The following is a 57,671-nucleotide window of genomic DNA, read 5'->3' on the forward strand; positions in this document are numbered from 1 at the left end:
GTTTCATGGCAATGTAGTCGCCGGGCAGCATTATTTTATCCACCTGGTCGTATATCTCCGGTTCGTTCTGCTTTACCCAGGCCAGTTTTGATGCTGTGAAGTTGCCGGGTGAGTTGAGCATATGCGATAAGCAGGTCTCGTGCCCGATGTCTTCGAAGGCTTTATCCCCAATTTCTACCGCGCGGCTGTCGCACCAAATGATGCTGTTACGCAGTACATGATGGTTTTTGTCGACCAAAACGAGTCCATGCATCTGGTAAGCGATACCTATGGCAGCAATATCTTTTGGGTTGTAGCCGCCTTTTTTATGGCAAAGAGAAATAGCCTGGCCAGTTTGTTGCCACCACATATCCGGCGACTGCTCGGCCCAGCCGGTTTTCAATGCAATGATAGGCGATTCCTGTTCGGGATACTGCGCTGACGCGATAATTGCCTGTGTTACAGAATTAACAACGCTCACTTTTACAGACGAGGTGCCAATATCAATGCCTAATAAGAGCATGTTATTTTACTTTATAATTAGCGGACAGTTATAATTGGTATAACAACAACGAATTTAAATTAATTTTTGAATTTGAATGTATTTTGCTGTGAATTAGGCGATAAAACTTATTATCAGATAAATTTTTAAAAAGCACTTGTGTAAAACAAAAAGAGGCGTATATTTGCAGTCCCAAACGGAGTGGTAGTTCAGCTGGTTAGAATGCCTGCCTGTCACGCAGGAGGTCGCGGGTTCGAGTCCCGTCCATTCCGCTAAAAGGGTAACAAAACCCTCTAAAAGCGCCTAAATCATTGATTTAGGCGCTTTTTTTATGTCAAAAGCGCTCGTTTCATACCGCCTTTATGACTCATTCGGTGATCTATTCGGTGACCAGTTTTAAGTCGCTAATTTAGTCACCGAATTAGCTTTTAATAAGTTGATTTTAAAGTGCTTGTATTGTTTTGTTGAGCTTAAAGCAGCTCATCTGAACTCAAAATTAATGCGATTAGGTAACTTAAAAATTAATGTGTTATGAAAACAACCCAAAGATTATCAGTTCTTATTTGGGCCGACAAACGAAAAACAGATGCCGCTGGACTGGTGCCTCTCTATGCAAGGGCCAGGAAACGCACGCGGCGCATACCTTCTGCGGCAACAGCGGTATGGTAGCCCTTTGCGATTTTAAGATCCATGGTAACTGCCTTTTTTCAGGGCCACGCGTTGCCGCACAATCGGTATTTGCGCATTGGTAGTCAAATAAATAAAAAGCAGCAGAGTGGTTGTTGCAAGGCGGGATAGCATCGTTTTTCTTTGCAGCAATTTATCAAAATAAAAGCGAAAACGAGGGAGTCCGCGACAAGCATTTTTAAATATAAAAATGGGGTTAATTCACCTTTAACCAACCCGTAATGCTCATGCGCGATTTGGTGGTAACCATTACCTCATGCGCCATCTCGTTGCTTTTAAAAAACACGCTTTTACCATTGGTTGGTGAGATACGTTGCTCATGATTGGAGTGGTGAATGCATAGCTCGCCGCCGTCTGCCAGCACCCAGTCGGCATTCAGGTACATGATCATGGAGTAGGCGCGGCTGCCATTATTTTGAAACTGGTCGATATGCTTTTTATAGAAGGCACCCTTTTCGTACAAAGTATAATGGAACTCATAGCCGGTAATGCCGGTGTAGCAGGTACGATTAAGGTATTCGATAAAACTGTCCATCAGGTCGAAGAACGCGTTTTCGTGCGGGTCGTTATGCTCGCGGCCCAGCCAGTAAATGCTGTCGCCCCGTACCAGTTTATTATGCACTATTAGTTTATCGTTCCCGGTGCCTGCGGCAAGCATCAGCTTATCTTTAAATAAACCAATGAGGTTGTCCTTTAGGTGGCCGGATAAGGCGAGGCTCAAAAAATCTTCGGAGATACCCACCTGGGTATCCAGATAGGTGTCGATAAGATCGCTGAAGGTTTGTTCCAAGGGGGTGCATCGCAAAGCGCGATCCTGCATTTTGGTGAAGGTAGTTTTAATAAACGGTATTGCTGGTATGCCCGCCGGTTCAAACCATTTGCGTTTCAGGGAGTTGTTTACAGGTATGCAGTATTCATCCAAACAACAAGCCACGCCCATGATGATTGGTGCGGAGGTTTTTATAGAGCCGGGGCAAACGGCTGAAGAGATAGATACCTGGTTTTTGCGGCTAAAGGAAGCGGGGATGGTAGTTACGCGGATCCGCCTCTTTGAAACCTATATGCACCAGTCCAATGGGGTTTGGCACTACAGTCTGTTTGATGTGGCCTACAAAGCAGCCGAAAAGTATGGCATCAAAATATATGGTAACCTGTTCCCTGCTACCGGTTTTACCGACCTCGGCGGGTTGAAGTTCCCAAACGATGAGGCGCATTTGCATTCGATAGCTAACTACATTAAAAACGTGGTGAGCCATTTTAAACAGTTTAAATCATGTTACGGATGGGTGCCGGTTAATGAGCCGGGCCTGGGGCATTTTCCGCAGGAACAGTTCGCCACAGATAGATACGGGGAATGGAAGGCCGAGCAGGCAAACCCCGAATATAACAGTAATGGGTACGATCATTTTGATTTTGCCGGCGAGCGTTTCCACCTGTATTACAATACCTGGTTTTTGCAATGGCTTACTAAGGAGATCCATCAGTATGACGCGGGCAGCATTATCCATGTGAATAACCACGCCATATTTAAGCATGTAGCCGAGTACGATTTTACGGCCTGGCGGGATTTTTTAACCAGCCTGGGCGGTTCGGCGCATGCCAGCTGGCATTTTGGTTATTTTAACCGGCAACAATATGCATTAGCTGTGGCGGCTAACTGCGCAATTATACGCTCCGGCGCGGGAGGGATCCCCTGGTTTATGACGGAGTTACAAGGCGGCAACAACACCTACAGCGGCTTTTTATCGCTCTGCCCAACCGCTTCAGAAATAAGCCAGTGGCTGTGGATAGCAATCGGCACAGAAAGCAAGGGAGCTATATTCTGGTGCCTTAACCCGCGCTCCTCGGGCATCGAGGCAGGTGAGTGGGCTATGCTGAATTACCTGAACGAGCCCAGCGACCGGATGCTGGCGGCAACCGAAATTATAGACGTAATTAACGCCAATAGTGAATTATTTGAACACGCTAAGGAGGTCGAATCAGGCATTAATATCCTCTACACCCGCGAATCGCTTTGGGTGGAGAAGAAACTGCAGATAGGTGGCAAAAGTTATGAAAGCCGGGATGAGGGTGGTGTGATGAAATCTGCCCTGGGCTATTTTGAAGCGTTAAGCGAATGTGGGCTGCAGGTAAATTTTAAAGAGATAAGTGAGTTTGATTTCGCTAAAGACGATTATAGCGGCATCAGTATTATCCTTGCGCATCAAATAGCTATCCCATCTAAATACTGGCCCCTATTGGCTGCCTTTGTACAAAAGGGAGGCAAATTAATTGCCGATGGGTTGACGGGCTATTACGACGAAAACGCGGTCGGCACCATGCGCCTGGGGTTCCCCATGAGGGACATATTTGGTGCCGATATATTGGAATATAAAGCCATAGAGGATGTGCAGGATATCACTATTGAAGGCATTACATTACCCGCATTTGGCTGGGTAGGGCTACTGCGCCCAACAACCGGCAAAGCGATAGCAAACGAGAATAATGCTACATTGGCCATAAAAAATAACTATGGCAAAGGGACTACCTGGTGGCTCCCCACATTGCTGGGGCTTGGCAGCCGGGTACTGGAAGATTATAGCCATTTGAACCGGTTCCTGAAAAAGGCGCTGGATCATTCCACCAAACACAGTCCTTTTACCTTCGATACCCAGCAAAAAAATATGCTGATGAAAACGATGCGGAGTGGCGATAGTATTGTTACCATCATCGTTAATAAATCGGCCGAGCGAAGGGAGGTTAAATTGTTGACGCAGGTTGCATCCCCGGAGCCAACGGTGCTGTTTGCCAATAAGGGAGGTAAAACTGGGGGCAATCATATCAGTATTGATACAGAAGAAACTATGGTGATCAAATGGGAATAATTTTAATTTAGCATTTTGATTTTCTCCCGATATGAAAAAACTACTGCTGATCATTGCCTGTTTTATAAGTGCGGCCGCCGGTGCCGATACGCCAAAGATCATCATCCCGCTTGGCGGCAATGCCTGGGTAAATGGTAGCGCGCTTATAACCGACGATGGGCTTATGCAGTGGACGAGCCCAAAATCAACCGCTGATATTTATTTCGGGGTGCCATCCGCGCAGGAGCTTAACTTGTCCTTACGGCTGCGTGTGCCGGCTGGTAAAAGCACCATCAGCATTACTATTGGCAAAACGGTGTTCACAAAAGAGTTAAGTAATACCGCTTTCGATACGATAGCTATTGGCAAAGTAAATATCGCGCAAGCAGGTTATGTAAAAGTTAGCCTGAAAGGATTAAACAGAACGGGTGCCCGATATGCGGATGTAACCGATCTTATCCTTACAGGCGCGACTGACGCAAATAAGTTTACCTATGTAAGAGTGGGTTCCTCGTACCATTTTGGCAGACGCGGGCCATCGGTGCATTTGCGATACGATATCCCGGGAGAGATAAAAAAAGAAGTAAAATGGTTCTATAACGAGATAAGTGTGCCCGAAAAAAAGGATGTGGTTGGCTCGTACTTTATGGCTGATGGTTTTAGCGGCGGCTACTTTGGTATGCAGGTAAATTCCCCAACAGAGCGCCGCGTTTTGTTTTCGGTATGGAGTCCTTTTACTACCGATGACCCTAAAAGTATCCCCGATAGCCTGAAAGTAAGCCTGCTGAAAAAGGGTGCTACCGTACACGGCGGCGAGTTTGGCGATGAAGGCTCGGGCGGGCAAAGCTATATGCTCTACCCGTGGCAAGCCGGGAAAACGTACGCGTTCCTGCTCCGTGCCGAACCGGATAAAGCCACTAAACATACCACCTATACCGCATGGTTTAAAGATGTTACCGCGGGTAAATGGTTGCTGGTAGCCAGTTTCAGCAGGCCGCAAACTACCAGCTATTTAACCAGCCTGTATTCCTTTGTAGAGAACTTCGAACCCGATAGCGGCAACCAGATACGCCTGGCAAACTTTAAAAACCAATGGCTTGGCGATGCAAGCGATAACTGGCACGAAAGCACCGGCGCAACCTATACCGGCGATGCTACCGCGAAGGCAAACTACCGGAAAGATTACGCCGGCGGCAGCAATGGCGCGATGTTCTTTTTAAAGAATGGCGGCTTTTTTGACGAATTGGTGCCGTTGAACACGCCGCTTAAAAGAACTGCAAGCGGACAGGCGCCGGTTATCGATATAAAGAATTTGCCCAGCGAATAATACATCCCTTTGGCAAATATTATACCCGGTTTTCACGCGTTACGCTAAGTGTTCCACTTGGCAATGTGGAACACTTATTTTTAAAACAATATTGACTGTCAGTATTTTACAGTTTTTTGTGAAACACTTTGGAACACCCCTGTTGTTTAAGTAATTACCACAATTGCCTTATTATTAAATAATTAAGCGAAAGTGCAAATTCGACTGAAAACAAGGTGGAACACTTTTTTGGCACACCTGTTTTGGCGTTTTATATTCCCTTTTACACTATTGTTAATTAATGGTCGGATATGATCATTCCCGGCACCGGTTTCTTCGCCTTTAGTACAAATAGCAGCAGCGGTAATGCCAGCACGAATAGCAAGCCTATCAGCATATAGCTATCCAGGTAGCTCATCAGGGTTGATTGTTTCACGATGGCGAGGTCGAGCAGTTTAAGGGCCTTTAACTTTGCATCCTGCAAACCAATACCGTGGCTTTGAAAGTTGGCCGCGTAGGCGTTTAGCCTGTCGGTAACCTTTGTATTGTCGGCGGTGATGTGTGTAATGAGGTCGACCCTGTGCGATGCAATGCGTTGAAAAGCGTAAGTATTGACGATGGAGATGCCGAACGAGCCGCCCAATTGCCTCATCATGTTATTTAAGGCTGCGCCCTGCGGCACATCTTTAGCCGCCAGCGATGATACCGCCAGAGCCGTTAGCGGAACGGTAAGAAAGGCCAGCCCCAATGCACGGAAAACAAGCGTGTAAGTAATTTCTGCCGCCGAGGATTCCAGCGTGATCTGTGCCATGCGCCAGTTAAAGTAAATGAAACAGAAAAACCCTACAGCAATGATGGCCACGGCAGGCACACCCTTTTGCAAAAGCGTGCCCGATATCATGAGCCCAACAATAGCGAGAATAGCACCCGGCAGCAACAACAAGCCCGTTTGCGATGGTGTAAAGCCAAGCAGCCTTTGCGCTACCACCGGGGTTAAAAATACCGAGGTGAATAAACCGATACCTGTAACAAACGTGAGTATGGCCGCAATGCTTAATGTTTTACTTTTAAGCACCCGCAGGTTTACTACCGGGTGTTCTGTCTTCAGCTCCCATATTATAAATGCCGTTAAAGCAATTACAGCTATCACCGTAAACCAAATGATATAACCGGTTTCGAACCAGTCTTCGGTTTCGCCGCGTTCCAAAACGGTTTGCAGGGTGCTTACGCCAATCGCCAGCAGGGCAATGCCCGTCCAGTCGATACTTTTAACCACTACTTTGATGGGGGCCTCGGTCAATAAGAAGTAACAGGAGATGCCAGCCGCGATGCCTATAGGGATATTGATGTAAAAGATCCACGGCCAGGAGATGTGTTCGGTAATAAATCCACCCAGTGTTGGCCCGATGGTTGGTCCCAGGAAAACGCCTACGCCAAACAATGCGCTTGCCACACCTTGTTTCTCTTTAGGGAACAATTCAAAAACTACCGCCTGCGATACCGACAGTAAGGCGCCGCCACCCAATCCCTGTAAGAAGCGGAACAGCACCAGCGTCCATAAGCTGCTTGCCTGCCCGCACATGAGCGAACAAATGGTGAAAAGTATGATAGAACCTATGTAATAATTCCGCCTGCCAAGTTTGGCGGTGAGGAAGCTGGTCATGGGGATGATGATAACGTTAGCTATGGCGTAACAAGTGATCACCCAGGAGGTGTCTTCCAGCGTGGAACCTAAATTTCCGCTCATATACGATAGCGCAACGTTCACTATCGAGGTATCTATCAGTTCCATTACCGCGGCCAGGATAACGGTGAAGATGAGTAATTGTCTTTTTAAAGGCGACATGGCATTATACCAACCGGTATTTTTTAATTCGTGAGTGCTTGTGTTTTTTATGCCGCCACTTGTTTTGCTTTGGCGATGCAATAGTAGGGAATAAAATATACCAATCGGTATATTTTATGTCAAATTTTTTAAGCCTTTATCATTTTAATAAGCAGCTCGGCCGTCTTCATTATTTGGTTTAAATTATCCTGGCTATCAGTAACTTTGGTTATCATAATGCCACCTTCGATAAGTGCGATGAGGGATAATGCGATGCGTGCGTCGTCAACGTCATATTTAAATTCTTTGGCAGCGATGCCTCCCTGGATCAATCCCTGAATATTTTTTTTCCAGTCCAGTATCGCTTTGGCGGCGCGCTCTTTTAAAAGTCCGTTGGTATCGTCTGCTTCTATGGCTGTGTTTAAAATTGGGCAGCCACCCCGCGGAAAGTAATTTAAACGGGTAAAATGGTCATAAACCTCCACATAAACCATTAATTTCTCATGATAGGTGGCAGCTTGCTGGATGCGCTGCTGGATCACCTTGCGCACCTTAGCGTGGTTATGATCGAAAACTGCGAGCGCTACATCCTCCTTATTTTCAAAATTCCCGTAGATGCTGCCCTTGGTCAGGCGGGTAGCGTCGGTAATATCCGACATGGAAGTACCTGCATAACCCTTTGTGTTAAAGATGTCTGCAGTGGTTTCTATAATGAACTGGCGGGTTTTTTCCGCCTTGGATAATTTGCTTTCCATTTTGCAAATATACCAATTGGTATGCAATTTATTTGTGGTTTTTATTCCAGCCTATTTTAAGCTTGCCCTCTTCCTCGTGCGCACGGATGTGGAGAACGATCCCTTTAAAACGTTTCTTTTTCAAATCCTCTTTATCGATTATCTGCGCGTCGTTTTTTGGGTTGCGTAATGGTACATCCAAAGCTATATCCGTGCCATTGGTAAGCCCGTAAACCCCTGCTACATCCATATTTAACACGCTGGAACTGATCTCCATAGGGTTAATGGTGATCCTGTCACCCATGATATCAAAGTCGCCGTTTAGTGCCGAGAGGGTGATGTTATCAAGGTCGCGGAAAGGAAAGGCAAACTTACCAACGCTCTTAATTGGCTTAAAATTTAAAAGCGCACCGTCTTTTAAGTTGATCAATACTTTACCTCTTATAGAGTGTTTTACAATGTCGCCGGTATTGGTGATAGAGCCGGTAGTGCTTGTTTTAGCCGAAAGCAAGCCTTTTAGATTTTGACTGGTCAGATCTGTTAACCCAAAGTTATCAAAAGCATAAAAGAACTGGCTTACGTTTACATTGCTGATGGTGGTTGCCACTATAAAATCGTTTACTTTGTTTTTTTGCACCAAATTGCCATTTAGTTTTAACGAGCCGCCAGCTGTTTTAAGGCTAACCTGGTTAATGCGGATGCCGTCCTCAGACAGCAGCAGATCTGCATTTACATTGGTGGCCAAAAATTTGCGGTAATGCAGTTCGTTGATCCGCATGTGCATATCTGCCTTGGCGTTGTTAAGTACCGTAGCTAATTGTTCAATCACGTTATCACTGTTTGCGCGTTTAGCCGGTTTGCCCGATGGTTTGGCAGTGTTTAAAAAGCCCAGGAACTCCGCCAGGTATATTTGCGGACTGGTTACCTGCCAACTGATGAGTATTTTTTCGGGAGCGCTGTAGTACAGGTTCATAAAGTTTTTTACCTGGCCCTCCATTCGCACAATACTTTGCCCGCTTTGCAGGCGAATATTCTTCAGCAGTAGATCGTTACCTGTAAAATTCAGCGAGATGGACGAATTGGTTAACTTAAGATTGCGCGGAATATAGTTGATACCCACGTTCGTCAGGTCGATGGTTCCGCTTACTATCGGCTTATTTAGCTTAAGGTTTACGATATCGGCTTTGTATTTTAGGTTCATTTCGGCATTGCCCCGGGTAAATTTGGCCACATTGCTGCCCAGTAAGTAATTAAAGTTGGTAACCGGAAACTTCGATCTGAAATTGCCCGTAGCTATCGGTACCTCCAGGTTGGTGATGCTGCCCGTATCTATCGTAAAAGGTAAATGGCTGTAGCTGCCTTTAAATTTGTTCAGGCGGATAATGGAGTTCGCATCAGAAAATCCCTTGCCTTTGATATTCTCGTTGGTAAATACGGCGTTAAAGTTACAGTCATCAATAATCGCCCCCGGTATAGTGAGCCGGTTATCATTCACCACACTGGTTACATAAAAGTAAGGGTCGCCGCCACCAAAACTGCCGGAGATAATTGCTTTAACGCCGATGGGCTTATCTAAATTGAACTTATTTAACGTAAGCTGTATATTGGGCGCTAACAAGGCCGATGCCCTGCGCCAAAGCAGCTTGTCGTTTGTTAAATGGAAGGCAAAATTATCATCGCCTTTACCGGTAATAAACAGGGCATTCAAGCCAAACACATCGCCGCCAATATCAAAGTCGTTTGATCTTACGCTTATTCTCCCGGTTTGTTCATTAAAGCCGGCATCCAGATTGGTGTTTATTTGTTTGTTCTTGATAAAACTGCCACGTTTGGTGTTAAACGCGAGGTTTTTGGCTAATACGTTTAAATGCACATTGGCGTGCCAGCCGGTATCCGGATAGGTCATTTTGCCGTTCAGGTCATTCACGGCAAAATTGAAGAGCTTATGGTTTTGTTGATTGTTGATGGTGAAATTCACATTGCTCAGGCTCAACCTTTTTAGCTGGGTTGATGAATTACTCTCGTTGGCATCTGCTTTAACGCTATCTTTTTTCCCTTTTTTGAAAACGGCAGTGTTACTATAGCCCGTACTATCGGTGTATAAGTCTATGGATGCGTTGTTGATGCCGATATAGTTGATGCTGATAACGCCGCGGAACAAAGCGCCGGCATTTACAGACACATTAAAATCTTTAGAATCGAGCAATGTATGATGATGTTTGGAGAATTGCCGGTCGCGGATAACAACGTTCTTAAGCGCCAGCGAAATATCCGGGAAGTTAGAGAAGAACGATGGCTTGATATCGCCTACGGTTAAGGTGCCATCTAAATTCTCATTTAGTTTTTTGATCACCTGCGCAAGCACCTTTTCTTTATTGTTGGCTACATAAACAGATACGCCTACGGCCAGCAGGATGAATAGCAGGATCAACGCTCCCAGTACTTTCAATGAAATTTTTAACCACTTAGGCATCACGAATATTTATCTTACAAAGGTTATAGGGCCATTTTGTTTTAGTTTATGCCGTGGTAACTAACATATTACGTTATTTATGCGCCACTATTAAGAATAGTGGCTCAAAAGGGCATAAAAAACGAGGCCGCCAGATCCTGACAGCCTCGTTTTTATCACATACTCCGTTACTATTTTACCGATGTTATCCACCAGGTATTGCCAAAGGGATCGCTTACGCCGCACGTACGGCCGTAATCCTGGTCGCTTAGTTCCATTACCGTGGTAGCGCCGTTTTCAGTGGCAAGTTTGTAGGTTACATCCGCGTCGTCTACATAAATAAAAAGGTTAGCATTGGCTACGGCCCACTGGTCGCTGGCTTCGCAGAACATAATGGTGCAACCGCTGATCATGAGTTCGGCGTGCATAATGTTGTCGGTGTCATCGCGCAAGCGTTTCATGCCGGCATCGGCGTTAAATACCGTTTGAGTAAAATCAATAAACCCGGCTGCGTTCTTCAGCATCAGGTAAGGCATAATAGCCTGGTGTACTTTTGGGATCTCCATTGTTTTTTGGTTGATTAATTAAATAATACATCAAAAGTAGCCTGCCCCCAATAGCCAGAATTGGAAAAACGCGACATCATTCCGCCTCTTTCCATTCGGTGCCCTCGTTATTGCCCGAGAAATATGTTTTGGGATGATAGCCCGAAAATTCCTTAAAGTCGTGAATGAAATGCGATTGGTCGTAATAGCCGCAATCGTAAGCGATCTCGGTAAGCGAGCGGTTTTTGTCCCGATACTTTTCTATAGCCGCCTGGAAGCGGATAATGCGCGAATACAGCTTGGGACTGAAGCCCGCAAACTCCTTAAAATTACGTTCGAACTGCCGGGTGGAGAGAAAATGTTTTTGCGCGAGTGCATCTACCGTAACCGTGCCCTTACTTTTGATGATATAGCCGATAGCCTTAAAAACCGGGGGCGGTTGTTTATGACAACGTGTTAGCTGCGATTCGAAGAAAGCGGTTAAGATGGCCGCACGTTCATAATTATCAGCTGCCAGCATCATTTTTTCTTCGATATCCTTGCCGGCCTGGCCTAATAAAGCTGGTAAGTGCACCTGTTGATTGGTAATTGCCGATGCCGGGATGCCACACAGCGCGGCAATAGCATAGGGATACATATACACACCAAAAATGCCAAATGCTTCTTGTGTATGAAAGCGGCTGAAACTTTGGGATGGACCGCCAACACCCGAAGTGAAGGATGGGCTGGACGAACCATCAGCTGCAATATCGGTAAAGCGCCCTTTGTAATGGAAAACCAACTCGCAGCAACCATCGGCCATGGAGCGGTGGGTATAGGGTTGGGCCGGGGTAACACAGTCATGCTCCAGCACCCAAAAAAAGCGCAGGTATTGCGACAAGTTTGGTTTGCAGGGAATGGTGTAATAGTTCATTGAAATGCAGATGCTTATACGTTATTTGTATCAAATATAAGCATCTGCTGAAAAGCAACCATGTTTATTTCGCCAGTTCTTCAAATAGCTCATCCAGGCGCCAGTGCGAATCTTTAACGCCGCGTTCCATGCCCGATTGGATCATGCCATCTCTATCGGCAACGGATTGAAAAATAGATTGCACGACCACCCTGGTACGGCCGCCGGGCAGTTCTTCCAGCCTTGCGGTTTCTAATGATACGTGGCCCGGTTCGGGCATCCCTTCAAATTCAAAAGTTTGAATGATGCGCTCCGGCGCGGTTACCTCGTGCATTACGCCATGAAAGCCGTAGGCATTACCCTGCGCATCAGAATGTACGTAACGGTAATGGCCGCCGCTGCGGGCATCCCATTTATCAATTTTCATGGTTAGTTCGCGCGGGCCAAGCCAGCGGGGAACCAGTTCGGGATCGGTAAATACTTTGAATACCAGTTCGCGCGGAGCATCAAACTCGCGGGCGATAAACAGGTCCTGTTTGCCGGGTTCGGCTTTAATGGTTGTTTCGTTTTTGCTTGCCATAGCGGTATTATTTAGTTTTTGTTGGTTCTTTTAAATTTTCGTTCAGGCGGAATTCAGCGATCCGGGCAATAAGGTCCAAAGGCATTGCTTTATTTAAAGGGAATTGTACCGATCCTTTTGCGCTTTTGTAGCCGGCAATATCGGCGGCAAAAACCTCCACAGCTAACGAGCCCGGGTAAAACCCGACGTGATTTTCATAGGCGGCAAAATGCGCCAGCAACCCCTTATATTTATAGGTGGGGATGGAGTAGCTGATGCTTTCCTCGGCCTGCGGCACCACTTTCAGTATGACGTCTTTCACCTGGCTCATCGCGTCCTGTGTTGTCTGCGGGAACCAGGTAAAATACTCTTCAACATCTTTTGGGGTTCTCATGATGGCTATTTATCATAATAAGCGGCCTCCAGCGCGGCCACGTCTATTTTTACCATCTTCATCATGGCCTGCATAGCACGTTGTGCCCCTGCAGGGTCGGCACCACCAAGGCACTTGCCCAAAGCATCAGGGATGATCTGCCACGATACGCCGTATTTATCAGTGATCCAGCCGCATTGCATTGGCGTGCCTTCTTCTTCGAGTTTGTCCCAAAGCTCGTCCACTTCGGCCTGGTCCTTGCATTTTACAAAAAAGGATATGGCCGGGCTCTCTATCTTATAATATGGGCCGCCATCCAGTATCATAAACTCAACGCCCTCCAGCTCAAAGGTGGCAGTAAATACCTTGCCTTTCTGCCCCGGGCGTTCATCAGGATGGTTGCGCACATCTTTGATCTTTGAATTTTTAAAAACAGAGGTGTAAAAGTTGATGGCTTCTTCTACCTGGCCATCGAACCATAAAAACGGTGTGATCTTTTGCATAATATTTGGTTTTATATTGTTATCAAAATTACTGTCGTTCGTTTACTCCCGCGGGTGGTAATGCGACCATTTAACGGGCTGAAAGCGCCGCGCCTATTATTTAGCCTTTAGTTCATCTAAAATATCGTCCATCCGGTCGAACTTATCGGCCCAAAGTTTGCGGTATCGCTCTATCCACTCCGATACCTCGTTTAATTGTTCCAGCTTTGCTTCGCAGTACCGCTCGCGGCCCTGTTTTTTCATTTCTATCAGCCCGCATTCCATCAATATTTTAATATGTTGCGATATGGCTGGGCGGCTCACCTCAAAATTGTCGGCTATGGTGTTTAAATTTAGGGGTTTATAGGCTATTAAATTTATAATGTCTCTTCGGGTTGGGTCGGCAATGGCCTGGAAAACATCTCTTCTCATCTTATCCTCATTATGTAAGTGTTCGCTTACAAATATAATGCGTAAGCATTTGCTTATGCAAATTTATTTTCAAATATTTTTGACTTAGCGCCTCATGCAACCAAGCGTTTTTTATTACTAATTTTATGAACTATGAAAAACATACCAACCTTGTACGAATGGGTGGGCGGTAATGAGACCTTAGAAAACCTCACCAAAGTTTTTTACGATAAAGTACTGCATGATGATCTGCTGGAGCCGGTGTTTAAAAACATGTCGGAAGCGCATACCAAACACGTGGCACATTTTATAGCCGAAGTTTTTGGCGGCCCCCCGTTATATACGCAGGTCGATGACGGCAGCCACGCCAAAATGGTGGCGCACCATGTAGGTAAATTACTGAACGAGGAGCAACGCCAACGCTGGATAGCCCTGTTGCTGCAAAGCGCGGATGAGCTGCAACTGGCCGATGACCCGGAATTTCGCTCGGCATTGGTGGCTTACCTGGAGTGGGGTAGCCGTATTGCCGTCATCAATTCAAAATTAACCGATAACCCTTTACAGCAGGATGCACCTATGCCCCGGTGGGGTTGGGGGGTACCCGGCGGCCCTTATATACCAGAGGAATGAACGACGTAACCTTAGAAGAATTAAAGGCCATCCCCGTATTAAGCGAGGTGCCCGAAGAGCAATTGCAATGGTTTATTGATGCCGGGGAAACTATTACCCTGGAAGAAGGCCAGCGAATGTTTGAAGTGGGCGAACCGGTAAATATGACCACCATAATATTAGAAGGCCGCATCCGCATGTGCGTTATGCAAAACGGCAAGCTGCGCGAAATGGCGGTGATAAAGGAGCAGGGCATTACCGGCTACCTGCCATTTTCGCGCGCCAAAAAAACGCCGGGCTTTGGCGAATGCGTAAAAAAAGCGCGGATATTTAGGGTGCCGGCCGAGAAAATAAAGGAGGGTACCCAACTGCATTACGAATTAACCGAAGCGCTGGTACACACCATGACGAGCCGGATCCGCGATTTCACCTCCCTGCAGCAGCAAAACGAAAAGATGTTTGCGCTGGGTAAACTATCCGCAGGGCTGGCGCACGAGTTGAATAACCCTGCCGCAGCTATCAGCAGGGGGGCATCATCTTTAAACGCGCAGATACAAAACCTGCCGGCAATGTTTAAAGCTATAGTAAGCCTGAACATGACCCCCGAAAAGGTGGATACCATAAACGAGTTATTGGTTACACGCGCAAACCAAACGGACAGGCCGGTATTAAGCATGATGGATAAAGCCGACCGCGAAGACGATTTGGCGGATTGGCTGATGGACCACGAAATAAAAAAGCTGGAATTTGCAGAAAACCTGGTCGATTTTGATTTTAAGCCGGAGGACCTGGACCACATGAATGCCTGTACCCCCGTTTCGCAGCAATTAGAGATTGTTTTGGCATGGGTAAACAACTACCTGTTGGCGACTAAAATGATAGCGGATATTAAGGAGTCGTCGCAGCGGGTATCGCAACTGGTTACCTCGGTAAAGAATTTTACGCACATGGACAGGGATAGCGATAAGCAACTGCTGGATATCCACACCGGCATCCGCAACACCCTTACCATGCTGGATTATAAATTAAAGAAAGGCAATATTAAATTAGTCGAAAATTTCGACCTGAACCTGCCGCAGGTAAAAGCCATGGCCGGCGAACTGAACCAGGTTTGGACAAACGTAATTGATAACGCTATTGATGCCATGGAAATAAACAACGGCGGCACACTGGAAATAAAAACCCGGCAAGACAGGCAGTTTGTGGAGATAACAATCAAGGACGATGGCCCCGGCATACCCGAGGAAATGCAGTCGCAGATCTTCGACCCGTTTTTTACTACAAAGGACATGGGCAAGGGCACCGGCCTGGGGCTGGATGTGGTTACCCGTATTATCCGCCAGCACAACGGCACCGTAAAAGTACATTCGGTGCCCGGGAATACAGAATTTGTAATATGTTTCCCTATTAACGACGATTAAAAAGAATTTTAAATCAACATGGATCAACCTATCATATTTGCTATAGATGACGACCCGCAGGTACTGCGGGCCATAACGCGCGACCTGAAGAACCATTACCGCCAGGATTACCGCATCCTGAGCACTACATCTGTAAAAGAGGCGTTGGACAGCCTGCTGGAGTTAAAAAATAAAGGCGAAGTGGTGGCAATGTTTGTATCAGACCAACGGATGCCCGAGATGGAGGGGATAGACTTTTTGTGCAAAGCCCTAACCTTTTTCCCGCATGCTAAACGGGTATTGCTTACCGCGTATGCCGATACGGATGCAGCCATTAAGGCCATTAACGACGTAAAGCTGGATTATTATCTCACTAAACCCTGGGACCCGCCCGAGGAAAAATTGTACCCGGTAATTACCGATATGCTGGAAGATTGGCAAGGCCATTATCGCCCCGACTTTAAAGGTATTAAGGTTATTGGGTACCAGTTTTCGCCAAAATCACACGATATTAAAGAGTTCCTTTCGGGTTATCTGGTCCCATACTTGTGGCTGGATGCGAATTCGGAAGAAGCAAAAAAGCTATCCGGCTTAAACAAGCTTGACGCTAAGGACCTACCGGCGATAATCTTTGCGGACGGCACCTTGCTGAAAACGCCAACGGTAAAAGATATTGCTACGAAGATAGGCCTCAGCCAATCTGCCAAGAATGAGTTGTATGATGTGGTAATCATAGGCGCCGGGCCGGCAGGGTTGGCGGCCTCTGTTTACGGCTCATCAGAAGGATTGAAAACTTTGCTGATTGAGCGCAAAGTACCCGGCGGGCAGGCGGGCACCAGTTCGCGAATTGAGAATTACCTTGGTTTCCCGGCAGGCTTAAGCGGTGCGGATCTGACACGCAGGGCCATTACACAATCCACCCGTTTTGGCACCGATTTTTTGTCGCCCCAATCCGTAAAAGAAATTAAACTGAAGGATAACTACAAAACCGTTGTGATGGATGATAATACCGAGGTGCTAACCAAATCGGTCGTGATCACCACGGGGGTAGATTACCGCCAGCTCACCACGCCCGGGATAGAAAAATTTACGGGCGCGGGTATCTACTACGGTGCCGCCATGACGGAGGCCGCCAGTTGCAAAGATGCCAACGTATACATTGTAGGCGGTGGTAACTCCGCCGGGCAGGCGGCCATGTACCTATCCAAATTTGCCAAACAGGTTTTTATAATGATAAGGAAAGAAAGTTTGGCCGCTACCATGTCGTCTTACCTTATCGACCAGATAGGCGGGGTAAGCAACATCACCTTAATGCCCTGCACCGAAATTACCGAAGCCAAAGGCGAAAGCCGTTTGCATCAATTGGTTATCAAAAACCTGGATAATGGCGAGAGTAGCACCGTCGATGCCGATGCGCTATACATTTTTATAGGTGCCAAGCCCTTTACCGATTGGCTTGGTAAAGCGGTTATCAAAAACGACAAAGGCTTTGTAGAAACCGGGCGCGACCTAAACAGCTGCCAGGATTTTGAAAAGATCTGGAAATCAAACCGCGACCCGTACCTGCTGGAGACCAGCATCCCCGGTATATTTGCCGCCGGTGATGTACGTGCCGGTGCCATGAACAGGGTGGCTTCGGCAGTAGGCGAGGGCTCCATGGCTATTAGTTTTGTGCATAAATATTTGGCGGAGATATAGGCCAGTTTTTGCGGCTTTTTATGATGCCTAAGGTAACCCCAACAACAAATGCTCCGTTAGCGGGGCATTTTTATTTAACCGGAACTGTAATAAACTTTCCGGGCTAAACGGAGTTATTATGATGCTAACTTAAGGCCTGCTACAATCGCCTGGCAATTATAAATTTTTTAGACGATCCTCAAATTTGTTTTTAACTGATAATTAAGCAGACAATGCTTTGCCTTAAATTTATCGTCGTTTTAACATTTTATATTTTTTATAATATTAAACTTGCATTAATTACCCTATTATTTTCATAATTTACCAAAAAAAATGCGAGTTTGATATGGTTATTCATTATAATTACGATCGTATAGCCTGTTTCTGTGATATTTTTATGCAATAAGGAGAAGTTTTATGTACAAATCGCAACATTTTGAAAAATATAATCTAATAAATGGCGTATGGGACGAAATGTACAATCAAAACAGCATTGTTCGAGACCATTATCAGAAAGTAATAGAATACCTCGCCCTGGAATCGCCGGATGACCTCAATAAAAAAGAGGAACTCGCAAAAAGGCTCTTCATGACCCAAGGTATCACCTTTACCGTTTATAATAGCGGAGAGGGTATCGAGAAGATCTTTCCATTCGATATTATTCCCCGCATCATCACAGCAGCGGAATGGGAGTTTGTAGAGCGGGGTATAAAACAGCGCCTTACTGCGCTCAACTTATTCCTGAAGGATATTTACCACAACCAGTTTATTATTAAGGACGGCATTGTGCCGATAGATATTATATACTCCTGCCCGCATTTCCTGCGCGAAATGTACCAGCTGGATGTGCCTTATGATGTTTACGTTCACATTGCCGGTATCGACCTGATCCGGGATCACGATGGTACTTTTTATGTGCTGGAAGATAACCTGCGCACCCCATCGGGCGTAAGCTATATGCTGGAGAACCGCGAAATAACCAAACGTTTGTTCCCTGACCTGTTGCCTAATTGTAATGTGCGTAGTGTTACCGAGTACCCATCCATCCTGTATAAAAACCTGTTATCGCTTTCGCCAAGGCAGATCAGCAACCCTACTATTGTATTACTGAGCCCGGGTATTTATAACTCCGCTTACTTTGAACATACCACCCTTGCCCGTTTAATGGGCGTGGAACTGGTAGAAGGCCGCGACCTGGTGGTGAACAACCATAAGGTTTATATGAAAACCACCACCGGCTTGCAGCAGATAGATGTGATCTATCGCAGGGTTGATGATGAGTTTTTAGACCCATTGGTATTTAACCCCAACAGCGTTTTAGGCGTAGCCGGTTTAATGGGAGCCTACCGTAAAGGCAATGTGGCCATTGTAAACGCGATAGGCAACGGCGTAGCAGATGATAAGGCGACGTACATTTACGTACCCGATATGATCAAATATTACCTTAACGAAGAGCCTATACTAAAGAATGTACCTACCCATCGCCTGAGCGACCCGGACGAGCGCGAACACGTTTTCAAAAACATCAACACAATGGTGGTGAAGAAAACCAACGGTAGCGGCGGTTATGGCATGCTGATGGGCCACGCATCTACGGAGGAAGAAATTGAAGACTATAAGCTGGAGATATTAAAGGACCCGCGCAATTTTATCGCGCAGCCAACCATTAGCTTATCGGCGGCGCCGTGTTATATCGGCGGCATATTACAGCCAAGGAGGATAGACCTGCGCCCCTACGCCCTTTGCGGCCCGGACGGCATCGAAATAGTGCCGGGTGGTTTAACCCGCGTGGCACTTACCGAAGGTTCGCTGGTGGTAAACAGTTCGCAGGGCGGTGGAAGTAAGGATACGTGGGTGCTTTCCTAAAAGAAGCGAGAAATAAGAAGCAAGAATAAAGACAAAAAAAATCCGAAATTGAAAACTCGATATTTGAAATCAAAAGATCAATATAAATCCGAAATCGAAAATTCGACATCCGAAATAAAGAAGATATGTTAAGCAGGGTAGCAGCAAGTTTTTATTGGTTAAGCCGGTACATCGAGAGGAGTGATGGGATCTTAAGGATGCTGAAGATCAACTATAATTCCTCCCAGGATTCTACCGAGGGGTTTACATGGGCGCCCGTTATCCGTATATCTTCGGGTTTGGATGAGGAGTTGGAAGAAAAATTGGGAAATGATAGTCGCACGGTTTTGCGCTATATGATTACCGATAAGAGTAACCAGAACTCCATTCTCAATATAATCACCTTTGCGCGTGAAAACGCGCGCAGTGTGCAGGAGCATATCCCGAAGGATCTTTGGCAATGCCTTAACGAGTATTACCATACCGTTAAAGACCCTAAACTGGACATCCGCCTGCAAAAGGAGGACCCTATTACGGTGCTGGATGTAATCATTAAGCAGGTAATGCTTTACTATGGTACTGCCGAAATTACGATGGAGCGTGGCCAGGGCCGCAGTTTTATGAACATTGGTAAGTACCTGGAGCGCGCTATCCAAAGCATCGATATCCTGGATATCAAATACAAGCCTACCAATGCCAACCCCACGTTATTAACGGATATTACATATTGGAAACATCTTTTACTATCTATAGGCGGATACGAACTGTACCTAAAAACATACCGCGACGGTTTAGAAGCACAGAACGTAATTGAGCAGATTATCTTAAATAACGACTTTCCGCGGTCCGTTATTTATTCGGTAAATAACATCCAACGGTATTTCGACAGGTTGAAGAATAACAGCAACGTGAATGATTACCGCGAGATCTCCTTCCAGATAGGGAAGCTGCAAAGCAATATCAAATACAGTTCGGTAAAAAGTATTACCAACCAGGGGCTGCATCAGTTTTTAACGTTGATAAAAGATGACCTTTATAAAATTGGTAATTCGCTAAACGAATACTACTTTGCAAACTCCTAATTAACCAATTTGAAAATGAGTTGATTTGAAGATTTGAAAATGCCTTTTGCGGGGTTCATTTCAAATCTTCAAATTGCCAAATTTTCAAATTAAAACATTGATAAGCTATGCCCGAATTTAAGATTCAGCACATTACAAAATACTCGTACGATAACCTTGTAAGAGATAGCGCCAATAAGATCATCCTTTTCCCAATAGTGGATATTTACCAGGATGTGCTGAAGCACGACCTGATCATTACCGGGCACCCGCAGATTGATACCTATGTGGATTATTATGGTAACGAGGTAGGCAGCTTCACCTATACCGAGCCGCATAATATGCTGGTGATCAATTCGCAGGTATCGGTAAATACGCATCCCCGGCCTTTGCCAACAGATGCGGTGGATTCGGTAACGCAATGGGATGAGCTATACAGCATTAAATACATTGTGCCTTACATCGATTTTTTGAAGCAGGAATACTTTGAAGGCTTGAGCGAGCTGTTCCCCATAGTGGAGAGCGAACGCCAAACCAACGATACCCCTTACCGGGCCGCATTAAAATTTACCGAATATGTTTACCGAAATTTTGAGTATATAAAAGGTGTAACCACGGTAGAGACCACTCTTGATGAGATCTGGGCGCTAAAAGCGGGCGTTTGTCAGGATTTTGCCCACTTATTAATGGTAATGCTGCGCCTGGTTGGCATCCCGGCTCGCTACGTGAGCGGTTACATTTGCCCCAACCGTGATGGTATGCGTGGCGAAGGTGCAACCCATGCCTGGGCCGAAGCTTACCTGCCGGGTTACGGCTGGCTGGGTTTGGACCCTACTAACAATTGCGTGGCGAACGAAATGCACGTACGCCTGGCAGTAGGCCGCAACTTCAGCGACTGCTCGCCTGTGAAGGGCGTGTACAAAGGCTCGGCGAGGCATATCCTGGAGGTTTCAGTTTCGGTAGGTTATCATGAAGAGGAGCATTTACCGCAGGAAAAAGATATATTTACCGTTTCAACATTTCCGGTAGCCGAACCCAAAACTGCATCGCGCAACAGTTATGAAAGGTATATGGAAATAATTCAGCAGCAGCAACAACAGCAGCAGCAATAAACGGAATTATAAATATATTTTTTAGAATGACTTACTGCTTAGGAATTAAGGTTAAAGAAGGATTAGTAGCAATATCCGATACCCGCATTACCACAGGGACAGATACTACCGTTAAGAAGAAGATCACCATTATTCAAAAAGAGCACTACTCGCTGTTTGTGATGACCAGCGGGCTGCGCTCGGTAAGAGACAAAGCCCTTGTTTATTTTGACGAACTGTTGGAGACCGAAGAGTTTGGCAAGCTTTACCAAGCGGTAAATGCTTTTGGGCAGCAGGTGCGGCGCGTAGCCGATGAAGACCGGGCAACACTGGAAAAGAACGGCTTTAAATTTGACCTCCATACCATTATTGGCGGGCAGTTAAAGGACGACGAAGAGCACAAATTGTTCCTGCTTTATCCCGAAGGGAATTGGGTAGAACTTGGCCTTGGCGCGCCCTTTGTAGTGATAGGCAACTCGGGGCATGGTAAGGCGATACTTAACCGTGTTTTGAATGAGGATTCGGACATGAAGCTGGCGTTAAAGGCGGGGTTTTTATCCTTCGACAGTACGCGTGTAAGCAGTAATAATGTAGATTTCCCTATTGACGTTGCGCTGTATAAAAAAGGTACTTTTGAACTTGTAGAACAGCGCTTTACGCAAAAAGAGATGGCGGCGATATCCGACCAATGGGACGAAGAATTAAAAAATGCCCTGGCTAATATACCGGGCGAATGGATGGATAAAGCGTTTAAAAAATTACCGGAATAGCACAATGAAATTTAAAGTATCGGCGGAGTTGGAATATGATGTAAAGGCGCCGAGCACCCTAATACTAAACATACACGCACTAAGAACAGCACACCAAACCATACTGGACGAAAAGCTGCTTATTACCCCATACATAAAAATTGAAGAACTAAATGCCATGAACGGCGAGAACCGTTTCGCGCGTCTGGACATCCCTGATACCGGCCTCATTAGTATTAAGTATGAGGCTTTGGTTGATAATTACTACGAGGTGAAAGATCACTCCAATGTAGAGGAGATCCCAGTAGCTAAATTTGATGCATCGGTACTGCCATACTTAAACCCCAGCAGGTATTGCCAATCGGACAAGCTGTACCGTTTAGCCAACAATACCTTCGGCAATATCCGCACTTCGTTTGAGCAGGTTTTTGCTATTACCGACTGGATCTATAAAAACGTAGAATACCTCAGCGGGTTCACCAATTCCGAAACATCTGCCTACGATACCGTTACCCAGCAAGCCGGCGTTTGCCGCGATTTTGCACATTTGGGGATAGCGCTTTGTCGCGCGTTAACCATACCCGCACGCTACTTTACCGGCTATGCTTACCAGCTTAATCCGCCCGATTTTCACGCTTGTTTTGAAGCTTATTTGGGTGGCGATTGGGTATTGTTTGATGCCACACGATTGATCCCCTTAAACGCCCTGGTTAAAATAGCCACCGGCCGCGATGCCGCAGATGCCGCTATTGCCAGCATTTTTGGCGATGTATATTGCACCAACATCCGCGCCTCCTGCCAATATGTAGACGAAGAAGTCTTTAAACCCATTTATTATACCCGCTCTATATTTGACGGGGTTACGTATTTGTAGGTTTGATTGCACCGATTTTATAAGATACGTCATGCCGAAATTTTTTCGGCACCCCACATGCAAAGTGAACGATATGCACGGTAGCGGCATGATGGCTACCTGTCCTGTGGGGTTCTGAAATAAATTCAGGATGATGTGGTGGAGCGGAATGGCTGACCGTACCCGGCTGCTATCTCACCAGGTCTGCTATAACCCCCTCTATCTTTCGCTGTTCTTCAGCATTCAAACACCGCGTTGCGCTTAAAAAACTTAGGGCAGTGATCAGCGTATTAATATCCTCATCGGTTCCTAAATTTTGCAGGTAGGCGGGTAATACCAGGCTCAATGGACGCAGTTCCTTTCGGTCGCACCAGTCATTTATAAGGGCATCTATGGTGGAATTGTAATAGCCTTTCAGCCCTGCCCGTTTTAAACCCTCGTTAATTCCCGCTTTCAGCATTTTGCCGTAACCATTATCCGGTAGGTGAACGGCGCTCTCAGAGGCCAACTGGTAATATTTCCCTGCGGAGGGAAGATCGTTCAATGTTTCGTACGATTTACCAATGTTGAGGTAAAGTGAGGGATAATGCGTTTTTAGCTCATCGCTTTCGATGGCATCGACATACTTTAGCGCATCCAGGTTCCATTGCAGGTTTACTTGCGGGTCGGGTTGGTTGCGGGCGCAGTAATGCGCGGCGGTAAATTTTTCAAAATTGTTAGTGGCTGCTTCCCAGGCTTGTTTAAAGCAATTGCCTGCTTCTTCAATTTTACCTTCAGCTTCTGCCTGCATACCTTTTGCGCATAGCCGTACCACCTTATTTTCCGGGTCGAAATTCATAACGTTATGTTTTCTGCAAGGATAAAGCTACCGAAACAGCTGCGCATTGACCTACATCAATAAATGCTTATCGCGATTTTATCCGGCTCAAGGTTTCGGGGCTGATATCCAAATACGAGGCTACAATTTTATTAGCTATCTGCTGCACCACCCTCGGGTTTTGGCTCAGCAGCTGTTCATAGCGCTCTTTGGCGGTTCGCATAACCAACCGCTCTATCAGGCGGTTGCTGTTGATGTAGGCATGCTCCAGTAGCTTGCGGTAAAAATCCTTCCATTCCGTGATGGTTTCGGTCAGCTCAAAAAAATCCTTACGGGATATCGCCAGTAATTCCGCATCATCCAGTACCTCAACAAATTCAAAAGATGCCTCACCGGAGATAAAACTCGCTAACGCAGTAACCACCATCCCGTCAAAAGCAAAGTACCTGGTCCGCTCTGCACCCTGCTCCGATAAGTAAAACACCCTCGCGCAGCCCGAATTAATAAAATAAAGCTTATCGCAAAGCTCGCCCTGCCGGTGCAGTGTGGTATTCCGTTTGAAGTTGAGGGGTTTGAATTTGGATGTTATTGCCTCCAGTTTCTCGCTATCGATGGTAATATTATGGGCGATATAACGCTTCAGTAAGCCTAACATGCTGTTTTAATTGGGGTTATGCCGGGTAAAGTTCGCGCTCCACCTGTTCTATTACCTCGCTTAGTTCTTCTGCGCGTTTGTCCCAGGTATTGCCTTCGGCTATAGCCAAACGGCTTTGGCGTTTCTCAGTGGTATCGGTGTTTATTTCTTCTAAAACGTGTTGAAGGAACCCCTCTTTGGTGCCCGATATTTTGATTGCGTCCTCAAAATCCGATAGGTCGCTAAAGTCGGTACTCACCACAGGCAGGCCCGCGGCCAGGTATTCGTTTATCTTCATCGGGTAAATCCCCTTGGTAAACTCATCTTTTATAAACGGGATAATACCAACCGAAAATTCTTTGGAATAAGCGGGCAGCAGTTCGGGGGCTTTGGCGCCTTTCAGTTTTACGTTTTTGTATTTCTTTAGGATAGCCTCGCCGCGTTCGCTGGTGATGCGGCCAACAAAAGTGAAGGTAGCATCGGGCATTTGGGTGAAGAGGTATTGTAATATTTCATAATCAAGCCGGTCGTCTACACTGCCTACATAACCTATCACCTTTTTATCAGGGTTAACCTCGGGGTTAAAACCCTGGCGGAACAGCGACGCTTTAACCGCGTTGTTTACTACATAGCAGCGTTTGGTTTCGGCGAATTTGCTGTTGAATAAGCCTTTTGAGGTTACAATAACGGCATCCACCATTTTCAGGAATATTTGCTCGAGCTTTATGCCGTGCTTACTTAGCCAGGGGTGCGCGCCTTTCACCTCATCATAACAATGATATATCAGGATTTTTTCTTTAAACCTTCGCCCCGTCATCACCCCCATGCCCGGGTTAAAGGATACGAAGTTGATCAGCTCGTGATTCATATCCAACTCCTTTAGCGCCTTTCGGATGCTCCTGCGTAGCAGCCAGCCGTTATAGTTAAGCATGGTCTCGTAAAACTTGCCGGGAGATAAAAAACTAACGGGGAAGGCGAGTGGAGGTGTGAGGATATAAACCTTGCCGCCATGCTCGGGGTGGATCTCGCTGATGCGGCTTTTAAGGCCAAGGGCCTGCACGTAATCTACCTTGTTTTTTCCTTTTACGCCAGCAAGGGCATCCTTGTAGGTGTAAGCATTCTCTACAAACAAAATTTTATTATCGGCAGATAAAACCTTCATTAATTCAACAACCGCCTTAATATAGTTACCATGCCATTCTGTGCCGCTTATGCATAGTATATTACGGTTGGTTAGCATGGTAATGGTTGTTTCTGCTAAACTACTCATATTATTTTCAAAAAATCACAACCTTTAAGTGTACACGCTACAATAACAATTAAATTTTCTGCTTTATTTATCAAATTCAATTATATTTAAAACGGCAAATAGTTTTTGCTTTTGACCATTAATTTACAGCATACTTATATAAAAAATGCCCATAGAAGAGAAAATATACGTGCACTATGGCTGCGGCCAGGCCGCCCCTCCCGAGTGGAAGAATTTCGATGTGTCGCCAACATTGCGTATTCAAAAAACGCCGGTTTTGGGCTTTCTAATGAGAAAGAGCCTGGGCCAGGTATTTGATGGCAATGTACGCTACGGCGATATCACAGAAGGGCTCCCCGGCATTAAAGATGGTACCGTTGATGGTGCCTACTGCTCGCACGTGTTGGAGCATATGTCGTTTGAGCATTTTCGTATAGCGTTACGTAATACTTACAACATGCTGAAACCCGGTGGCATCTTCCGTATTATTATGCCCGATCTGGAGGTTTTGATACGCGATTACATCAACGATAAAGATGTAAAAAAAGACCCGGAAGCCTCTATTACCCTTATTAAACGCATGATGATGGGTGTAGAAGTAAGGCCGCGTAATGTTATGGCGGTAACCAAACATCTTTTTGGCTACCTGGAGCACCTTTGGCTTTGGGATTGGGAATCTACCGAAAAAGAACTGCGCGATGCCGGTTTTACCAATATACGCCGTTGCGAATTTAATGACAGCGCCGACCCGATGTTTAAGCTCGTTGAGAATAAAAAACGCTGGGAGCTGGTGGTGAAATTTGAAGCCATAAAATAATTTAGCAAGAGGCAACACGAAAGGCTGCACCGTCCGTAAATGGATAGTGTAGCCTTTTTATTTTTGTGCCGCCAACTTTTCTATAGATGCTGCGTTTAAACACGATGGGTTTTGTAAATTAATATTCAGTATATTAGTATTGTATAAAACAACAATGGAGGCTGCAGACACAATGGAATACGGTGCCATCAACCAGTTATTGGATGATGCTTACAGTAACCGTGTCCACAATTTAAAGTACAGTGTAAAATTGGCCACCGAGGCCCTGCAGCTGAGCCGGAAACAAAGCCACAAGTCTCTTATTGGTAAAAGCCTCACCCAGCTTTCTTTGTTTTACATGATCCAGGGGGCTTATAAGCGCTCTGTACATATGGCCAAAGAGGCTATCCGTTATTTTGAAGAGTTGCAGGATGATCTGGGTATTGCCGATGCCAAGTACAGTATAGCCGGCGTTTACTACAAAACAGATAACTATCATTTAGGGCTCATCTGCCTTTTCGATTGCCTTAAAATATACCGCAAGTACCAGGATCACCACAACCAGGCACGCACCCTCAAATCATTGGGCACCATATACGAATACTTTGGCGACCCCAAAAACGCCGTCCGTTCTTACGAATCGGCCATAGAAGCGGCCCGTCGGGTAAAAGATCTCAACCTGGTATCTAACGCGTACAACCCCCTTTCGGGTATTTACCTTAAACAGGGCAAGGTAGAGAAGGCGTTTCGTATTGTGCAGGAATCTATCGCCATTAAATCAAAAACCGGCGATATACGCGGGCTGGCCTTTGCCTTATACGGGCGTGGTAAGGTTTACGCATTTACCGGCCGGTTGCAAGAGGCCGAGAATGATTTTAAGAATGCCATAGAGATCCATATCAACGCGGGCGAAAAATTGGGGTTAGGCATGGCCTATCAAAAAATGGGGGAGCTGTATATCGCTATGGGGCGGTTGGACAAAGCTAAACTCATCCTGCAAAAAGGCCTCGATTTTAGTAACAAGTATAATATTGCCATTATACGCTTTAAGTGCAACTACCTGCTTTACCAGATAAGCAAACTGGAGAACGATACCGTAAGATCATTAGAGTACCTGGAGCTTTACCTGCACCAGAAGGAAGCGGTTATTAATACTCAAACCCTTAAAGTGATAGAGAATTATGAGCTCATCACCAAAATGGAATCGCTGGAGAAAGAAGCAAAGCTGCAGAAAGAGCGTGAAGCCATTGAAGAAAAACAAAAGCGTGCCGAGCAAACTGCCCGGATGAAGCAGGAGTTTTTATCAACCATGAGTCATGAGATACGTACGCCGTTAAACGCGGTTACTACCATCTCCACCATGATAACCGCTAAATCTGCCTATGATGAGGAGTTGATGGACTCCTTAAAATCGGCATCAAATAACCTGCTGCTTGTAATTAATGATATTTTAGATTTTACAAAACTCGATTCGGGCAAGGTAGAGTTGAATAATCGCGCCTGTCCGTTTCAGGACCTGCTGGATAGTGTTATTAAAACCTACAGCAGCCTTGCGCACAAAAAAGGGGTGGAGCTATTGCTCACAAAAGACCAGGCACTGGCAGATTGCTACGAGCTCGACGAAACCAAGCTGTCGCAGATATTAGGTAACCTGATAAGTAACGCAGTAAAATATACCGATAACGGCAAGGTGGTTTTAAACCTGCGGAAAATAGCTGCCGTTGATGAGTTTGACAACATCCGCTTTAGCGTGGCTGATACCGGTACCGGTATTCCCGAGGAGCATTTTGAAGAGATCTTTGAAACATTTTCGCAGCCGAAATCTGTCACCACCCGCTCGCAAGGAGGCTCCGGTCTTGGCCTGGCCATCGTGAAAAAACTCACCGGGCTTTATGATAGTAATGTTACCGTGAGAAGTAAGATCGGCGTTGGCTCCGAGTTTACTTTTGATATAAAACTAAAACGGGCCAGCATACCCGGCAGGGCGGTCCCGCTGTCTGTAGAGGGGTTAAAAGGTAAAACCGTACTGTTGGCCGAAGATAACATGATCAACGCGATGGTTGCCCGCAAGCTGCTGGCCAACTGGGGGATCGTATCTGAACATGCCATAAACGGGATGGAAGCAGTGGAAAAATCGCAGTTAAAAGCCTTCGATTTTATATTGATGGATATTCATATGCCCGGGATGAACGGCTTTGATGCCACCGAGCAGATCCGCCATAATACAAACCCAAATACCGCTACCCCTGTATTTGCCCTTACTGCTGATATTACTGCCGAAAGTAACGAAGACTATAAAAACTACTTCACCGGTTTTCTGCGCAAGCCCATAGAAATTGACCGCCTGTACATGGCGCTGCTGCAAGTATCCTGAGCCGGCGGATAAAAAATTATAAATCTTCGTGCTTTGTTGCTAATATTACCGTTATCAATTTATCCTGTTTATTTACGCCAAAAATGAAAAACTACGGGCTTATCGGCTTTCCGCTTTCGCACTCTTTTTCTAAAAAATACTTTACAGAAAAGTTTATTACTGAAAAGATAACAGATGCGGCTTATGACCTGTACCCCCTGGAGCATATTGACGAATTAGTTAAGTTGTTGCATGATAACCCCAATCTTTGCGGGCTTAATGTGACCATCCCACACAAGGTAAACGTAATGAAACATCTCGACTGGATAGAGCACGATGCCAAAAATGCCGGGGCGGTAAATTGTATAAAAGTAATATCAGAAAGCCCGGTATCCGCCGCTTTCTCCGGCGAGTTAGGTATTAAAGGGCACGATTTCAGGCTGGAAGGATACAACACCGACATTTATGGTTTTGAGGGATCGCTAAGCCCGCTGTTGAGCAGTCATCATGATAAAGCATTGATATTGGGCGATGGCGGCGCGGCAAAGGCCGTTAAATGCGTGCTGCAAAACAAAGGGATAGACCACGTATCCGTAACCCGCAAACCCGGAAAGGGCAATATTTTGTTTAAGGATCTGACGGCAAAACACATTAAAGAGTACAAGCTCATTATCAATACAACGCCTATAGGCACCTACCCTAATGTAGATGAGTGTCCCCCCATACCATATGAGGCGATAACCAGCGACCACCTGCTGTTCGACCTGGTGTATAACCCTCCGTTGACCATGTTTTTAAAGAAAGGTGATGAACGCCGCGCTACCACCAAAAACGGCTACGAAATGCTGGTGCTACAGGCAGAAAAAGCATGGGAAATTTGGAACTCAAATGATTAATAAAGTGAAGTACCCGGCCCTTTTTATATTTGTTTTATTGATTGCTTCCTGCGGCGGTGCGCCTGACTATTCGCCCAAACCACGGGGCTTTTTCCGCATCATTTATCCCAAAAAAGAATACCAGGCGTATACCGAAGGCTGCCCTTTCACCTTTGATTACCCTAAATACGGAACCATAGAACAGGACAAATCGCGCGGGGCAAAATCCTGTTGGCAAAATATCCAGTTCCCGCAGTTTAATGCTACGCTACATTTGAGTTATCAGCCGGTAACCTCGCCTAAGGAGTTTAACGAACTGGTGGAGGATGCGCATAAACTAAGCTTTAAACATACCGTAAAAGCCACTTCTATAGACGAAGCGGCTATTGCTTACCCTGAAAGAAAGGTATACGGGGTATATTATACCATTGATGGCAATGCCGCATCATCGGCACAGTTTTTCCTCACAGATAGTACCAAACATTACCTGCGCGGCGCATTATACTTTAATTCCGAACCACGTTTAGATTCGATACAACCCGTACTTAACTTTTTAAAAAAGGATGTGGACGTAATGATAAAAACGTTTAAGTGGAAAAAGTCTTAAGGCCCTTGCCTGCTTGATGTAGACGCGAAGTATCGCGTCTTTACGGGGAATTTAAATTTTTCTCCTTTAACCTTAAACAAGTAGCTTTGCGCCATGGCAAACGTTCAGTCCTTTGTAAATAACCCTTACCAGGAGAATACCTACATTTTGTTTGATGATAGTAAGGAGTGTGTGATCATAGATCCCGGGATGTACACCGCGGCGGAGCAAAACACGGTTGTAAACTTTATAAAAGAAAACGGATTAAAGCCCGTTTTGCTGCTAAACACCCATTGCCACGTAGACCACGTGCTGGGCAACCGCTTTGTGTTCGACCAGTATGGGTTGAAGCCGAAATTTCATGAAGGTGAATCGGAGACCTTAGCTGCTGTAGTTGCTTATGCCCCGGCCATGGGTTTCAGATACGATGCCTCTCCTTTGCCAGATGAGTTTTTGCCCGAAACGGGAACCATCAGCTTCGGTAATACAAACATCCGGCTCATATTTGCACCCGGCCATTCGCCCGCGCATTTATGTTTTTATGATGAAGGTGCTAATATTTTAATTGGTGGCGACGTGCTGTTTCGCAACAGCATTGGCCGTACCGACCTGCCCGGCGGGAACCATAGCCTACTGATAAAGAACATAGAAGAAAAACTTTTTCTGCTGCCTGATGATTGTACCGTATATCCCGGCCATGGCCCCGAAACAACCATTGGTTACGAGAAACAACATAATCCTTACCTATAAAAATTGAACACGTCCATCTACATAGCCAAACGGTACCTGTTCAGCAAAAAACAGACGCACGCCATCAATATCATATCGGGCATATCCATGCTCGGGGTGTTGGTCGGCAGCGCAGCGCTCATCATTATTCTCTCTGTATTTAATGGCTTCGAAAAGGTGATTCTTTCCATGTACAGCGATTTTACACCCGAAATAAAAATAGAACCTCGGCTGGGTAAAACTTTCGACCCCAATACAACCTACTTAACGCAGTTAAGCAAGGATGGGCGGGTGTTTTCATACACCAGCGTTTTGCAGGAAAGAGTGCTGATAAAATATGGCGCTAAGCCCTTTATTGCCACCGTTAAAGGCGTAAGCGATGATTTTTTGAAAAACCGACAGCTGGATAGCACCATCCAGTACGGCTCTTTTACGCTGAAAGATAGCGGCTACAATTTTGCGGTGATCGGCACTACTTTACAAAGCAGCCTCGGCGTGAGCTTAAAAGACCAGTTTACGCCATTGCAGGTGTATTCGCCAAGCCGAAGCTCCGGGAACTCCACCAACCCGATGAACGATTTTATCTTTCGCACTATAATCCCCTCGGGCGTGTTTGGCATACAGCAGGAGTTTGATGACCTGATGGTAACCCCGATAGAGTTTACCCGTGACCTGCTCGATGAGCCCAAAAACGTGTCTTCGGTAGAAATAAATTTTAAACCCGGTACCGATGTAGACCAGGTACAGGACGAGATAAAGGAAAAAATAGGCGCCGACTTTGTGGTGAAAAACCGCAAGGAACAAAATACCGGGCTTTATAAAACCATTAATTATGAGCGTTGGTCCATATTTATGATCCTCACTTTTGTGCTCATTATCGCTATTTTTAACATTGTTGGCTCGTTAACTATGCTGGTGATCGACAAACGGAAAGACATCGCCATTTTAACCAGCCTGGGTGCCCACAAGAGGTTGATCCAGGGCATCTTCTTTTTTGAGGGGATGATGATATCGGCCATCGGCTGTATTACGGGCGTTGTACTTGGTACCATCGTATGTCTCCTACAATTGCAGTTCAACTTCGTTAAAATGGGAGCAAAACTCTCCGTGCTGGATGCCTACCCGGTAGCTTTTAAAGCGAGAGATTTTTTGCTGGTTTTTGTTACCGTAAGCGTTATCGCGGTTATCGCATCGGGCATTAGCGCAAGGCTAAGCGTGAAGAGACTGGATGAAATAAAGCAGGATTTGTAGGGAGTGGTAAATAGAGAGTGGAGAATGGTTCTTTAACGGCCGAAAGCAGGATGCTTTCGCCACGCGGACGACGAGTTGAAAACTCGCGGTAGCTACAAAAAATCAGCGTAATCAAAAAAATCATTTTAATCAGCGGTCAAATTCATTAGCTTTATCTTTTTGCCGATATATACATATTAATTCAAACTCATTTGCCTAACCGGCGTTATCAATCATCATGGAATCAAAACGTCAGCAAAAATTTGCCGGAGTAATTCAGGAGGACCTGGCCGCCATATTTCAACGCGAGGGCATGAATTACCTGCCCAATACCTTAGTAACTATCACCAAAGTACGCGTTACGCCCGATCTGGCCATCGCCCGCATATTTTTAAGCTTTTTTAACGGAACCGATAACCAGCACGCGCTGGCTGCTATAAAACTACACGCATCAGAGATCCGCTATAAATTGGGTGCCCGCATTAAAGACCAGGTGCGCGTTATACCGCAACTGGAATTTTTTGTGGATGATACCAGCGAATACGTAGAGCGTATGGACAAGATCTTCGACAAAATAAGCAAGGAAGAACGCCAGCCCGATACTACCGACGAAAGCTAAACCCAATGGGTGCTACCGAAAAATTAGCAGCATGCCTGGCCAATTACCAGGGCATTGTTGGCAAAATTGTGGATTTTCATCCCGCCGATGATAAACTGTTTCCGCTTGACCTAACCGCCGCCAATACCGAACTGGATGCGGATATGGTTGCCGATACCGAAGCTTTTACCGCATACATTAACCAAAAACTGGCAGAGAACCATTGCCGCTATGCTATTGGTGGTTACATGGAACACCGCACCATTTACGCCCGTAGCGCTCATTTCGATACGGAAGATGAACCCCGCCGCCTGCATTTGGGCGTTGATATTTGGGGAGATAGTGGCACGCCCATCTATTCGCCATTAGCCGGTACATTTCACAGTTTTCAGGACAACAATAGTTTTGGCGATTATGGGCCAACCATTATTCTGCAACATAATGTGGATGGATTAACCCTGTACAGCTTGTATGGGCATTTAAGCCGCGTAAGTCTGGATGGTTTAGCTATCGGGCAGCAGATTGAAGCAGGGCAGCAGATAGCAACCTTAGGCAATGCTACCGAAAACGGCCACTGGCCGCCGCACCTGCATTTTCAGCTAATGCTGGATATTGGCGATGCCAAAGGAGATTACCCCGGTGTAGGGAAGTACTCAGAGAAAGCGGCATTGATGCTGAATATCCCCGATCCTCAGTTGATATTGGAGCTGCCTGCTGCATTAAATACTTAGTGGTTTTTGTGACCACTTTATTATAAATGTGCCTAATTGCATTTTCCACATTTTGATTATATTTGCCATCGCAAAAAACTTCATTTTAAAAAATAATGAGAGAAATACAATTCAGAGAAGCGCTTAGAGAAGCCATGCAGGAAGAAATGCGCAACGACGAAAACATTTACCTGATGGGTGAAGAGGTTGCCGAATATAACGGTGCCTACAAAGTAAGCCAGGGTATGCTTGACGAATTTGGCGCTAAACGCGTAATAGATACACCTATCTCTGAATTAGGTTTTGCCGGTATAGGCATAGGTTCGGCCATGAATGGTTTAAAACCTATTATCGAATTCATGACGTTTAACTTCTCGCTTGTTGCTATCGACCAGATCATCAACGGCGCTGCCAAAATAATGAGCATGAGCGGTGGCCAGTTTTCTGTGCCTATCGTATTCCGTGGCCCAACAGGCAACGCGGGTATGCTAAGCTCACAGCACAGCCAGTGCTTCGAGAATTGGTACGCAAACTGCCCGGGCTTAAAGGTGGTTGTACCATCAAACCCTGCCGATGCAAAAGGCTTGTTAAAATCATGTATCATCGACCCGGACCCATGTATCTTCATGGAGTCGGAATTAATGTATGGCGATAAAGGCGAAGTGCCCGAAGAAACTTACTACATACCAATTGGTAAAGCCGCTGTAACTAAAGAAGGCAGCGATGTTACCTTAGTTGGTTTCGGTAAAATAATGAAAGTGGTTAACGCCGCTGCTGCCGAGCTTGAAAAAGAAGGCATCCACGCCGAGGTTATCGACTTACGTACCGTTCGCCCTATCGATTATCCTTGCATCATCGAATCGGTTAAGAAAACAAACCGTTTGGTAATTGTAGAAGAAAGCTGGCCGTTAGGTTCTATCGCTACAGAAATTGCCTTTAAAGTACAGAAAGACGCGTTTGATTACTTAGACGCTCCAATTCTGCGCATTATGGGCGGCGACGTGCCATTGCCTTACGCCCCAACTTTGATACAGGAATACCTGCCAAACCCGGAACGCGTAATTAAAGCCGTTAAAGAAGTAATGTACGTTACAAAATAATTGTAAAGTTAAATATTAGAAAGCCTCTCCAAATTTTGGAGAGACTTTTTTGTTTAATGGGGTAGACTGTAACCTAAAGCTACTCCGTTACCTTATAACTAAATTTTGCGGCACCGGCGGTACCGTTGTTATTGATCCCCTCAATAATAATTTGGTATTGCCCGGTGCCATCGGCATTATAAAAATCGAAGGAGGCGTTGCCGTTTTTATCGGTTGTGATCTCGGGTAACCAAAAGATGGTGCTGCGGAGGTCGGGGCGGGTGCGGTTATCTATGTAATCGTACCTGGGCGCATAAAACTCGCGTGCTTTATAAAACCCGGTAACCGTTAGCGGTAAAACGCCACTGGATATAATGTCTTTAGCAGTTGTCCCGGCACCCTGTTTTGTAGTAATTACCATTACACCATTACCGCCACCCATGCCGTATACCGTGGCACTTCCATATTTGAGTACCTCAATAGTTTCTATATCGCCGGGCCAAATATCATTAATGCCCACAGGTCTTCCAGGTTCTGAGGTGCGTTGTACGCCATCTACAACCACTAACATTGCGCTGCCATTGCCAATTTGCATTTTCGGTACCCCACCGTCCGGGTTATCGATGCTTGCAAAATACACCCCTCCAATACGGCCGGCAAGTAAAGTAGCCAGCATGCCGCTACGCGGCAAATCGATTCCTTTTATTAAAACATCTGCATTACCCGCCCCCGCCAGGCTTTGTGTGTAATAGTTAAACTTTTTTACAGCTTGTATCTTTACCTCTTTTAATTGAATGCCTTTGCCATAATATTTTAAATATTCAGAGTGCTGTTTTTGACTGTTTGCGAGGTACGCATGTATATTTCCAACATTAGATGTATCCGTACTGGCGTACAAAACAGGCGATATAGGCACTAACGGTTCGGGCTTGTAGGTAAGCGTTGTATTGTTTTTTCCCTTATCATTTACGGCGTTTAATACAAAACGGGTAGTATCATAAAATGCGAGGTTTTGAAAACTGAACGCCCCGTCCTCGTTGGTGTTCTCGCTTAACAAGCTGCCTCCTTTTGATGGGATAAGCGTAACGAGCCCTTTATTTAAAGGCTTCCCGCTAATTGATTTTGCACGTCCGTTAATGCTTAATGCTTTCTCGGGCCGAATGGCTGTAGGTGGCAGATCGTTATTGACAATATTTTTCCAGGTGAAGCGCCGGTAACCGTGGGTAAGCATAGCCAGGTCCAGGTCTTCGCGTTTTTTATTGTTGATGTTAATGAAATAGTAGCCCGGCTCTTCAATATATCCTTTAAGGTTAGAAGTAAGCAGTAGATAGGTGAGGATATTTTCTTCTTTATTTTCAATAATATCTACTTTACTTCTATCAATTACAGCTACCGAAAAATGCGCCGGAGACGTCTCAAGATCCGCAGTATTAATGTGGAGGCTTACTTTTATTTTTTCGCGCTGCTGATATTCCTTTTTATCTGTCGCGATACCCAGATCGAGTTTATCGTTGTTATCAATAAACACCAGTCGCTCGCATAAGGGAGTACCATCGGCTGCTAACAGCGTTATTTGTGTAATGCCCGTTTGCAGGCGGTTGCTCTCCAGGTCGAATTTCATCTCCCTGTTGGTTAGTTTATCGGTAAAAGTGGTGAGTTTGCCGCCCGAATAAAAAAGCAGGTTAAGCGGTTTGTTTTTGTTTGCATGAAAAAAGCCACCACCGGCATTAATGGCGATGGCAAGCTTACCGGGTAAATTATTCACGGCCATGGCTACGGCTGTACTGTCGGCTACAGGTAACTGGATGCTGCTTTTTGACCCATCGGCAAAGGTGATTTCGGCATGATAGCTTTTGCCGGTATGGGGTGTATAGCTAATGGATCCCATGCCCAAATGCGAGGTGCTAAGGTTAGAGACTGCCTTACCTGCGCCATCTAAAATCACCCCGCTTGCCGCTATGCCGGTACCATCTCCACGCAACGCCTTAAAGGCAATTTTAGCAGGAATGCCCGGCACCAGTTCGCCCCCTTCGGGAAAAAATTGAATCTCCGGCGCGATGGCTTGCATTGTTGCAGGAGCTTTTTTAACGGGCTTCTCTATAATAGCCGCTATGGGAATCGTCCTATCAAAAAACAACTCGCCGCCATAGTTCTGCATCAGTTTAGTATAGGCGCGTACGCGGTAGTTACCGGCAACCAGCGAATCTGGCAGCGCGAAATCTCCCCAGGCAAGGCCGCCAATTACCTGGAGTTTGATGGCGTTAATGATCTTATTTTGCGGGGTTATCAGGTCGGCGTATAATACACCGCTCAGGGGCGACAATACATTTTTCTCTCCTGCCACTACGTAAGCTTTAAAATATATAGTATCGCCCGCGGCATAATAGGGCTTATCAAAATGCAGGTATGCTTTCTCTATCTCATGCTGATCGAAAAAGGTTTTCAACCGGGCAGCCTGTTCTTTTAAGGACGAAGGTTTGGCCGTTTGAGCCATCGCATAGCAAACCGGTAATAAAACACAGGCAATGCAGGCTATCACTTTTTTCATAAGCAACGGAGTTTAGGTACGGTGAACAATTGGTTTCATCGGCAACGGGACTGCTGATTTTGAGCAAATTAAGCAATTAATATGGTAAAATGAAACGCGGCTAATACCCTGAGATTGATTTAAAGGTCGGCAGGGTACAGGACAGGCATGTTGAGGCAGGGGTTATAAACATTATGTGCTAACTTTGCCGGCATGAGCGATTTTATAGTAAAAGATAGCAACGGAAACCAACTGAACGACGGCGACAGCGTAACGCTGATAAAAAGCCTGAAAGTAAAAGGCGGCGGTACTACGCTAAAGCAAGGCACGCTGGTAAAAAAGATCCGCCTAACGGATAACGACGAGGAAGTGGATTGCAAAGTAGACGGCATGAGCATTGTACTGCGCACCGAATTTTTAAAGAAAAGGTAGTACCGCCATGCTTACCAAAATAGCCCGCAAGCGCTTCCTGGAAAAGTACCCTGAATTTGTGACAGCCGATTACAGGCGTGATAAATTCTTTTCGCCGGATGGTGTAGCATACTATATTCTTTACGTGGAAGCCCGGTCAACCGTTGGGTTGTGTAGTAAGATGGCGGCTGAATTGACCAACTTGTGTACCAGTATGGGCTACAGTGGCCTTAATTTTATGGGTGAAATTACTGCGGCATGGCGCTACCGCAACCACGATTATCCGCCTGTTAAAAAGGCGCTTGCTTATTTGGTAGCCAACAACATCAGCAAAAGCTTCAACGGGGCTATTTATGTACCACTTGCCCATCTCCCAGTATTCCTTAGGCATCTTTTTTGGCTGGTGAGATGTAATGGCGTTGTGTTTTTGCCGCATTTTAGCGATCCCGGGTTTAATATTATTGGCTCTCTTTGTAAGTACGGAAATTTGCATCTGACCATAATTAACAAAACCGCAGAATTATCTTTTGATGAGGTGATGGAACATAACGATTTGTTTTACCTACGGGAAGAAAGATGTGGCGGTGGCCGTATACCTGGCCGGAAAGGCACCTATACCGCTGGTAATTAACTTTATCTGTAAAATAAACATTAATTTATTCTAAAATTGTGTACCTTTAAATATGGCAACACCCGAAAACCGCAAACTGATAATCCCGCTGATGATCTTCATCGGTATGGTTGCGGTGGGTGTTAATACCATCAACAAGGCTATCGATTCGCACCAAACCTGGCGCTTAATTATAGCGGTTATTCCTACCCTGATGTTCAGCGCGGCTACAATTTTGGTAATTATGAAATACAAATACCAGGATAAAGAGCAGGAAGAAAGCTCCGAAAACAGGCTGGATAACTAATCCCCGCCGCTGCCTTTACATGTCGATCAGGATATTCTCGCCAAATTTTTGGGAAACCGTGGTGCGTTCGCCCCCCGCAATGCTGATCACCAGCGAACCATCAAACTGTATTTTTTCAATCAGCTGAATTTTTGTGCCGATGTTGATATCAAGCTTTTGCAGGTATTGCAAAAACGCGCTCGTGGTATCTTTAACGGCAGCTACGCGGCAAAGGGTACCGTGCTTAACATCGGCAAGGGTGGTAGAGTGGCGCTTTGCCATTTTGCCGTTTGCCTTAGGTATTGGGTCGCCATGCGGGTCGTACTCTGGAAACCCCAGGAATTTATCCAGCCTGTCGGCCAAAGTAGCATCTTTTATATGTTCCAGGTCCTCGGCAATATCGTGGATCTCATCCCAGTGGTAACCCAGTTTCTCCAATAAAAAAACTTCCCAAAGACGGTGCCGGCGAACGATCAGCGTGGCATCCTTTTGCCCCTGCGGGGTAAGTTCCACCCCTTTCTTTTTGTCATAAACAATTAATTGCTTATCGGTAAGCTTGCGGATCATATCCACTACCGAGGCGGGATTGTTGCCCAGCCATTCGGCAATGGCAGTGGGCGTTATTTTTTGCCCTCTATCCTGCCAAAGGCGGTAAATACATTTCAAGTAATTCTCTTCCGATTGGGTATTCATATTTTTATTGGTATTACAAACATAAACAAAAAACAAACTAAATAAATAAAATTAGGCAAGACTAATTTTATTTATTTAGTTTCTCAATTTTATTTAATACGTTTGTGCAAAATTATTATCAATGCGTTATCTAATACTTGCTGGGTTTTTATTATGTGTGTCAGCAACTTTCGCTCAAAGCGGGGGGTTAGCCGGCGTTGTAACTGCCGGCAACAGGCCTTTGGCTTATGCTACAGTTACCCTTGCCGGCACAAAACTTGGCGCTACCACAAACCAGCAGGGCGTTTATGAAATTAAGAACTTGCCCGCCGGGCAGTACACGGCAGTATTCAGCAGTATTGGCTATTATCCCGAAAGGGTGAAGGCCACCATAGCAGGTGCCACCACAGTAAAGCTAAATGCCGATTTAAAAGAAGGTAGCTCCAAACTGAACGAAGTAGTTGTAACCGGCGTATCGCGCGCTACCGAGTTGCGAAGCAACCCGGTGCCTATTGCAGTAATGACCAAAGCGGATATAGATCAGCATGTGAACAATAATATTATTGATGCGGTAATAAAAGGCGTGCCTGGCGTTACCGCCGTTACTACGGGGCCAAACATATCCAAGCCTTTCATTAGGGGTTTGGGTTATAACCGGGTTTTAACATTGTACGATGGGATTAGGCAGGAAGGGCAGCAATGGGGCGATGAGCACGGTATAGAGATAGACCAGTATGGCATCTCTCGTGCCGAAGTGATAAAAGGCCCGGCAAGTTTAACCTATGGCTCGGATGCGCTGGCGGGTGTTATCAACCTCATTCCGTACATTCCTAACGGCCCTGAGGGCAAGCTCAAAGGCGATTTTGCGACCGATTACCACACTAATAACGGGCTTTTCGGCTCCTCGTTAGGCTTATCCTACAAAAAAAATGATTGGAAATACGCTTTCCGCATAACGGGCAAGCTGGCGCATAACTACCAAAATAAGATAGACGGGCCGGTTTACAATTCTGCCTTTAGAGAGTACATCGCATCGGGCATGTTGCGTACCGATAAAAAATGGGGTTACTCGCAACTGGCAGCGACTATTTACAATAACCAGCAGGAAATACCTGATGGCAGCCGCGATTCACTTACCCGCAAATTTACCAGGCAAGTGGCCGAGGGGCCGAACGATAACATCAAGAACCGCCCCTTTGCCCCTGAAGATTTTCTAAGGTCGTACAGGATAACGCCATTGCACCAGCACATACAGCATTATCGCCTCTACAGTAAAAACGAATTTAAGCTGGGCGATGGGGTGTTAAATGCATCTTTTGGCGGCCAGCAAAGCGTACGCCGCGAATACAATCACCCTACGCAGCCACAGCAAGCGGGGCTTTACGTTACGCTGAACACACTTAATTACGATCTTCGGTACAGCCCCCCACTTTTTGCCGGCTTCGAAACCTCGGTTGGTGTAAACGGGATCTACCAAACCAACCGCAGCAAGGCCGCAACCGATTTTCCGATACCCGATTATAACCTGTTTGATGTCGGTGGTTTTTTCTTTGCGAAAAAAAGTATTGGCAAAGCCGATATCTCGGGTGGTATACGTTACGATACCCGTAACATCCATTGGGATGATTTTTATGTCGGCCCGAATGCCGCAAACGCCTTCGAGCAAAGGGTTGTGGCCAATACCACTGGCGGGCGGCTGCAATTCCCTGATTTCAACCACAACTACCACGGTATCTCGGGCAGTTTGGGTTTCACCTATAACCTAACCGAACGGGTTTTGCTAAAGGCAAACATAGCCCGCGGCTACCGCGCGCCAAACATTACCGAAATTGGTAGCAACGGGCTCGATCCCGGCGCGCACATTGTTTACCTGGGCAACCGTAACTTTGTCCCCGAGTTTAACTTGCAGGAAGACATTGGTTTCATTGCCTACCTGAAAGATGCCGATATTACCGCCGAACTTTTTAACAACCAGGTGCAAAACTACATTTACCAATCGCGGCTGGATGACGCCAACGGCAACCCGGTGGTCATCGTCGCGGGCAACAGCACCTACCAGTATCAACAATCCAAAGCGCGGCTGTACGGTGCCGAGTTTAGTTTTAACCTGCACCCGCATAATCTAAAATGGTTCAGTTTGAATAACAGCCTTGCTTATGTGGTTGGGTTAAACCAAAACGATAAGCTAATAGCCCAATCAAACGGTGCCGCTAAATACCTGCCTTTTATACCACCGCTGCATATCCGTTCGGTACTGGCCATAAAATTGCAGGGCACATATGGCATTTTTAGTAAGATAACTTTGCGTGCCGAGGCTGATATGTATTCCGCACAAAACCATTTCTACTCCCTAAACAATACCGAAACCGCCACGCCGGGTTACACCCTAATCAACACCGGCATAAGTACAACGGTAACCCGCAAAGGTGGCAAACCCCTGTTAGAATTGTTTTTGCAGACCGATAACCTGTTCGATGTAGCTTATCAATCTAACCTAAACAGGCTAAAATATTTTGAGTACTATAATTCATCGCCAAACGGCAGACTGGGGATATACAACATCGGGCGCAATTTGAGTTTTAAGGTGATTATACCGTTTTAGCTCCCAGCCACCTGATGGGTAGCCCCCGATAACGTATCAACCTTTATTATAGCGAGCAGTGGCAAGCTCATACCATCGCAGACTATAAACGTCCTCTTTTTTGTTAACAATCTTTTTTTGAATTTCTCCCCAAATACCCCCAACTTCGCATTTCCGTTTTATATCGGGGGGACTAAAATCAATGGAATCGCCCTTATCGGCGAAATCCAAAAAAACAGAAAATGGAATCATACAACCTTAAAATAGCGCAGGAACTTTCTGTTGGCAGCAAACAGGTAAGCGCAACTATTGCTTTGTTAGACGAGGGCGCAACCGTGCCTTTCATCTCCCGTTACCGCAAAGAGGCAACAGGCAGCCTGGACGAGGTGCAGGTAGCCGCCATCCGCGACCGCGTACAACAACTGCGCGATCTGGATAAACGCCGCGAGGCCATCCTGAAATCGCTTACCGATTTGGGTAAACTTACCCCGGTATTGGAGGCACAAATAAACGCTGCCGAAACGATGGTGTTGCTGGAGGATATTTACCTGCCTTATCGCCCTAAACGGAAAACCCGCGCAACCGCCGCCCGCGAAAAGGGCCTGCAGCCGCTGGCAGATGTACTGTTAGAACAAAAGAATTTCGACCCGGAACTGGAAGCCGGTAAATATATTGATGAGGAGAAAGGCGTAAAAAACACCGAAGAAGCATTGGCCGGGGCGCGCGATATTATTGCCGAGTACATTAGCGAACACGCTGAAACCCGCGCCAAAATGCGCGAGTTGTTTACCGAAAAAGGCACCTTCCAATCTAAGGTGGCCGATGGTAAAGAGGTAGAGGGCATCAAATACAAAGATTATTTCGATTGGACGGAGCCCGTTAAATCGGCACCATCGCACCGGATACTGGCTATGCGCCGCGGCGAGAAAGAGGAGATCCTTTGGCTGGATATTAAACCAACCGAGGACGATGCTCTTAACCTGCTGGAACGCGAGTTTGTTAAAAACCGTAACGCAGCATCATCACAGGTTGGTTTAGCTGTTAGCGACGGTTATAAACGCCTGCTGAAGCCATCAATGGAAACAGAGATCCGCCTGCTTACCAAAAAGAAGGCCGACGAAGAAGCTATCCGTGTATTCGCCGAGAACGCCCGCCAGTTGTTGTTAGGCGCACCATTAGGGCAAAAACGCATCATGGCTATCGACCCCGGTTTCCGTACGGGCTGTAAGCTGGTTTGTTTGGATGAGCAGGGCAAACTATTGGAGAATACCGCCATTTACCCGCATACCGGCGCAGGCCAGGCAAAAGAAGCGGAGAAAACCGTTCAGCACTTGTTCGGGCGTTATAACATAGAAGCTATTGCCATTGGCAACGGCACCGCCGGCCGCGAAACGGAAGTGTTTGTACGCAACCTGAACCTGCCGGGTGCTGTTATTGCAATGGTGAACGAAAGCGGGGCATCTATCTATTCCGCTTCGGAAGTGGCGAGGGATGAGTTCCCGGATAAAGATATTACCGTGCGCGGCGCCGTATCTATCGGTCGCCGTTTAATGGATCCGTTAGCGGAATTGGTAAAAATTGACCCAAAATCCATCGGTGTGGGCCAGTACCAGCACGATGTTGATCAAAATAAACTGCAAACCTCGCTGGATGATACGGTTGTTAGTTGCGTAAACGCCGTAGGGGTGGAGTTGAACACTGCATCCAAACAGATCCTGGCTTACGTATCCGGCCTCGGCCCGCAGTTGGCGCAGAACATTGTAGAGTACCGTAACCAGAACGGCGCTTTTAAACGCCGCAGCGAGTTGAAAAAAGTAGCCCGCCTTGGCGATAAGGCTTACGAGCAGGCAGCCGGCTTCCTGCGTATCCGCGGGGCTGAAAATCCTTTGGATACCAGCGCCGTGCATCCAGAGCGTTATGCCCTGGTTGAGCAAATAGCCAAAGACATGAACTGTAAAGTGCAGGACCTGATGGGCGATGACAAGCTTCGTAAATCCATTCCCCTGCAAAAATACATTTCGGACGCGGTAGGTTTACCCACCCTTAACGATATCATCGCCGAGCTGGCCAAACCCGGCCGCGATCCACGCGAGCAGTTCGAGGCATTCAGTTTTACCGATGGCGTGAATGGTATTAACGACTTGAAGGTAGGGATGAAACTGCCCGGTATTGTAACCAACATCACCAACTTTGGCGCTTTTGTAGATATAGGCGTTCACCAGGATGGTTTGGTACACCTGAGCCAGATAACCAATCGCTACATCAAAGACCCTAACGAGGTGCTTAAAGTGCATCAAAAGGTAGAAGTTACCGTTACCGAGGTAGATGCTAACCGCAAGCGCATTTCACTATCAATGAAAGAAAATGAAAAACGTGATGCACCTGCCGTAAACAAGCCACGGGAACAACAAAGACCTGCTCAAAAACCGTTTGTGCAACGCCCTGCCACTAAACCGGCACCAGAGCCTGAGATGGATATGATGAGTAAACTGGCGGCGCTGAAGAACAAGTTTAAGTAGGAAAATACAACATTGTCATTGCGAGGAGCGATAGCGACGTGGCAATCTCAGCATGCCCGAGTGCACAGCGGCTTTGCATACCGGTGCGTCCGATGAGGTTGCCGCGCTTCGCTCGCAATGACAATGTTTTTTTGGCCCTCCTCTATTCTTTACTTCTTTGTTGGCAACACTTTTATGCCTTTAGCGCTCTTAGCCGCGCGTTTTGCACGCATTTTAAGGTTCAGCATCTCTACCAATATAGAGAACGCCATGGCGAAGTAGATATACCCTTTAGGGATGTGCTGCTCAAATGCCTCGGCCAATAATGATACACCTATCAGTAACAGGAACGATAAGGCCAGCATTTTTACGGTTGGATGCTTGTTTACAAAGGCGGCAACGCTGTTTGATGCCCACATCATAATGCCCACGGCTACAACTACAGCGGCTATCATGATCTCTACGTGCTGCGCCATACCTACGGCTGTGATCACCGAATCTAAAGAGAAAACAATATCCAGCAACATGATCTGCACAATGGTGGCCCAAAACGATTTTGGTTTTACCTTGGCTGCGTCTTCTTCCTCACCCTCTATTTTGTGGTGAATTTCGGCAGTGCTTTTATAGATGAGGAATAAACCTCCGATGATCAATATCAGGTCGCGACCTGAGATGGCAAGCTTTTCAACCCACTCCGGGTCGGTAGCGCCTACCAGGCCGGCTATGCTAAACAGCGGGTCGGTGAGTTTCATTACCCAGGTAATGGAGAGCAGTAACAACACACGGGTAATCATGGCTCCGGCCAAACCCATGCGCCGGCCCCTGGCCTGCTGGTTTTTTGGCAGTTTATCTGACAGAATAGAGATAAATATGACGTTATCGATACCAAGAACGATCTCTAATACAGTAAGGGTGATCAATGATATCCACGCTTCCGGGTCGGTAAATATTTCCATGGGTAAAATTTGTATGCGCACTAAAATAACAAAACCCCTGCCTATTATGGCAAGGGTGCTGCAAAAAACCTGTTTTTGTGACTATTATGGCGGCTTAGTTGAAGCCAACATTAGTATAGCTTGCATTGATTACAATTTTGTTGGCAGAATTTGTACTGCCCACATATCCTTTGTAGCTTTTGGTAGACGACCACCCCCTGTCTTCGTCAGATGGTGATTTGGAAGTTACCTTTACCCTGTCGTCATCGTAATTAAAGTTGCCAAACTTGGTAGTTACGTCAAAGTTAAAGTTCTCCAGTTGTTTAAAATCAAAGTTGATCTTGGTGAACTGGGCGTCAACATTAATGTTCTTCACTGTTTTGTCGATAGTGCCTATGCGGAAACCGTCGCCGTATCTTACATTCACATCTGCCGAACCTTTAAGCCTGTCGATACTGATAGATGCGAATTTTATTTCGGCATCGATGTTATTAACGGTGCCTGTTTTTAATTTGCCGTACGATACTTCTATTTTACCACTGTTGAAGTTGGCAATATTTGCGTCGCCAAACCGCACATCTACTTCGTTCTGCGCATTAGAAAGGCTACCGGCAGTAAGCGCGCCGTACGATACTTTGATGAATGACTTGCCAGACAGTTCAGGCAGGATAACCGCGCCAAAGCGGTTGTTAATATCAATAGGGTTACCGGCAGGCATATACACGGTATAATTGATCTCAATACTTTGATTTTTGTTACGACGGTTAGAATCGTTATGGTACAGGTTAGTTTTAAACGATACTGTTGACCCAACCTTACTATCGCTAATGCTCGAGCCATTGATCATATCGTTAACAGCATCGGCATCGTCAGACCCGAATTTCATCTGTACATCAACCTTAAATTCGTTTTTGTTCCAGGTGTTTACGGTTATCTTACCAAAGCTGTTGCTTATCTGCAGCATATCGTTAGCATCCACGCTGTAGCTTTTGCTGTAATTTTTTACTTTTTCGATGATATCGCCGCTGGCAACCTTTTGTTTGTATTCGGCACTATCTGAATTTATATTGATATTGAAATTTTTGAAATTGCTGAAGGTGTTGCTCATATCGGGCACCATATCCTTAAAGCTGCCCGCAAAATTTTTACCGAAGTCTTTGCCGAAGCTCTTGCCAAAGTCCGCCCCAAAGTCTTTAAACTTCATTTTAAATTCGTTGTTGAACTTTTTTGAGGCGATAACCATCTTCTGCGTGCTTTTATCTATGCGCAGTTTGTTCATTTGCTTTTGCAGCTTACCCATCTGCTTTTGCAGATCGGTCATTTGCTTTTGAAAGGCTTTGTCGTCCAGTTGCTCGGTTTGAGCATCAGTGGATTGGGGGCTTACCGGTTTTGCCTGTGCAAATGCAGCGGTGCTGATGGCAATGCTTGCAATTAATGCAAACACCCTGTGGTTAAATATCTTTAGTTCCATTTTGCTGTTCCTTTTTGCTTTGATTGAATTGTTGTATTACACTTAATTGCTGATTAAGCACCTCGGTTTGTATTTGCAAGTTCCGGATCATTGCACGTAAAACACGCTCCTGGTTGGGGCTGGTGGCCAAATCTGTATTCAATTTTTTATAATTGGCCTGCATTTTTACCAGTTCGTTGTTAAACTCATTGTAAAGCTGCGGGTCGAATTTTGCTACTTGTTTTAATTCTATCTTTTTGGCTTCAATCAGCGATGCGTATTGCACCTGCTGCTTGGCGTAGGCAGGGTTAATGGCGGCGAGGTCAACGTCGCCGTTTGTTTTTTGGCTTTGTATATATATACCGAACCCGATGCCCATAGCCACGATGATCATGGCGGCCACTCTTAGTACAAAGCCAAGAGAAAAAGTTTTTGCTTCGCGCTTTTTTGGCAGCTGCTCAGCCTCCCAGGCATCCAGTTCTTTTGAGATGTTATTCCAGATATCGGCGCGGGGTTGCAGGTCATCAAATTCTTCCCTGTTTTCGGCCATAAAATCTTCTAAACGCTTGCTCATTTGGTTATTCCTTTTCTAATTAGTATCTCGTTCAATTTCCTTTTCGCTCTTAAAAACTGGGTTCGCGATGTGTTCTCGTTTATCCCCAGTACCTGGCCAATCTCTTCATGGTCGTACCCCTCTAACAAGTAAAGCGATAGTACCACCCGGTAGCCATCCGGTAATTCTTTCATGGCCTCTTTTACCTGGGCCACTTTGTATTGTATCTCATCATCGTCCCAAGGCTCCTCGTCGGCAACATTATCCAGGTGCCCGTCTTCTATCTCCACCAGGTCCAGCTTGCGTTTGCGCAACAGGTTAATGGAGCGGTGCACCACAATTTGTTTAAGCCAAAGCCCAAAGGTTGTTTCCTGCCTAAAATCCTTCATCCTGTTAAAAGCATCAGTAAAGGCTTCCTGCAAAACATCTTCCGCCTCGCCAACGTTGCCCACTATCCTAAAGGCAATGTTTAGCATCGCTTTAGAATAAAGTTTGTACAACTCGTAACAGGCTTTTTTGCTTCCCTGCTTACACTCAACTACCAGTTGATAATGCTTATCTACAAATACAGCTTCCAATTAATTTTGTGAGGTTTCAAGTTAAATGACGCAGGCTATTTAACAACGTTGCATGGAGTGTGACTTTTATTTGTTTAAACTGCAGTTTTTTTTGCGGATGATGAAATATATAGCGGAATAATCCGTTTATGGCGAAATTATTTTCGGTTAAGGAAGGTGTTCACAGCCGCCACGGCGTTATCATACCGGTCGTCTCCGGTGCCGGATATCAACACGTAATTCGCCTTCAACGCATCCAGTTCCTGGTACCAAACAGCCATAAAATGCTCGCGCATGTGCGGGAAATCCCGCAGGGGGTCCTCTTCCCAGGGGAGGTCGATATTTAGCAGTAAATAAAGATCGTATGGGTGTTTGGGCAATTCATCAAGCACTTCTCTGGGCGATTCGCCAAAAACATGGTCGCTCCAGATCTTTACCGTGATGAAGGTAGTATCGCAGATAAGCAGCTTGTTTGCCTGTGGTACAAACTCTTCCTCCAGGGCCAGTTGCCCGGTGAACATGTTTATCTCATCTTGCCAGGTAGGGGCGGCGGTAAGTTTTTCGCAATAACTGCGGGCGTACTCGGGAACCCAAACGGTATTAAAATGACGCGCCAAAAATGCCGACATGGTAGATTTGCCGGTAGATTCGGGGCCAACTACAGCTATTTTTATGATTTCGGAATTCGGATGTTCGATGTCGGATTTGTTCATTCTTTACAGTTTAACTCCTGCTCCCCCTTCAGGGGGCTGGGGGGCGTAGTCCTTGCGCCAGTCCACATACCCCATTATGGCAATACCAACGTATATGGCATACATCACCGCGGTAAGATGGAGGTCTTTATACAAGTAAACGCCAACGTATATCACATCTACAAAGATCCATATCAGCCAGTTCTCTATAACCTTTCGTGCTAAAAACACTTGGGCAACCAGGCTACACGCCGTGCAAAAACTATCCAGGTAGGGGAACGATGCCGTGGTATACTTTAAAATTGTACCCAAAATATAGGTGAATATAACAATTGCGCCTGCCGATATCAATATTTCTACCCTGGTTATCCGGGCAACCGGGATCTTTTTTTCCGAAGCAGGTTTATTGGCCCAGTAATACCAGCCATACAGGTTCACCACAAAAAAATAAACCTGCAAGCCCATATCTGCAAACAAATGCGCTTCAAAAAAAATAAAAATGTAAATGGTGACGCTGATCATGGCTATGGGCCAGTTCCAGATGTTGTTTTTAGCCGCCAGGTAAACACAGGCCAACCCGGTAATAACGCCAATTATTTCGAGCCAGGTTTGATGCTGCCACCAATCCTGTAGCAGGTGTACAATTTGCATGGTGTAAATATAAACAAGCAAATGTATTACAGTATGTAAATTTTATGTGGGGATGAGTTGTGTAAACACGCGCAAGGCTTTGCATGCGGGAGACGCAAAATATTGCGTCTCTACGGAAAAAGCAGAAGGGCACAAAGAAAAATCTCTGCGCCTCTCTGCGAAAATTCCGTGTGCTCTGTGGTTAAAATAACCCTACCAGATCTTCACCCGCTTAGCCGGGTCGAGCCACATTTTATCTCCTTTTTTAATACCGAAGGCTTCGTAAAACTCGGGTACATCGGTAAATGGCCCATTTACGCGCATAAACCCTGGCGAATGCACATCGCTAAGCAATTGGCTCGCTAATGATTCGGGCCTGTCATGCCCAAGCCAGCCGAGGGCATAGCCCATAAAGTAACGCTGCACCGGGGTTAAGCCGTTTATCGTTTTACCTTCTTTATATTGTTCAGTTTTTTTGAATGCATCCAGACCGATGACGATACCACCCAAATCGGCAATGTTTTCGCCCAGGGTTGCTTTACCATTTACATGCTGGTCGCCAACGTTATAATTGTTGAATTGCTCTATCAGCATTTGCGCGCGTTGCGCAAACTTTGCCGAATCTTGCGGGGTCCACCAGGCTTTTAGGTTGCCTTGTGCATCGTACTGGCGGCCCTGGTCGTCAAAACCGTGGGTCATTTCGTGGCCAATGGTTGATGCCGCCGCATAGCCGTAAACCACAGCATCGTCTATATTGGCATCTTTAGCGCCGGGGATCATAAATATGGCGGCAGGCAATACAATTTCGTTATTTGATGGGTTGTAGTAGGCGTTGTAGGTTTGTGGTGTCATACCCCATTCGGTACGGTCGACCGGTTTGCCCAACTTTTCGGCGTTCTCATTATGCTGAAATATGCTGCCGCGCATTACGTTCATGGCGTAAGAAGAGCGGTTGATAGTTAGCGAAGAATAATCTTTCCACTTATCGGGGTAGCCAACTTTAGGCATTACTTTGGCCAGTTTTTCGTAGGCTTTTTCTTTGGTGGCAGGGCTCATCCAATCCAGCTTTTCAATATGCTCTTTAAAGGTAGCTCGCATATCTTCTACCAATTTTACGTACCGCGCCTTAGCTTCTTCCGGGAAGTATTCTTTCACAAATATTTGCCCAAGCACTTCGCCCATGAGGCCGTTCTCGGTGTCTAAAACACGTTTCCAGCGCGGCAATTGCTCCTTTCGCCCGTATAGTCGCGTTCCAAAAAAGCGGAAGTTCTCTTCGTCAAAAGCTTTGCTCAAATACGGGCTTGCATCGCTCACGAGGTTTTTCTTGAGGTAGCTTTTCCAATCGGCAAGGGTAAAGGCGGTAAGCGCTTTGTTTACGGCACGGTAATACTCGGGCTGGCCAACAATTACGGTGTCTACATTTTTGTAGCCCAATTGCTCAAAAGTGGCTTTCCAATCTACCAGTGGTGCAATTTTCCCTAAGCCGGCAACGGTCATTTTGTTATAATTGTGGTATGGGTCGCGCAGGTCTTCCAGCTTACGGGAGCTATCGGCAAGTGCTTTTTCTATCAGGTAAGTTTTGGCTGTAGCGCCGCTTACTTCGCCGGATGCCATGCCCATTAGTTTAAATAGTATAGGTAAATGCTTTTGCTGATAATCGGTACGGATCTCAACGCTATGCTTATCGCTGTTAAAATAATAATCGCGGTTGGGCAGCCCTATGCCTGCTTGGTAAAGCTGCAGCATCATTTTGCTGCTGTTTTTATCATCCTGGCCAACATAAGTACCAATGGGGTTTGGTACGCCAATAGTGCCCAGATGTGCAAACTCCGCTACCAGTGATTTTACATCGCTGATGCGGTCTATCCGCTCCAGTTCTTCTTTAAGCGGGGCAATTCCTTGTTTTTCAATATTAACGGTATCCATCCCGCTGAAATAGAAATCGCCTATTTTTTGGGTATTGCTGCCTTTTTCGGCGTTGGCCTTTAGGGCATCCTCGTTAATTTTTTTCAGTTTTTCGCGTAAATCGTCCTGCACCACATTACCTATACCCCATGCCGAATAGGCCGCAGGGATAGGGTTTTCTTTTAGCCACTTGCCGCTGGCGTACAAAAAGAAATCGTCGCCGGGTTTAACGGTGGCGTCTATATTTTTAAAAACGCGGTCGTTCTCGGCATAAAGCTTAGACTTATCGTCTCCGGAGTTTTTGCAGGCACCAAGCAGCAACGCCGCAGTTGCCAAAGTTGTAATAATACGGGTGTTTGTTTTTTTGTCCATTTTTTAGCAGGTGTATGTAAAAAAATACAGGGGGTGTATGGTAAAACAGAAATTTTAATCCGGATAAATATACACAGTTAAATTAATTTCTAATTAGTTGCGGTTGGGCAACCTTTGTAAAAATTATTTTACAAATTCTTAAACACAAAAGTTGTAAACGTTTTGGTGCTGATGTTTAATTTTGAAACGCTTTTTTTATTTAAAGTGTTTATAATCAGTAAATAAAGTGATCTATTGCGTCGGTTAGACAGTTTTTAAAACTCAGTAAATATAAATTGGCGTTCAAACAATCATCTCCAAACGAAAAAAATTATGGCTTTAATTTTGTTAAAAAGTAGATAGTCCTGCATCATCCTTATAAAAACATAAATACATCTACCTATGTAAAAACGTTTTTCGATGTTCAGGCTTACTTGAATTCTCAGTAGCCCAAGTTGAGATGAATTGTTCTTTTTTTTGGGTTTAATCAATAGTTTAAATTAATTAGGGGAAAAGGGAGCTTCCAAAAGGCTCTCTTTTTTTGTGCGATAAATTTTGCTATGCGTGCATAATACTTTAATTTAGGCTCACCAAAATACCACCATGCAATTTGACCTTACCGAAGAACATTTAATGATACGCCAGGCGGCGCGCGATTTTGCACAAACCGAGCTAAAACCCGGTGTAATAGAGCGCGACGAACACCAAAAATTTCCCGCAGAACAAATAAAAAAACTGGGCGAGCTGGGCTTTTTGGGCATGATGGTTTCGCCGGAGTATGGCGGCAGCGGGATGGACGCCATATCGTACAGTATAGTAATGGAAGAATTATCCAAGGTGGATGCATCGGCATCGGTGGTGGTATCGGTAAACAACTCGCTGGTATGTTACGGGCTGGAGAAATATGGCAACGAAGAACAGAAACAGAAATATTTAGTGCCGCTGGCACAAGGCCAGGTAATTGGCGCCTTTTGCCTCAGCGAGCCCGAGGCTGGTTCTGATGCTACCTCGCAGCGCACCACCGCTATTGATATGGGCGACCATTACCTGTTAAACGGCACCAAAAACTGGATCACCAACGGCAGTACGGCATCTACCTATATAGTAATGGCGCAAACGGATGCCGCTAAAAAGCACCGGGGCATTAACGCGCTTATTGTTGAAAAAGGGATGGAGGGTTTCACCGTAGGGCCAAAGGAGAATAAGCTGGGCATCCGTGGTTCGGATACGCATTCGCTGATGTTTACCGATGTGAAAATACCTAAGGAGAACAGGATAGGCGAAGATGGTTTCGGGTTTAAATTTGCTATGGCCACGCTGGAGGGCGGTAGAATTGGTATTGCATCACAGGCATTGGGTATAGCAGCGGGCGCTTACGAGCTTTCCGTACAGTATGCTAAAGAACGAAAAGCCTTCGGCAAAACATTGGGCGATCTGCAGGCCATCCAATTTAAACTTGCCGATATGGCTACTGAGATAGAAGCAGCCCGCCTGTTATGTTACCGCGCGGCCTGGCTAAAGGATAACAAACTGCCTTACGCGCAAGCGGCATCAATGGCTAAACTATTTGCATCGGAAACCGCCATGCGTACCACCATTGAGGCCGTGCAGATACACGGCGGGTATGGGTTTGTAAAAGAATACCATGTGGAGCGCCTGATGCGCGACGCCAAAATAACGCAGATTTACGAGGGAACGTCCGAAATTCAGCGCATTGTCATTTCCCGTGAAGTTTTGAAATAGTTGAGCGCTTTTATTACTTTTGACAAAGTATATAGAACTAGTCGACTTTTTTATGATCAGGAAATTTCTAATCGGCGCGGCAGTATTCGCTTCGCTAACCCACATAGCTTCGGCACAAACAAAACTGGCTACAGGTATCTGGCGCGGGGTGTTAAAAACGGCCACCGGGAACGAGATCCCTTTCAATTTTGAAGTAAGCGGCAGCGGCAAGCAAGAAATTGCGGTGATTAACAGCACTGAGCATTTAAAAGTGCCCGGCGTAACCGGCAGCGGCGATTCGGTATTCATCAGAATGCCTTTGTTCGACTCGGAGTTCAGGCTCAAACAAACCGGACAAACCTTGCAGGGTCATTATATTAAGCACCTTGGCGTACGTGACGTTGCCCAGGAGTTCACTGCCACCGCCAATACTACCTACCGCTTTTTTAAAGACGCCGAAAAACCAAAACATAATGTAAGCGGTCGCTGGTCGGCTGTATTTGGTAAAGAGGTTGCCGATAAGGATACCACGGTGGGCGAGTTTAAGCAAACCGGCGCAAAGGTTACCGGCACTTTTTTAACCACCACCGGCGATTACCGTTTTTTAGAAGGCACCGTTTCCGGCGATCAGCTTTACCTCAGTTGCTTTGATGGCGGGCACGCGTTTTTATTCACCGCGAAAATTGCTGATGATAATACGTTAAGCGAAGGCAAATTCTCTTCGGGTTTAACTGGTAAAGATATATGGACAGCCGTACGGGATGAGAACGCCAAACTACCCGATGCATATTCATTAGCTGCTTTAAAGCCCGGATATAAAAAGCGGGCGTTTAACTTTAAAGACCTAAACGGTAACCCGGTTTCACTGGAAGATGAGCGCTTTAAAAACAAGGTGGTGATCATCCAGATCATGGGATCCTGGTGCCCTAACTGTATGGACGAAACCGCCTACATGGTGAATTACTATAAAAAATACCACAATAAGGGTGTGGAGGTAATAGGCCTGGCCTACGAGCGCACCACCGATTTTGCCAAATCGCAAAAAACGGTTGCACAGGTAAAAGACCGTTTTAACATCCCATATCCATTGTTAATAACCGGCTACACCAGCAATAAAGACGAAACGGCTAAAAGCCTGCCCATGCTTACCAAGGTGGTGGGCTTCCCTACTACCATCATTATTGATAAAAGCGGCGATGTACGTAAGATCCATACCGGTTTTAGCGGCCCGGGCACAGGGCACTACTATACCGAGTTTATCAGTGAGTTTGAGAAGTTGACCGATGATCTGCTGGCAGAGAAGGCGTTGTAATTAAAAAGGGGCAGGCGCTCGGCTCCAGCCGAGTGACGCTTATTAAGCAATGTCTCGCCGCGGTCTGAGGCCTCGTAATAGTTGCCACTCGGCAGGAGCCGAGCGGCGGCGAAAATGTTCTACTCGTTCAAAAATAAATTCTCGCTTATAAATGGAATAATGCCTTTCTCCAGCGCGGTATCAAACAAAAGCTTAATCGCTTTTTTACCCTCTTCGCCTAAATCCACGGAGAATTTATTTACATACAGGTCGATGTGTTTGTACATCACCTCTTCACTCATCTCCTGCGCGTGAGAACGGATGTATTCCAGACCCGATTTTGGGTTGGCAAAAGCAAATTCCACGGAGCGTTTCAACACCCGGTTTATTTTATGCTGAACATCCAATGGTAAATTACGGTTAGCAACTATTCCGCCTAAGGGTATAGCACATCCGGTGCGTTTTTCCCAGTAATCGCCAAGATCTATTAATTTCTCTAATCCCCTGTTTTGATAGGTAAACCTGTTCTCATGAATGATGAGTCCAAAATCGATGGTTCCATCTAACACAGAATTTTCAACCTCCGAGAATACAATTTCTATCTTGTTTTTAGCATCCGGTAAGGCAAGGCTCAATAAAAAATTGGCGGTTGTAAATTTGCCTGGGATACCGATTTTAGAAGAGTTAATAAAATCGGAAAGGTCAGTTTTCTCTGTAGTACCCGAAGTTGCGTCAAACAACGTAGTTACCCCTTTCTCGAGAAATCTTGTGTAAGGCGGCTTATAAATCAATAATGGTCCCACTCCGAAACCCAGCGCGCTGCCTGCATCCAGTAAAATGTATTTATCGGCCGCATACGCGAAAGCATGACAGCTCAGTTTGGTAATATCCAGTTCGCCGCGGAAAGCTTTTTGGTTCAGCGTTTCTACATCATCGTAAAACACCTCAAAATCCAAACCCTCGGTATCAATTTTATGATGGATGAGCGCATCAAAAATAAAAGTATCATTTGGGCAAGGCGAAAAGCCGATTGTAAGTTTCATGCCCCCTAACCCCCTGAAGGGGGGATTTTGTTTTAATGTCATTATTCAATTTTTAACTTCTGCTCCCCCTTCAGGGGGCTGGGGGGCTTGTGCTGCTATCCCTTTAGCGTATTCAGCAGATCGATGGCAAAGGTATCCAGATTTTTAACGGCCAGCCCTATGCGCCAGTTATCGCGGTTACGCTTTTCTACGTAATTTGACACTGCCCTGATCTGCATGCAAGGCACCCCAGCCTGGCGGCATGCGTAAAAAAAGGCTGCACCTTCCATGCTTTCCAATTGAGGATTCAGGCGGCGGATAATTTTCTCGATAGATTCGTCCTCGCCGTGCACGGTGTTTACTGTTATCGATCGTACCTGTTTCAGGTTTTTATACTTGGCTGCAGCTTTAGTGCCTTTAAAAACATTCGCGATTGTTTCAGATGCTTTAAAGGTGCTTTCGCCCAAGCCCATCAGGCTGATGGGTAAAAAGGAGTCGGCATCCTCGGCGCCAAGTTCAGATAGCGCGTCATCTACCACTTCTACCACTTCGCCCAGCGCGATGCTGCGGTCGAAACTGCCGGCGATACCGAGGTTTATGGCCAGGTCGTACTGGTTGGTAGCCAGCTCTTTACCCAAGGCAAAAGCGGTGGCAACCATGCCCACTCCTGTTATCAGCAGGGAGTTTGAGGCATCTGTTGCCGAACTGCTGGTTTTAAAGATGTTCTTCTTTTCCGAGTCGGAAATACGAAACCCAAAATCTAAAATAAACCCGCCTACCTCCATCCCGGTTGCCGCTACAAACAAAATCCGCATACTTCAAATTTTTTTTCGAGCACTAAGATAAAACAACTCGGCTATTTTTGTTTTGTATATTTGCACCATTAATTGCTATGATGATACATATTACGCGCAAAGAACATTTTAATGCGGCACACAGGATGTACCGCGAGGAATGGAGCGCAGAGAAAAACGCCGAAGTGTTTGGCAAATGTGCCAACCCTAACTGGCATGGCCACAATTACAACCTGTTTGTAACGGTGAAAGGCGAAATTACCCATGCAACGGGCTACCTGATAGACCTTAAAGAACTTAAGGAGATCATAAACGAGTATGTTATTGACAAACTCGACCATAAAAACCTCAACCTGGATGTTGATTTTATGAAGGGCAAAATGGCATCGACCGAGTTGCTTACCATTGAGATATTTAACCAGTTGAAAGCCCCGATAGAGGCTTACCCGGGTGTGTTTTTACATTCGGTGAGATTGTACGAAACCGAAAATAACTCTGCCGAGTACTTTGGCGGATAAACCTGAATAATGGATAATGAAAATAACATTCCCGACAGGGATGCGGGGATAAACGGCTACCAAAAGGTTGACCGCTACAACCCGGAGCTGATACAGCACCTGTCGGACAATTACCTGGATGTATTAAAGCACATAGGCGAAAACCCCGCGCGCGATGGTTTACTAAAAACTCCCGAGCGTATGGCGAAAGCAATGCTTTATCTTACCCATGGATATGATCTTAACGCTAAAGAGATACTGAACTCCGCAATGTTTAAAGAGGATTATAGCCAGATGGTGATCGTGAAAGACATTGAAGTATACTCGATGTGCGAGCACCACATGCTGCCATTTTTTGGCAAAGCACATATCGCTTATATACCCAATGGATACGTAGTAGGCCTGAGCAAAATACCGCGGATAGTGGATGTATTTGCACGCCGCCTGCAGGTACAGGAGCGCCTTACCAACGAGATCCGCGATTGTATCCAGGAAACCTTGAACCCGATTGGGGTTGGGGTGGTTATAGAATGCCGCCACCTGTGCATGAGCATGCGCGGAGTACAGAAGCAAAATTCGGTAACCACAACTTCTGCCTTTACCGGCGAGTTTTTAAAAGAAAAAACAAGGACAGAGTTCCTGAACTTAATATCATCTAAACTCAGCTAAGGGCGAATAGAAACAAGAGTCAAGAATCAAGAGACAAGAAAGAAGAATAAATCCGAAATCGAACATTCGAAATCCGAAATCAAGATGAAAGCATACATTTTCCCTGGGCAGGGCGCCCAATTTCCGGGTATGGGTAAGGACCTGTACGAGCAAAGCGAACAAGCTAAAGAGCTGTTTGAAAAAGCAAACGATATTTTGGGTTTCCGTATTACCGATATAATGTTTGATGGTACCGAGGAGGACCTTAAACAAACCAACGTTACCCAGCCTGCCATATTTTTACATTCGGTTATCATGGCCAAAGTAATGTCCGATTTTGAACCGGAAATGGTGGCAGGCCACTCCCTCGGCGAGTTTTCCAGCCTGGTTGCAGCCGGTGCCTTATCATTTGAGGATGGTTTGCGTTTGGTGGCCGCCCGTGCCAATGCTATGCAAAAAGCCTGCGAGATACAACCCGGTACCATGGCCGCTATTTTGGCATTGGATG

The 57,671-nt window shown here is 45.9% G+C and carries 54 protein-coding genes and 1 tRNA gene (1 of these 55 running past the window's edge); 30 read left to right on the forward strand and 25 right to left on the reverse strand.

Translation table 11 applies throughout. The features are described 5' to 3' along the window. Window positions 1-502, reverse strand: a 502-nt coding sequence (locus ABIX36_RS12655; protein ID WP_348082528.1) for an FGGY family carbohydrate kinase, incomplete at its 3' end; no start/stop codon positions are given. A 177-nt stretch (window positions 503-679) separates the two neighbouring features. On the opposite strand from ABIX36_RS12655, the gene ABIX36_RS12660 reads away from it, so the two are divergent. Continuing rightward, window positions 680-753 (forward strand) — tRNA-Asp (locus ABIX36_RS12660). A 611-nt stretch (window positions 754-1,364) separates the two neighbouring features. Here the strand turns inward: ABIX36_RS12660 and ABIX36_RS12665 are convergent. Continuing rightward, complete coding sequence (locus ABIX36_RS12665) at window positions 1,365-1,988, reverse strand: 2OG-Fe(II) oxygenase (protein WP_348082529.1); 624 nt, start codon at window positions 1,986-1,988, stop codon at window positions 1,365-1,367. Between the two features lie 37 nt (window positions 1,989-2,025). On the opposite strand from ABIX36_RS12665, the gene ABIX36_RS12670 reads away from it, so the two are divergent. Further along, a complete protein-coding gene (locus tag ABIX36_RS12670) occupies window positions 2,026-4,032 on the forward strand; it encodes a beta-galactosidase trimerization domain-containing protein (RefSeq protein ID WP_348082530.1) in 2,007 nt (668 codons plus the stop codon). Between the two features lie 31 nt (window positions 4,033-4,063). Next, on the forward strand, window positions 4,064-5,338 hold the full coding sequence (locus ABIX36_RS12675) for a DUF3472 domain-containing protein (protein WP_348082531.1): 1,275 nt from the start codon (window positions 4,064-4,066) through the stop codon (window positions 5,336-5,338). 277 nt (window positions 5,339-5,615) lie between these two features. On the opposite strand, the gene ABIX36_RS12680 is transcribed toward ABIX36_RS12675, so the two are convergent. From ABIX36_RS12680 to ABIX36_RS12720, 9 genes are all read right to left on the reverse strand, one after another. Beyond that, window positions 5,616-7,274 (reverse strand): DHA2 family efflux MFS transporter permease subunit, encoded by a 1,659-nt coding sequence (locus ABIX36_RS12680; protein WP_348082595.1) that lies wholly within the window; start codon window positions 7,272-7,274, stop codon window positions 5,616-5,618. A 17-nt stretch (window positions 7,275-7,291) separates the two neighbouring features. Next, the gene (locus tag ABIX36_RS12685; protein WP_348082532.1) at window positions 7,292-7,897 is read right to left on the reverse strand and encodes a TetR/AcrR family transcriptional regulator; all 606 of its coding nucleotides are present in this window, start codon (window positions 7,895-7,897) and stop codon (window positions 7,292-7,294) included. 28 nt (window positions 7,898-7,925) lie between these two features. Further along, window positions 7,926-10,349 (reverse strand): AsmA family protein, encoded by a 2,424-nt coding sequence (locus tag ABIX36_RS12690; protein WP_348082533.1) that lies wholly within the window; start codon window positions 10,347-10,349, stop codon window positions 7,926-7,928. Window positions 10,350-10,519: 170 nt separating this feature from the next. Continuing rightward, window positions 10,520-10,894 (reverse strand): VOC family protein, encoded by a 375-nt coding sequence (locus tag ABIX36_RS12695; protein ID WP_348082534.1) that lies wholly within the window; start codon window positions 10,892-10,894, stop codon window positions 10,520-10,522. Between the two features lie 76 nt (window positions 10,895-10,970). Continuing rightward, window positions 10,971-11,786 (reverse strand): helix-turn-helix transcriptional regulator, encoded by an 816-nt coding sequence (locus tag ABIX36_RS12700; protein WP_348082535.1) that lies wholly within the window; start codon window positions 11,784-11,786, stop codon window positions 10,971-10,973. 64 nt (window positions 11,787-11,850) lie between these two features. Next, window positions 11,851-12,345: an SRPBCC family protein gene (locus ABIX36_RS12705; RefSeq protein ID WP_348082536.1), complete on the reverse strand. Its 495-nt coding sequence runs from the start codon at window positions 12,343-12,345 to the stop codon at window positions 11,851-11,853. A 7-nt stretch (window positions 12,346-12,352) separates the two neighbouring features. Next, the gene (locus tag ABIX36_RS12710) at window positions 12,353-12,718 is read right to left on the reverse strand and encodes a DUF1801 domain-containing protein (protein ID WP_348082537.1); all 366 of its coding nucleotides are present in this window, start codon (window positions 12,716-12,718) and stop codon (window positions 12,353-12,355) included. A gap of 5 nt (window positions 12,719-12,723) precedes the next feature. Next, window positions 12,724-13,200, reverse strand: a complete 477-nt coding sequence (locus tag ABIX36_RS12715) for a VOC family protein (protein ID WP_348082538.1) — start codon at window positions 13,198-13,200, stop codon at window positions 12,724-12,726. Between the two features lie 96 nt (window positions 13,201-13,296). Next, entirely contained in the window at window positions 13,297-13,611 is a 315-nt protein-coding gene (locus ABIX36_RS12720; protein WP_348082539.1) for a metalloregulator ArsR/SmtB family transcription factor, read from the reverse strand. A 132-nt stretch (window positions 13,612-13,743) separates the two neighbouring features. Here ABIX36_RS12720 and ABIX36_RS12725 point away from each other — a divergent pair, with 132 nt between their 5' ends. From ABIX36_RS12725 to ABIX36_RS12760, 8 genes are all read left to right on the forward strand, one after another. Further along, the gene (locus ABIX36_RS12725) at window positions 13,744-14,220 is read left to right on the forward strand and encodes a group II truncated hemoglobin (RefSeq protein ID WP_348082540.1); all 477 of its coding nucleotides are present in this window, start codon (window positions 13,744-13,746) and stop codon (window positions 14,218-14,220) included. Next, complete coding sequence (locus ABIX36_RS12730) at window positions 14,217-15,620, forward strand: ATP-binding protein (RefSeq protein WP_348082541.1); 1,404 nt, start codon at window positions 14,217-14,219, stop codon at window positions 15,618-15,620. Before ABIX36_RS12725 ends, ABIX36_RS12730 begins: the two co-directional genes overlap by 4 nt. 18 nt (window positions 15,621-15,638) lie before the next feature. After that, on the forward strand, window positions 15,639-17,297 hold the full coding sequence (locus ABIX36_RS12735) for an FAD-dependent oxidoreductase (RefSeq protein ID WP_348082542.1): 1,659 nt from the start codon (window positions 15,639-15,641) through the stop codon (window positions 17,295-17,297). Between the two features lie 396 nt (window positions 17,298-17,693). Continuing rightward, window positions 17,694-19,142 (forward strand): circularly permuted type 2 ATP-grasp protein, encoded by a 1,449-nt coding sequence (locus tag ABIX36_RS12740; RefSeq protein WP_348082543.1) that lies wholly within the window; start codon window positions 17,694-17,696, stop codon window positions 19,140-19,142. A 125-nt stretch (window positions 19,143-19,267) separates the two neighbouring features. Next, complete coding sequence (locus tag ABIX36_RS12745) at window positions 19,268-20,203, forward strand: alpha-E domain-containing protein (RefSeq protein WP_348082544.1); 936 nt, start codon at window positions 19,268-19,270, stop codon at window positions 20,201-20,203. A gap of 107 nt (window positions 20,204-20,310) precedes the next feature. Next, window positions 20,311-21,294: a transglutaminase family protein gene (locus ABIX36_RS12750; protein WP_348082545.1), complete on the forward strand. Its 984-nt coding sequence runs from the start codon at window positions 20,311-20,313 to the stop codon at window positions 21,292-21,294. A gap of 26 nt (window positions 21,295-21,320) precedes the next feature. Continuing rightward, the gene (locus ABIX36_RS12755) at window positions 21,321-22,043 is read left to right on the forward strand and encodes a peptidase (protein WP_348082546.1); all 723 of its coding nucleotides are present in this window, start codon (window positions 21,321-21,323) and stop codon (window positions 22,041-22,043) included. Between the two features lie 4 nt (window positions 22,044-22,047). Beyond that, window positions 22,048-22,896, forward strand: coding sequence for a transglutaminase family protein (locus ABIX36_RS12760; RefSeq protein ID WP_348082547.1), 849 nt, complete (start codon window positions 22,048-22,050; stop codon window positions 22,894-22,896). 169 nt (window positions 22,897-23,065) lie between these two features. Here the strand turns inward: ABIX36_RS12760 and ABIX36_RS12765 are convergent, their stop codons facing one another. The 3 genes from ABIX36_RS12765 to ABIX36_RS12775 form a co-directional block, all read right to left on the reverse strand. Then, window positions 23,066-23,713 carry a hypothetical protein gene (locus ABIX36_RS12765; protein WP_348082548.1) on the reverse strand — a complete coding sequence of 216 codons (648 nt, stop codon included), beginning with the start codon at window positions 23,711-23,713 and terminating at the stop codon, window positions 23,066-23,068. A 67-nt stretch (window positions 23,714-23,780) separates the two neighbouring features. Beyond that, window positions 23,781-24,347 carry a Crp/Fnr family transcriptional regulator gene (locus tag ABIX36_RS12770; RefSeq protein ID WP_348082549.1) on the reverse strand — a complete coding sequence of 189 codons (567 nt, stop codon included), beginning with the start codon at window positions 24,345-24,347 and terminating at the stop codon, window positions 23,781-23,783. Between the two features lie 16 nt (window positions 24,348-24,363). Then, window positions 24,364-25,596: a glycosyltransferase gene (locus ABIX36_RS12775; protein ID WP_348082550.1), complete on the reverse strand. Its 1,233-nt coding sequence runs from the start codon at window positions 25,594-25,596 to the stop codon at window positions 24,364-24,366. A 145-nt stretch (window positions 25,597-25,741) separates the two neighbouring features. On the opposite strand from ABIX36_RS12775, the gene ABIX36_RS12780 reads away from it, so the two are divergent. The 9 genes from ABIX36_RS12780 (at window position 25,742) to ABIX36_RS12820 (ending at window position 34,552) form a co-directional block, all read left to right on the forward strand. Then, on the forward strand, window positions 25,742-26,392 hold the full coding sequence (locus ABIX36_RS12780) for a methyltransferase domain-containing protein (RefSeq protein WP_348082551.1): 651 nt from the start codon (window positions 25,742-25,744) through the stop codon (window positions 26,390-26,392). A gap of 154 nt (window positions 26,393-26,546) precedes the next feature. After that, entirely contained in the window at window positions 26,547-28,745 is a 2,199-nt protein-coding gene (locus ABIX36_RS12785) for a tetratricopeptide repeat protein (protein WP_348082552.1), read from the forward strand. Between the two features lie 83 nt (window positions 28,746-28,828). Beyond that, window positions 28,829-29,620: a shikimate dehydrogenase gene (aroE, locus tag ABIX36_RS12790; RefSeq protein WP_348082553.1), complete on the forward strand. Its 792-nt coding sequence runs from the start codon at window positions 28,829-28,831 to the stop codon at window positions 29,618-29,620. Further along, on the forward strand, window positions 29,613-30,206 hold the full coding sequence (gldD, locus tag ABIX36_RS12795; protein ID WP_348082554.1) for a gliding motility lipoprotein GldD: 594 nt from the start codon (window positions 29,613-29,615) through the stop codon (window positions 30,204-30,206). The genes aroE and gldD overlap by 8 nt, the downstream gene beginning before the upstream one ends. 93 nt (window positions 30,207-30,299) lie before the next feature. Continuing rightward, the gene (locus ABIX36_RS12800; RefSeq protein WP_348082555.1) at window positions 30,300-30,935 is read left to right on the forward strand and encodes an MBL fold metallo-hydrolase; all 636 of its coding nucleotides are present in this window, start codon (window positions 30,300-30,302) and stop codon (window positions 30,933-30,935) included. 3 nt (window positions 30,936-30,938) lie between these two features. Continuing rightward, the gene (locus ABIX36_RS12805; protein ID WP_348082556.1) at window positions 30,939-32,165 is read left to right on the forward strand and encodes an FtsX-like permease family protein; all 1,227 of its coding nucleotides are present in this window, start codon (window positions 30,939-30,941) and stop codon (window positions 32,163-32,165) included. A gap of 217 nt (window positions 32,166-32,382) precedes the next feature. Beyond that, window positions 32,383-32,763 (forward strand): 30S ribosome-binding factor RbfA, encoded by a 381-nt coding sequence (gene rbfA, locus ABIX36_RS12810; protein WP_348082557.1) that lies wholly within the window; start codon window positions 32,383-32,385, stop codon window positions 32,761-32,763. A 5-nt stretch (window positions 32,764-32,768) separates the two neighbouring features. Continuing rightward, the gene (locus ABIX36_RS12815) at window positions 32,769-33,473 is read left to right on the forward strand and encodes a peptidoglycan DD-metalloendopeptidase family protein (RefSeq protein WP_348082558.1); all 705 of its coding nucleotides are present in this window, start codon (window positions 32,769-32,771) and stop codon (window positions 33,471-33,473) included. 95 nt (window positions 33,474-33,568) lie between these two features. After that, window positions 33,569-34,552: a pyruvate dehydrogenase complex E1 component subunit beta gene (locus ABIX36_RS12820; RefSeq protein ID WP_128536339.1), complete on the forward strand. Its 984-nt coding sequence runs from the start codon at window positions 33,569-33,571 to the stop codon at window positions 34,550-34,552. A gap of 79 nt (window positions 34,553-34,631) precedes the next feature. Here the strand turns inward: ABIX36_RS12820 and ABIX36_RS12825 are convergent, their stop codons facing one another. Continuing rightward, entirely contained in the window at window positions 34,632-37,079 is a 2,448-nt protein-coding gene (locus ABIX36_RS12825; protein WP_348082559.1) for a TonB-dependent receptor plug domain-containing protein, read from the reverse strand. A 192-nt stretch (window positions 37,080-37,271) separates the two neighbouring features. Between ABIX36_RS12825 and ABIX36_RS12830 the strand changes: the two genes are divergently transcribed. The 3 genes from ABIX36_RS12830 to ABIX36_RS12840 are packed head-to-tail and all read left to right on the forward strand — an operon-like array spanning window position 37,272 to window position 38,386. After that, window positions 37,272-37,490 carry a zinc ribbon domain-containing protein YjdM gene (locus ABIX36_RS12830; RefSeq protein ID WP_348082560.1) on the forward strand — a complete coding sequence of 73 codons (219 nt, stop codon included), beginning with the start codon at window positions 37,272-37,274 and terminating at the stop codon, window positions 37,488-37,490. Window positions 37,491-37,497: 7 nt separating this feature from the next. Then, window positions 37,498-38,100 carry a hypothetical protein gene (locus ABIX36_RS12835; RefSeq protein WP_348082561.1) on the forward strand — a complete coding sequence of 201 codons (603 nt, stop codon included), beginning with the start codon at window positions 37,498-37,500 and terminating at the stop codon, window positions 38,098-38,100. A 52-nt stretch (window positions 38,101-38,152) separates the two neighbouring features. Then, window positions 38,153-38,386: a hypothetical protein gene (locus tag ABIX36_RS12840; protein WP_348082562.1), complete on the forward strand. Its 234-nt coding sequence runs from the start codon at window positions 38,153-38,155 to the stop codon at window positions 38,384-38,386. Between the two features lie 15 nt (window positions 38,387-38,401). Here the strand turns inward: ABIX36_RS12840 and ABIX36_RS12845 are convergent, their stop codons facing one another. Then, window positions 38,402-39,058 (reverse strand): metal-dependent transcriptional regulator, encoded by a 657-nt coding sequence (locus ABIX36_RS12845; RefSeq protein ID WP_348082563.1) that lies wholly within the window; start codon window positions 39,056-39,058, stop codon window positions 38,402-38,404. A gap of 157 nt (window positions 39,059-39,215) precedes the next feature. Here ABIX36_RS12845 and ABIX36_RS12850 point away from each other — a divergent pair, with 157 nt between their 5' ends. Together ABIX36_RS12850 and ABIX36_RS12855 are read left to right on the forward strand one after the other, a co-directional pair. After that, the gene (locus ABIX36_RS12850) at window positions 39,216-41,639 is read left to right on the forward strand and encodes a TonB-dependent receptor (protein WP_348082564.1); all 2,424 of its coding nucleotides are present in this window, start codon (window positions 39,216-39,218) and stop codon (window positions 41,637-41,639) included. A 221-nt stretch (window positions 41,640-41,860) separates the two neighbouring features. After that, the gene (locus ABIX36_RS12855) at window positions 41,861-44,137 is read left to right on the forward strand and encodes a Tex family protein (RefSeq protein ID WP_348082565.1); all 2,277 of its coding nucleotides are present in this window, start codon (window positions 41,861-41,863) and stop codon (window positions 44,135-44,137) included. A gap of 149 nt (window positions 44,138-44,286) precedes the next feature. On the opposite strand, the gene ABIX36_RS12860 is transcribed toward ABIX36_RS12855, so the two are convergent. The 7 genes from ABIX36_RS12860 to ABIX36_RS12890 form a co-directional block, all read right to left on the reverse strand. Continuing rightward, window positions 44,287-45,072 carry a TerC family protein gene (locus ABIX36_RS12860; protein ID WP_348082566.1) on the reverse strand — a complete coding sequence of 262 codons (786 nt, stop codon included), beginning with the start codon at window positions 45,070-45,072 and terminating at the stop codon, window positions 44,287-44,289. Window positions 45,073-45,166: 94 nt separating this feature from the next. Then, on the reverse strand, window positions 45,167-46,522 hold the full coding sequence (locus ABIX36_RS12865) for a hypothetical protein (protein ID WP_348082567.1): 1,356 nt from the start codon (window positions 46,520-46,522) through the stop codon (window positions 45,167-45,169). Continuing rightward, entirely contained in the window at window positions 46,503-47,075 is a 573-nt protein-coding gene (locus ABIX36_RS12870) for a hypothetical protein (protein ID WP_348082568.1), read from the reverse strand. The genes ABIX36_RS12865 and ABIX36_RS12870 overlap by 20 nt, the downstream gene beginning before the upstream one ends. Then, window positions 47,072-47,632 (reverse strand): RNA polymerase sigma factor, encoded by a 561-nt coding sequence (locus tag ABIX36_RS12875; RefSeq protein ID WP_348082569.1) that lies wholly within the window; start codon window positions 47,630-47,632, stop codon window positions 47,072-47,074. Before ABIX36_RS12875 ends, ABIX36_RS12870 begins: the two co-directional genes overlap by 4 nt. Window positions 47,633-47,769: 137 nt before the next feature. Continuing rightward, window positions 47,770-48,324 carry an ATP-binding protein gene (locus ABIX36_RS12880; protein WP_348082570.1) on the reverse strand — a complete coding sequence of 185 codons (555 nt, stop codon included), beginning with the start codon at window positions 48,322-48,324 and terminating at the stop codon, window positions 47,770-47,772. 3 nt (window positions 48,325-48,327) lie between these two features. Then, the gene (gene pnuC, locus ABIX36_RS12885) at window positions 48,328-48,954 is read right to left on the reverse strand and encodes a nicotinamide riboside transporter PnuC (protein WP_348082571.1); all 627 of its coding nucleotides are present in this window, start codon (window positions 48,952-48,954) and stop codon (window positions 48,328-48,330) included. Between the two features lie 192 nt (window positions 48,955-49,146). Next, window positions 49,147-51,210, reverse strand: coding sequence for a M13 family metallopeptidase (locus tag ABIX36_RS12890; RefSeq protein ID WP_348082572.1), 2,064 nt, complete (start codon window positions 51,208-51,210; stop codon window positions 49,147-49,149). A gap of 582 nt (window positions 51,211-51,792) precedes the next feature. Between ABIX36_RS12890 and ABIX36_RS12895 the strand changes: the two genes are divergently transcribed. Both ABIX36_RS12895 and ABIX36_RS12900 read left to right on the forward strand, forming a co-directional pair. Further along, complete coding sequence (locus ABIX36_RS12895) at window positions 51,793-52,932, forward strand: acyl-CoA dehydrogenase (protein ID WP_348082573.1); 1,140 nt, start codon at window positions 51,793-51,795, stop codon at window positions 52,930-52,932. A gap of 52 nt (window positions 52,933-52,984) precedes the next feature. Continuing rightward, window positions 52,985-54,223, forward strand: a complete 1,239-nt coding sequence (locus ABIX36_RS12900; RefSeq protein WP_348082574.1) for a TlpA disulfide reductase family protein — start codon at window positions 52,985-52,987, stop codon at window positions 54,221-54,223. Between the two features lie 119 nt (window positions 54,224-54,342). On the opposite strand, the gene ABIX36_RS12905 is transcribed toward ABIX36_RS12900, so the two are convergent. Then, entirely contained in the window at window positions 54,343-55,245 is a 903-nt protein-coding gene (locus tag ABIX36_RS12905) for a 1,4-dihydroxy-6-naphthoate synthase (RefSeq protein ID WP_348082575.1), read from the reverse strand. Between the two features lie 95 nt (window positions 55,246-55,340). Continuing rightward, entirely contained in the window at window positions 55,341-56,039 is a 699-nt protein-coding gene (gene mqnB / locus ABIX36_RS12910; protein ID WP_348082576.1) for a futalosine hydrolase, read from the reverse strand. An 80-nt stretch (window positions 56,040-56,119) separates the two neighbouring features. On the opposite strand from mqnB, the gene ABIX36_RS12915 reads away from it, so the two are divergent. The 3 genes from ABIX36_RS12915 to fabD all read left to right on the forward strand — a co-directional run. Next, complete coding sequence (locus ABIX36_RS12915; protein ID WP_128536398.1) at window positions 56,120-56,536, forward strand: 6-carboxytetrahydropterin synthase; 417 nt, start codon at window positions 56,120-56,122, stop codon at window positions 56,534-56,536. Window positions 56,537-56,545: 9 nt separating this feature from the next. Continuing rightward, window positions 56,546-57,184 carry a GTP cyclohydrolase I FolE gene (folE, locus tag ABIX36_RS12920; protein ID WP_348082577.1) on the forward strand — a complete coding sequence of 213 codons (639 nt, stop codon included), beginning with the start codon at window positions 56,546-56,548 and terminating at the stop codon, window positions 57,182-57,184. An 84-nt stretch (window positions 57,185-57,268) separates the two neighbouring features. Then, on the forward strand, window positions 57,269-57,671 hold the 5' end (the start) of the coding sequence (fabD, locus tag ABIX36_RS12925) for an ACP S-malonyltransferase (protein ID WP_348082578.1). It continues 476 nt past the right edge of the window; 403 of the gene's 879 nt are visible here — the first part of the coding sequence; the start codon lies at window positions 57,269-57,271; its stop codon lies off the right edge, out of view.

Origin of the sequence: Mucilaginibacter sp., assembly GCF_039925265.1 — a bacterium.
Classification (GTDB): Bacteria; Bacteroidota; Bacteroidia; order Sphingobacteriales; family Sphingobacteriaceae; genus Mucilaginibacter.

What these genes read in the sequence shown, in the direction of transcription:
- ABIX36_RS12665 (WP_348082529.1), bottom strand. Translation starts at nt 1,988, where the DNA reads ATGCAGGATCGCGCTTTGCGATGCACCCCCTTGGAACAAACCTTCAGC.
- ABIX36_RS12670 (WP_348082530.1), top strand. Translation starts at nt 2,026, where the DNA reads ATGCCCGCCGGTTCAAACCATTTGCGTTTCAGGGAGTTGTTTACAGGT.
- ABIX36_RS12675 (WP_348082531.1), top strand. Translation starts at nt 4,064, where the DNA reads ATGAAAAAACTACTGCTGATCATTGCCTGTTTTATAAGTGCGGCCGCC.
- ABIX36_RS12685 (WP_348082532.1), bottom strand. Translation starts at nt 7,897, where the DNA reads ATGGAAAGCAAATTATCCAAGGCGGAAAAAACCCGCCAGTTCATTATA.
- ABIX36_RS12690 (WP_348082533.1), bottom strand. Translation starts at nt 10,349, where the DNA reads ATGCCTAAGTGGTTAAAAATTTCATTGAAAGTACTGGGAGCGTTGATC.
- ABIX36_RS12695 (WP_348082534.1), bottom strand. Translation starts at nt 10,894, where the DNA reads ATGGAGATCCCAAAAGTACACCAGGCTATTATGCCTTACCTGATGCTG.
- ABIX36_RS12700 (WP_348082535.1), bottom strand. Translation starts at nt 11,786, where the DNA reads ATGAACTATTACACCATTCCCTGCAAACCAAACTTGTCGCAATACCTG.
- ABIX36_RS12705 (WP_348082536.1), bottom strand. Translation starts at nt 12,345, where the DNA reads ATGGCAAGCAAAAACGAAACAACCATTAAAGCCGAACCCGGCAAACAG.
- ABIX36_RS12710 (WP_348082537.1), bottom strand. Translation starts at nt 12,718, where the DNA reads ATGAGAACCCCAAAAGATGTTGAAGAGTATTTTACCTGGTTCCCGCAG.
- ABIX36_RS12715 (WP_348082538.1), bottom strand. Translation starts at nt 13,200, where the DNA reads ATGCAAAAGATCACACCGTTTTTATGGTTCGATGGCCAGGTAGAAGAA.
- ABIX36_RS12720 (WP_348082539.1), bottom strand. Translation starts at nt 13,611, where the DNA reads ATGAGAAGAGATGTTTTCCAGGCCATTGCCGACCCAACCCGAAGAGAC.
- ABIX36_RS12725 (WP_348082540.1), top strand. Translation starts at nt 13,744, where the DNA reads ATGAAAAACATACCAACCTTGTACGAATGGGTGGGCGGTAATGAGACC.
- ABIX36_RS12730 (WP_348082541.1), top strand. Translation starts at nt 14,217, where the DNA reads ATGAACGACGTAACCTTAGAAGAATTAAAGGCCATCCCCGTATTAAGC.
- ABIX36_RS12735 (WP_348082542.1), top strand. Translation starts at nt 15,639, where the DNA reads ATGGATCAACCTATCATATTTGCTATAGATGACGACCCGCAGGTACTG.
- ABIX36_RS12740 (WP_348082543.1), top strand. Translation starts at nt 17,694, where the DNA reads ATGTACAAATCGCAACATTTTGAAAAATATAATCTAATAAATGGCGTA.
- ABIX36_RS12745 (WP_348082544.1), top strand. Translation starts at nt 19,268, where the DNA reads ATGTTAAGCAGGGTAGCAGCAAGTTTTTATTGGTTAAGCCGGTACATC.
- ABIX36_RS12750 (WP_348082545.1), top strand. Translation starts at nt 20,311, where the DNA reads ATGCCCGAATTTAAGATTCAGCACATTACAAAATACTCGTACGATAAC.
- ABIX36_RS12755 (WP_348082546.1), top strand. Translation starts at nt 21,321, where the DNA reads ATGACTTACTGCTTAGGAATTAAGGTTAAAGAAGGATTAGTAGCAATA.
- ABIX36_RS12760 (WP_348082547.1), top strand. Translation starts at nt 22,048, where the DNA reads ATGAAATTTAAAGTATCGGCGGAGTTGGAATATGATGTAAAGGCGCCG.
- ABIX36_RS12765 (WP_348082548.1), bottom strand. Translation starts at nt 23,713, where the DNA reads ATGAATTTCGACCCGGAAAATAAGGTGGTACGGCTATGCGCAAAAGGT.
- ABIX36_RS12770 (WP_348082549.1), bottom strand. Translation starts at nt 24,347, where the DNA reads ATGTTAGGCTTACTGAAGCGTTATATCGCCCATAATATTACCATCGAT.
- ABIX36_RS12775 (WP_348082550.1), bottom strand. Translation starts at nt 25,596, where the DNA reads ATGAGTAGTTTAGCAGAAACAACCATTACCATGCTAACCAACCGTAAT.
- ABIX36_RS12780 (WP_348082551.1), top strand. Translation starts at nt 25,742, where the DNA reads ATGCCCATAGAAGAGAAAATATACGTGCACTATGGCTGCGGCCAGGCC.
- ABIX36_RS12785 (WP_348082552.1), top strand. Translation starts at nt 26,547, where the DNA reads ATGGAGGCTGCAGACACAATGGAATACGGTGCCATCAACCAGTTATTG.
- aroE (WP_348082553.1), top strand. Translation starts at nt 28,829, where the DNA reads ATGAAAAACTACGGGCTTATCGGCTTTCCGCTTTCGCACTCTTTTTCT.
- gldD (WP_348082554.1), top strand. Translation starts at nt 29,613, where the DNA reads ATGATTAATAAAGTGAAGTACCCGGCCCTTTTTATATTTGTTTTATTG.
- ABIX36_RS12800 (WP_348082555.1), top strand. Translation starts at nt 30,300, where the DNA reads ATGGCAAACGTTCAGTCCTTTGTAAATAACCCTTACCAGGAGAATACC.
- rbfA (WP_348082557.1), top strand. Translation starts at nt 32,383, where the DNA reads ATGGAATCAAAACGTCAGCAAAAATTTGCCGGAGTAATTCAGGAGGAC.
- ABIX36_RS12815 (WP_348082558.1), top strand. Translation starts at nt 32,769, where the DNA reads ATGGGTGCTACCGAAAAATTAGCAGCATGCCTGGCCAATTACCAGGGC.
- ABIX36_RS12820 (WP_128536339.1), top strand. Translation starts at nt 33,569, where the DNA reads ATGAGAGAAATACAATTCAGAGAAGCGCTTAGAGAAGCCATGCAGGAA.
- ABIX36_RS12825 (WP_348082559.1), bottom strand. Translation starts at nt 37,079, where the DNA reads ATGAAAAAAGTGATAGCCTGCATTGCCTGTGTTTTATTACCGGTTTGC.
- ABIX36_RS12830 (WP_348082560.1), top strand. Translation starts at nt 37,272, where the DNA reads ATGAGCGATTTTATAGTAAAAGATAGCAACGGAAACCAACTGAACGAC.
- ABIX36_RS12835 (WP_348082561.1), top strand. Translation starts at nt 37,498, where the DNA reads ATGCTTACCAAAATAGCCCGCAAGCGCTTCCTGGAAAAGTACCCTGAA.
- ABIX36_RS12840 (WP_348082562.1), top strand. Translation starts at nt 38,153, where the DNA reads ATGGCAACACCCGAAAACCGCAAACTGATAATCCCGCTGATGATCTTC.
- ABIX36_RS12845 (WP_348082563.1), bottom strand. Translation starts at nt 39,058, where the DNA reads ATGAATACCCAATCGGAAGAGAATTACTTGAAATGTATTTACCGCCTT.
- ABIX36_RS12855 (WP_348082565.1), top strand. Translation starts at nt 41,861, where the DNA reads ATGGAATCATACAACCTTAAAATAGCGCAGGAACTTTCTGTTGGCAGC.
- ABIX36_RS12860 (WP_348082566.1), bottom strand. Translation starts at nt 45,072, where the DNA reads ATGGAAATATTTACCGACCCGGAAGCGTGGATATCATTGATCACCCTT.
- ABIX36_RS12865 (WP_348082567.1), bottom strand. Translation starts at nt 46,522, where the DNA reads ATGGAACTAAAGATATTTAACCACAGGGTGTTTGCATTAATTGCAAGC.
- ABIX36_RS12870 (WP_348082568.1), bottom strand. Translation starts at nt 47,075, where the DNA reads ATGAGCAAGCGTTTAGAAGATTTTATGGCCGAAAACAGGGAAGAATTT.
- ABIX36_RS12880 (WP_348082570.1), bottom strand. Translation starts at nt 48,324, where the DNA reads ATGAACAAATCCGACATCGAACATCCGAATTCCGAAATCATAAAAATA.
- pnuC (WP_348082571.1), bottom strand. Translation starts at nt 48,954, where the DNA reads ATGCAAATTGTACACCTGCTACAGGATTGGTGGCAGCATCAAACCTGG.
- ABIX36_RS12890 (WP_348082572.1), bottom strand. Translation starts at nt 51,210, where the DNA reads ATGGACAAAAAAACAAACACCCGTATTATTACAACTTTGGCAACTGCG.
- ABIX36_RS12895 (WP_348082573.1), top strand. Translation starts at nt 51,793, where the DNA reads ATGCAATTTGACCTTACCGAAGAACATTTAATGATACGCCAGGCGGCG.
- ABIX36_RS12900 (WP_348082574.1), top strand. Translation starts at nt 52,985, where the DNA reads ATGATCAGGAAATTTCTAATCGGCGCGGCAGTATTCGCTTCGCTAACC.
- ABIX36_RS12905 (WP_348082575.1), bottom strand. Translation starts at nt 55,245, where the DNA reads ATGAAACTTACAATCGGCTTTTCGCCTTGCCCAAATGATACTTTTATT.
- mqnB (WP_348082576.1), bottom strand. Translation starts at nt 56,039, where the DNA reads ATGCGGATTTTGTTTGTAGCGGCAACCGGGATGGAGGTAGGCGGGTTT.
- ABIX36_RS12915 (WP_128536398.1), top strand. Translation starts at nt 56,120, where the DNA reads ATGATACATATTACGCGCAAAGAACATTTTAATGCGGCACACAGGATG.
- folE (WP_348082577.1), top strand. Translation starts at nt 56,546, where the DNA reads ATGGATAATGAAAATAACATTCCCGACAGGGATGCGGGGATAAACGGC.